Below are 45,666 nucleotides of genomic sequence, written 5' to 3' on the forward strand. Positions count from 1 at the left end.
CGGCAAAGAGGGCTACATCAATCATATTTTGGGGTATTTCGGCATTGGAAGCACCGCCTGGGTGAATAATCCCGATACGGCATTAGGCACGCTGGTGCTGCTGGTCGTTTGGCAGTTCGGCTCGGCGATGGTTATTTTCCTAGCCGGCCTCAAGCAAATTCCCGCCGATTTGTACGAAGCTTCCTCGGTGGACGGCGCAGGGAAGGTCCGGCAGTTTTTCAATATTACGCTACCGATGCTGTCTCCGACGATTTATTTCAATCTGGTCATGGGCATTATTTCCTCTTTTCAAATGTTTACGCCGGCCATGATCATTACGCAGGGCGGCCCGATGGCCTCCACCTATGTGTATGCGCTTTACCTGTATGAACGCGGCTTCGGGCAGCTGCAGATGGGGTATGCTTCCGGTCTTGCCTGGATCATGCTCCTCTTGATCGCGGCCTCGACCTCCGTCATATTTATCACCTCCAAATACTGGGTGTTTTACGAATCCGAGGGGAGCAGAAGGCGATGAACATTACAAGTTCCTACAAAGTCAGACTCCGTCAGCTCGTTCTTTTCGTGATAAGCGTCGTGATGATTTATCCAGTCATCTGGTGGCTGGGCGCGTCCTTTAAATCGAACGAGGAGTTAAGCCTGCCGGGCTTGTTTCCGTCCAAATGGATGTGGAGCAACTTCACGGACGGCTGGCATGCGATACCCGGCCATTCCTTCACCGATTTTTACATCAACAACGCTAAGCTCGAAGCGGGGATTTTGGTGACCACCGTACTGTCGTGCAGTCTGGTTGCTTTCGGCTTTGCGCGCCTGCATTTTCCGCTTCAGAAGTTTTGGTTTTCCCTGCTCATGATGACCCTGATGCTGCCCAGCCAGGTCACGATCATTCCGCAGTATGCGCTGTTCCATCATCTTGGCTGGGTGAATACGTATTTGCCGTTTATCGTTCCCCATTCCTTGGCCGGAGGCGCGGGAGGCAGTTTCTTCGTGTTCCTGCTCATCCAGTTCATACGCGGTATTCCGCGGGAGCTCGATGAATCGGCGAAAATGGACGGCTGCAGCTGGTTCGGCATTTATTGGCGCATTGTGCTGCCGCTTACGAAACCGGCGCTCGTGACGGTACTGATCTACTGTTTTCTGTGGAACTGGGACGACTTCTTCGGGCATCTGCTGTACATCAACTCCGTCGACAAATATACGGTGGGCCTGGCGCTCCGGATGTTTAACGATTCGCAGTCGGCGCAGGCGTGGGGCCAGCTGCTCGCCATGGGTCTGGTTTCGGTCATCCCTAGTGCCATCCTGTTTTTTATGGCGCAAAAGCATTTCGTTGAAGGCGTTGCCACAACGGGCATTAAAGGATAGCGCCCCCTTAGGTTCCAGTAGTTTTTCCATTTTAATAAATCAAGCAAACCAAAAAAGGAGACGGTCAAAATGAAGAGAATCAGCAAAAAACTGACCTTGGCGGCCTTATCGACGGTCATCGGGTTATCCTTAACCGGCTGCGGGGGAGCAAGCTCCACAGACAATAAGACGGCTTCGGCTTCGGGCGCCGACAACGCGAACAAGCAAATCAAGCTGCGGATCAGCTGGTGGGGGTCGCAGCCGAGGCACGATGCCACATTGAAAATTCTCGATTTGTATAAGAAAAAGAATCCGAATGTTACCTTCGAATCGGAGTATTCCGGCTTTGACGGCTACATTGACAAGCTGACTACGGAGGCGGCCGCGAAAAACGCACCCGACATTATACAGCTCGATGCCGCATGGCTGGCCGATTGGAACGCCCGCGGCCTGCTCGCGGATTTGAGCTCCGTAAATTTGAAAGATATGGACGCATCGCTGGCCGACTCCGGGAAATACAAAGGCAAACAAACGACGGTACCGATCGGCAAAAACGCGTGGGGGATCGTATACGATAAAGGCGCCTTGGACAAGCTGGGCCTGCAAATGCCGAAGGACGGCATCACGTGGGACGATTTCTTCAAGCTCGCCCGCGAAGCGAAGCAAAAGCTGGGCAAGGATCAATATGTGCTGCAGGATATGAGCAGTAACTGGGAAACGTACTGGTCCTACCAATTAAGCCAAGGCAAGGGCTATGCGATTACGCCGGAAGGCAAATTCAACTATGACAAGGATACGTACATCAAGTGGGTGAACATTTTCAGCGATCTCCGCAAAGAAGGAGTCGTTCCGCCTGCCGATGTGATGACCGGCGACAAAGAGCTGGATCCGAAGCTTGACCTGATGATCAATGGCAAAATTATTTTCCGGTCCGCGCACGCCGCCCAAGCGTCCTCCTGGGACAGCATGAAGCCGGGTAGCATTGGCGTTGCCGCCATGCCTAAAGCGGCGCAAGCCGGCGGCTGGCTTAAGGCCACCTTCTTTTTTGGCGTCAGCCAGGACTCCAAATACCGCGAGGAAGCGGCCAAGTTTGTCGACTGGTTCATCAACGATCCGGAAGCTGGCGAAATTTCCGGAACGACACGCGGCGTGCCGGTATCGAGCAAAATTTTGGCGCAGCTGCAGCCTAAATTCACCCCGGCGGACAAATTGACCGTCGATATGATTGATCAGACGGCATCCAATACGCAGAAGTACCTGCCTACGCCTAAAGGTTGGGATGCTTTTGTGACGAAGGATTATAAGAGCATAGGCGAAGCGTTGATGTTCGGCAAAACGAATCCGGAACAAGCCTACAACGATCTAAAGAAGAAATCTTCGGACTACGAAAAATAATCAGAATGGGACTGACAAGTCGCGGAAGCGGATATTACAAAATCCTTTAACTAATCCGCTGGCCCTGTGGGATCGCTCTTTATGGTAGTTTGTCTGACGGACAAATGCCGATGAAGAGCGATTTTTTTCCCATCATGCCGCACCGGAGGTCGTTTTTGAAGAAATTAGCGATTAATTGTGGAAAGCGATATCATTTATTTTATAATGAAAGTAGGAATGCAGTAATCAAAGGAGTCTCACGTATGTTAAAATCTCAGTTGCTCGTATGGCTCACGATCATTCCCCTGCTTTGGTCGGCCGGCTGCAGCGCCGCGATGAATACCGGGGGGCCGGATTCGGCCGCAAACCAAAATTCCGCCGATAAACCGGTGAAGCTTCGCATCGGCTGGTGGGGCTCGCGGGAGCGGCACGATGCTACGCTCAAAATACTCGCATTGTATACGAAGAAACATCCGAATGTCACCTTCGAACCTGAATATTCCGCTTTCGACGGTTATGCTGATAAGCTGGCGACGCAAGCGGCGGCAAAAAACGCTCCGGACATTATCCAGATGGACGCCTCATGGCTGGCCGATTACAATGCCCGCGGGTATTTGGCTGATTTGAGCGGAGTTAACACAAAGGATGTGGAGTCGGGTTTGCTGAAGGAAGGGCAGTATGCGGGGAAACAAACGGCCATGCCGCTAGGGAAAAATGCATGGGGACTCATTTACGATAAGGATACGCTGCATAAATTAGGCTTTGACATGCCGGAGGCCGGGATTACATGGGACCAGTTTTTTAAGCTCGCTAAAGAAATCAAGATGAAGCTGGATAAGGGTCATTTTGTGCTGGCGGACTTTACCAACAACCGTGAAATGTATACCTCTTACCAGTTAAGCAAAGGGCTGGACTATCCGGTCACTCCGGACGGCCGGTTTAATTTTAACAAGGACCTATGGCTGGAATGGGTAAACACGTTTGACGAGCTGAGAAAAGCCGGGGTCGTCCCGCCTGCCGATATAGCGGTCGGGGATAAGGATATCGATGCCAAGCAGGATTTGCTCGTAACCGGCAAAATTATTTTTAAAGCGGCCCACGCCGCGCAAGTATCCTCTTGGGATACATTAAAACCCGGAAGCATCGGTGTGTACACGATTCCGACCGATAAGCAGGGGGGAGGCTGGCTCAAGGCTACGTTTTTCTTCAGTGTTATTCAAGAATCGAAGCATAAGCAGGAAGCGATCCGGTTTATCGACTGGTTTATCAACGACCCGGAGGCGGCAGCCATTTCGGGCACCACCCGCGGCGTACCGGTTTCGGACAAAATCGTCTCTCAGCTCGAGCCCCGATTTACGGATGCCGACCGGCTGACGATTGAAATGATAGACAAAGCCTCCGCCCGGGCACTGCATTTCAATCCGGGCGCCAAAGGATGGATTAACTTTGATACGAAACAATACAAAATGATTGCGGAATCCATTATGTTCGGCAAAACTACGCCGGAGCAGGGCTTCGAGGAATTGAAGCAAACGGCGGCCGCCTATCAGAAATGAGTGGGCGATATTGAATGGCGTATATTAGCGCATTTTAGTACCGGGAGGTGCTGCAGATGTGGAAAGTGGCGATTATCGACGACGATAGGCAGGTTTTGAGAGGCATGAAGCAGGTGATTCCCTGGGAGGAGCTCGGAGCGGAGTGGGTTGGCGAGAGCATGAACGGGGAGCGCGGATTGGAGTTGGTTCGGAAGGAACAGCCCGATATCGTCATCACCGACATCTATATGCCGGTGATGAACGGCCTGCAAATGATAGAAATTCTCAGAAACGAGCAGTTTCAAGGGATAATTTTGATCCACAGCGGTTACTCCGACTTCGAAGTCGCCCGTAAGGCGCTGCGCCTGAAAGTAGAGGATTATTTGTCCAAGCCGATCTCCAGGACGACGATCCGAGACACCTTGCTGCGGGCGATCGAGTCCATTCAATCTGAAGCCTCCGTGAAGCTGGAACATGAGAAGCTGAGGGAAAAGCTGGTCTTGTACGAGCCTTTCGTCCGCAAGGAGCTGTTGAAAAGGGCGGTCATGGGAACAACGGACGCCATTCCGGAGGCCGAGCTGTCGCTTGCGGGCGGGGGACCGAACAATCATTTGGTGCTCGGCTTGGAAATCATAAGGACCGCACGCATCTCCGATGTGCGGGCTCCGGATCGCTTCCTGTTCCGGTTTGCCGTGCAAAACATTATTAACGAAATTTTGAACGAGGCTGGCTATTCGTTTGATTATGTCGAGCTGCACGGGTATTATAGCGCCCTCATACTGCATTTTGACAAAGAGAAGGAGTATCCGGAGCTGCTGAAAGTCATCAGCGAAATATCGGCCCGCATCGTCGAATGCGTGCACCGTTATTTGCAGATTTCCGTAAAAATCGGCATGGGCGGCCTGAAAGAAAGCTGGGCCGCCGTATCCGATTCCATGGAGGAAGCCTTCCGGTTCTCGGAGCGGACGGCTTCCGATCCGCTTCATATGTCCGCCTCGGTGAAGCCGATGAAGTTTTACCATGAGCTGGTCGAAGACATTGAAACGACGCAAGGGAAAAACGCGCATAAAATCGTTCGCCATTATATCAATGCGTTAAAAGAGCAGAGCGGGGGACGGCAGCTGCAGTACGATCTAATGGGGGCGCAGTTTTGGGCGATTCTGAGCTATACGCTGAATGACGAGGTCGTGCGGCTGCAGGACATTGCCAAGGAAAGCTCCATTGAGGCGGAGCTGGGCAACATCGTGACTTTGGATCAATATGAAGCTTGGTTAAACGAGAAGATCGCCCAAATCTGCCTGAATCAGGAATGGCATGATAATATGAAGCATAAAGTGGCGATCGATTTGATCAAGCAGTTCATTCATGAGAATTACGCCGAGGAAATCACGATCGCTGATTTGGCGGAAAAAGTATATATTTCCAAAAATTATTTAAGTCAAATTTTCAAAAACGCGACAGGGGAAACCATCAACAATTATATCGTCAAGGTGAAGATGGAGAAGGCCAGAGGCCTTTTGCTCGAACGAAAGCTGAAAATCTACGAGGTCGCTCATCGCGTCGGCTACAAAAACATCCCTTATTTCAGCACCACCTTTAAAAAGCATTTCGGGATCACACCCGCTGAGCTGTAGCTTGGAGTAAAATATGCGAATCCTATCAAGAACACGGCTGGAGGAACCGGGCATGAAAAATATGTTTAAAAAATACCGCATCGATTATTTATTATTCAGCGGATTTTCCAGTTTTATCACCGTGCTTCTTATTGTCGTCATCTCCATCAGCTACACGTTGTCTACCCGGGAAACGGTCAATATGACTTCCTTTTACCAGCAGCGGGTATTAAACGAATTGTACAATAAAATCGATATCCAAATGCGCTCGATCGAGCAGATTTCCTTGGCGGCGGCCCGAAATCCGATCTTGTCCGAATATTCCGAATCGTCCGAGGACGCTTATGTGAATTACCGCAAACTCGAGGAGCTTGAGGCTTTTTTGGCGAGTATAACCTATGCGACTCCGATTATTCAATCCATCGATTTTTACACCCGAAACGCAGCAGTCGCCAATCCGCAAAGTCCGGTATCCTTTATTGAGGAGAGTCAGGCGAGACAAGAAGAGTGGTATCCTCTCGTGGATAACACGGACTTCACCTGGATCGGTGAGCACCTGACCCACTCTTACCAAGGGGAGCAGGCGACGGTCAGTTTCTCGCGCAAGGTGTATTCGCTGTCGGGGGATTATCAGGGCTTGCTCGTCTTAAATGTCAAAGCCTCCGTCATTCAGGCTCTGGTCCGCGGCGAAACGCCCGATGCGAACCGCGTATTGCTCGATTCCGGGGGTAGAATGATCACGATTACGGGGGATCCCCGGCTTCAAAGCATGGTCGGGCGGTACATGCCGGAGATGGGCGAGGAATCCGGGTTTATGCGGTCAAGCCGCGCGGATGACAGCGTTTTTGGCAAATCCGGCGCAAAAGACCATCTGATCGTGTGGGCAAAGCATTTTAACGTTAATTGGCGGCTGGTGGAGCTGACTCCATGGGACCAAATCACGCGGGGCAGCGTGCATACCGCGATCATTTTATCGTTGGCCGGCATTACGGCGATCGGGCTATCGTTGTTTTTTACACTGTCGCTTTCCGGCCAGTTTATTAACCCGATTCGGCTGCTGCTGCAGGAAATGGTCAGATACTCGAACAGCACCAACAAGGTGAACCTGCCGGAGGATTACCGCAACGAATACGGTGCGCTGTTTATGGGATACCGGAAGCTGATCGACCGCATTCAATCGCTCTATGCGTCGCTGGAGGAACGGTATGCCGAACAAAAGAAAGCGGAAATCAAGGCGCTGCAGGCGATGATCAATCCCCATTTCCTTTATAACACGCTGGATCAGCTCAACTGGATGGCGCTGGCCGCCGGACAGGACAAGCTCAGCCATATTCTTGAGCTGATGGGCAGGATGTTCCGAATCGGCTTGTCCAACGGGGAGAGCTTGATTTCGATCCGCGAGGAATTTATCCATGCCCAATGTTATGTGGAAATTCAGCAGCTGCGCTGGGAGGAAGGACTGACCGTGTTGATCGACGTTCCGGAGGAAATCCAAGATTATTATATTCCGAAAATGACGCTTCAGCCGTTTATAGAAAATGCGATCATGCACGGGTTTAACGAAAGAACGCAGGGACTGATCCTCATCACGGCGAAGCGGGAGGGCGATGACATCTTCATCCGGATCACGGATAACGGAGGCGGTTTGAAGCCCCATTGGGACCATCCCCGCAAGGGCAGCACCGGTGGTTACGGAATCCGCAACGTGAGGGAACGCTACGATACATTTTTCGCCTCAGGGTATGCCATCGATATTGCCAATAATGCAGGCGAAGACGGGACCACGGTCTGCATCCGGCTGCCCGTATTGAGCAGCAAGACGCTGAACGCGATGAATACACCTCGTGCTCTTCAAGGAATTGTACGACAGCCTGATGATAGTGGCCTGTGGTATTGATGTAGGCCTTTCGCGAATGTCGCAATTTCTTATATGTCCTTGTCGTCAATTTGCAATTTAAACCGCTTTCCAAACGTGGTAAGATTTAGCCAAGTTATGTTATATTGAAGGAGGAAATTCCTGTGTCCAATAAACTAAAGATCGCTATTATAGGCTGCGGCGGCATTGCCAAAGGCAAGCATTTGCCCAGCCTATCCAAACAAAAGCAGGTTGACATTGTCGCTTTTTGTGACATTATAACGGAAAGGGCGCAGGAAGCGGCAGAGAAATACGGGACGCCGGAAGCGAAGGTGTACGAGGACTATCGCGAGCTGCTGAAGGACAAGGCCATCGACGTCGTACATGTCTGTACTCCGAATGACACGCATGCGGAAATCTCGATTGCAGCCCTCGAAGCCGGCAAGCACGTCATGTGCGAGAAGCCGATGGCGAAGACGGCCGCCGACGCCCGCCGGATGGTGGAAGCCGCCAAGCGCACCGGCAAGAAGCTAACGATCGGCTACAACAACCGTTTCCGGGCGGACAGCCGGTTCATGAAGCAAATATGCCAGGACGGCGAGCTGGGTGAAATTTATTACGCGAAGGCGCATGCGATCCGCCGCCGGGCGGTCCCGACCTGGGGCGTGTTCCTGGACGAGGAGAAGCAGGGCGGCGGACCACTGATCGATATCGGTACGCACGCGCTCGATCTCACGCTTTGGGTGATGAACAATTATGAGCCTAAAGTCGTTCTCGGCACGGCCTTTCACAAGCTGTCCTCGAAGGAAAACGCGGCCAACGCCTGGGGCCCCTGGGATCCGAAGAAGTTTACGGTCGAAGATTCGGCGTTCGGGATGATCGTGATGAAGAACGGGGCGACGATCGTGCTGGAATCAAGCTGGGCGCTGAACACGCTCGACGTGAAGGAAGCGAAGTGTACGCTGAGCGGCACGGAAGGCGGAGCCGATATGGAGGACGGTCTACGCATCAACGGGGAGAAGCACAGCCGTCTCTTCACGAACAAGGTGCAAATGGATGCCAAAGGCGTCGATTTCTACGACGGCAAAGGCGAGAACATGCAGGAAACCGAGATGCGGATGTGGATCGACGCCCTCTTGAACGATAAGGATCCGGTCGTTACGCCGGAGCAGGCTTGCGTCGTATCGGAAATTTTGGAAGCCATCTATGAATCTGCCCGAACGGGTAAAGCCGTTTACTTCGATTAAGGGAGGAAGTCCGAGATGATCAGAGTTGCGATGTTAAGCTTTTGGCATGTGCATGCCAAGGATTACGCGAGGCAAGCCTCCGAGCACCCCGACACCGAAATTGTGGCGGTGTGGGATGAGCTGCCCGAACGCGGCCGCAAGGAAGCGGAGGCGCGCGGCGCGCGCTTCTACGAGAGCCTGGAAGAGCTGCTGGCCCAGAAGGATATCGACGCGGTCATCGTGGACACGCCGACGAACGTTCATCGGGACGTGATGGTAGCGGCGGCCAGAGCGGGCAAGCATATTTTCACGGAAAAGGTCGTCGCAACGACATTGAAGGAATGCAATGAGATTTTGAACGCGGTGGAATCGGCCGGCGTGAGGCTGACCGTTTCGCTTCCGCGTCTCAATGCGGACTATACGGCGGCGGTGCAGAAGATCATCGGCGAAGGGCTGCTCGGCGAGCTGACGCTCGTTCGTACCCGGCTGTCCCATAACGGGGCGATATCCACCGCCGAGCGTCCGGGAGGCTGGCTCCCGGCCCACTTCTTTGGCGCCGAGCAGTGCGGCGGGGGAGCTATGATTGATCTGGGCTGCCATCCGATGTATTTGGCCCGCTTGTTCCTGGGCTTGCCGGAGAGCGTATCGGCTAACTACGGGTATGTAACCGGGAAGGAAGTAGAGGACAATGCGGTGTCCGTACTCCGCTATCCGAGCGGAGCGTTGGCGGTCGTAGAAGCCGGCTTCGTCAACCGATTCTCTCCATTCGTCATTGAAGTTCACGGAACGGAAGGCAGTCTGCTCTATTCGACTCATGACAACAAGCTGCTCGTGCGGAGCTCCAAGCTGGACGGACAGACGGAATGGACCGTAGAGAAGGAACTGTCGGCGAACCGGCCTTCCGCCTTTGACCAGTGGGTATCGCACATTCAGAACGGAACGACGGCGAGCGAGAATATCGCGCTGGCGGCGGATTTGACGAGACTCATGGAGGCGTCAAACCTTTCGGCGCGCGCCGGAGCGCCGGTGCTGCTGAACGATTTGCAGCCATGAACGGGCAGCCCCGGGCCGGACTAAGGCCGTACGCTTTCGAACGGATGCTGGAGAATCCCCAGGCGCTCGACCGGCTGGACGTCGATTTCCGCTGGGGCTCTTACGGCATTCGCGTGTTGAAGTTTCACCATACGACGTTCTCGCCCGGCAAGTCGGTCCAGTTCCATAAGCATTCCAACTACGAATTTCATTTCATTCCGCGGGGCAAAGGAAGGGTCATTCTCGGCAGCGAGCCCTTCTCCCTTCATGAGGGGCTCATGTATTTGACCGGACCCGGGGTGATGCATTACCAGGAAGCGGATGCCCTTGAGGCGATGGATGAGCTGTGCCTTCATATCGATATCGAGCGGCTCGAGGAGGACGAGGCGGCCAAGGACGGGGCCGGGGACGCCTGGGGTCTCCGCTGGGAACGGGCCGAAGCGGACGCCTGCATCCGGCAGCTCGAGCAGCTGCCCCTTCATACGGCCGCCGATCAATACCGGGCCATGGAGTGCTTCCTTGCAGCCTACCGCGCTTGGGACGAGAACCAGCCAGGGCTATTCACGGTCATTAAGCAGTGCATCATTCAAGTGCTGCTGAGGACGACCAGGGCGTATGCCTCGCTGCCGCAGCCGGAGCTGCCGTCCCGCGACATGAAGCATTACCGTTACCAGCAGGCTATCCAGTTCATCAAAGACAACTACATGGCTCCGCTGACGCTGGAGGTCGTCGCCGAACGCGTACAGATCAGCCCGCGTCAGCTGCAGCGGATCTTCCGCGAGCAGACCGGCAGCACGTTCAGCGAATACATGGAGCAGGTCCGCCTGCTCCATGTATGCAGAGAGCTGGCGGAAAGCGACCGGACCATCGACCGGATTGCGTTCGAGAATGGCTTCTCCAGCGCGAATTACCTTCACTACGTATTCAAAAAGAAGCTGGGCACGACGCCCAGCCAGTACCGATTGCAGCACCGAGTCCATGCCTGATTCGTGCGCCTTTGGCGGCGAGCCCAACCGCTCGCAGCCGAAGGCGCTTTTTTGTCATGTTTTTGAATCAAGGTGATCATCTCTCCCGGCCCTTCACTCTGCAAATGCTTCATGAGGGTTATCGGTTTCAGTTGGGGGAATTTTCAATGGTTCATGAACCATAAGGCAGATCCTTCAAGGCTTAAAATCAATTAAAAACCGTATGCTGCTTCTTTCCTTTCTCGTAGATTGGAATAAGTTTCTGTTAACAAAACAGTATCCTCAACCAGACGTTCAATTCGAAATAAAACATCGTCATTTACAATTTCTTTGCGATGGAAATCCTTTTCCTCAATAAACACGTAAGACTGAACGATTTGCGCCTTCATAAAAGCTAAAATCGGCTTCAAATGTTGTTCTGCGACTAAATAATGTTTGGGCGAACCCGCTGTAACGAGCATGCTTGCCACCTTATCACGTAATGCATCAACGGGAAGTAAATCAAAAATGTTTTTTAATGTGCCGGGAATAGACGCCTGAAAAATAGGTGTTCCAATCACAATAGCATCAGCTTCCATAATTTTTTTTGTTACAACACCCGTATCGCCTTCATATTCCATATAATTCCTGCCATCGCTAAATTGGATATTATATTCGGCTAAATCAATGAAAATCGCTTCAACATCCGGATGTTTTTCAGCGAAAGCTTTCTGCGCGTAGTTCATAGCTGTTCTTGTTTTTGATCCCACAATGGAACCGGATAAGAGAACAATCTTCATTTTTGTTCAACCCCTGCTTTTTTTGACGTAAATTTTTTGACGGCTGGCAGTATTTCCGTACCGATGATCTCGATATTCATCCTTATTTTATCAAATGGCACACCTCCGAAATCCATTTGTGCGAGATAACGCTGATGACCGAACTGTTCATGTTGATAAAGAATTTTTTCAATAATTTGTTGCGGACTGCCGACATTTATTACACTACGGCTATCGGCCGATTGTGCAAACAGCTGTTTCGGAAATCCTTGTCCGTTCGTCAGCTTCATTCCTTCATTGATATGAGGATAATACTCCTTAAGAGCTTGTTGAGTTGTTTCAGCTGCATAGAAAAAGCCCGTAGTTCCAACCGGAAGTGTGGCTGGGTCAAAACCTTTCGCCTCTGCAGCTTCCCGGTAAGTATCAATCGTATTCTTAAACACACTAACAGGACCACCCAACATAGCTGTCGTCATTGGAACACCAGCATAGCCTGCCTTAATTGCACTTGCAGGTGATCCGCCGACTGCACGCCAAATCGGCAGCCAGCCATTTGTAGGTCTGGGAATCACCCTGGCATTTTTCAACGGTGCTCGAAATTTCCCTTCCCATGTAATTACTTCTTCTTTATTTATTTTGACCAATAATTCGAATTTCTCTTCAAATAATTCTTCATAATCTCTAAGATCGAATCCTAATAAATCAAATAGACCTACACGAGATGCGCGGCCGACAATGATTTCTGCCCGACCCTTGGAAATCAAATCAATCGTCGCAAAATCCTCATACACCCGAACTGGATCCGATGTGCTTATAATCGTGGAGGAACTTCCTATTTTAATGTTTTTCGTCGCTTGAGCAATTGCTGATAAAACAACAGTATGTGCCTGAGTTGCGAAATAATTCTGATGACTTTCACCAACACTAAAAAAATCAATGCCAGCTTGCTCAGCCAGCTTAGCCATTTCGATGATGTCACGAATTCGCTGCTCGGCAGAAATGCGGTTTCCAGTACGAAGATCAGGGAGATGGTCTCCTAATGTATAAATTCCAAACTCCAAGCCTTTACTTGGATCAATCCTGAATTTTTCCATTAATCTCGCCTCCGTTTAGTTTCGTTGAGTAGCAAATATTGCCCAAAAACTAATAAATAATAATCGACTTACATATACTAATATACTTACATTTATATAGTATACCCGTGTTTGCTTAAAGTCAACAAAAAAACATTCATTGTACTTTATCATGACCTTGATGAAAAGGGATTCTGCACTGTACAAAGTATTTCATGATTGTGGAGGTTACATTCTAAAGGTATCAAGTAGAGAAAATCCTCAGTAGGTAAGATGTACTCGCTCAACTAAAGGGGGGTTCTTCAAAGGGGAAGATTTATTTCCGGATCGACCAGTTGATTCATTTTCAAAAATGTATTACAATAAACCAGGAATGAATATTCATTCCGTAAGGGGGATGGGTAATGTCCAATAACAAAGAAGACGATATCTTAGAAGCAGCTATGGAGTTATTTGCAAGACGGGGGTACGATGGGACAACCGTACCGATGATCGCTGAAAAGGCAAAAGTAGGTGCCGGAACGATTTATCGTTATTTTGAAAATAAAGAGGCACTTGTAAATTCATTATTTATCAGCAGTGTAACTAAATTTTCGGAAACATTAAAAAACCAGTTTCCGGAAACTGATGATATACGTGCACAATTCAACCACATTTTCTATCGAATGTTTAAGTTTGCACAGCAAAACCCTTTCGCCTTACATTTTATAAATGCTCATACTGGTGGGTACTACCTTGACCAAGCAAGTAAAGAGGTCTTTAATGAATTCTTTTCTTTTTTAACAGCCATAATAGACGAAGGAAAAGGACAAGGAACACTGCGCTCGTTACCATCAAAAGCTTTAATTTGTTTGGTCTACGGTGCGTTTATAAATTTGTTCAAGATGTTTGAAAGCGGCGACTTGGAAAAATCGCAAGAACTTCTGAAAAACATTGAGGAAGCTTGTTGGGATGCAATAAGGATCATCTAAGAGGTCCTTTTATTTTATCGATATAGGAATGAATATTCATTCCGGGTTGTTTTGATGTAAGTGTGCGCCCGTCCAAATGATGACTAATTTCTAAGGAGCGAGTCTAAATGAATAGCGTTATTCGAGGAGTCGGATCATGTGTACTTTTATGGTTGCTGGCATGTGGATCGTTCCGGTCTGTGAGAACTGCCTAAAGGTATAAGTGTTGACCATATGGGCTGACCCTGTCTTTTCTAGTTGAAGTCCATCAGTTGAATCTGGAGGAGATGACCCTATGAAAGCGATGATTATAGAAAAATATGGGAAATTCCCATTAAAACTAGCAGACATGCCAGTGCCGACCATTGGAGAAAATGATGTCCTAGCAGAAATTGTTGCAGCAAGTATTAATCCGATTGACTTTAAAATAAGAGATGGCAAAGTGCAGATGCTGAAAAAATACAACATGCCACTTATTTTAGGTAATGACTTTTCAGGTGTTGTTAAGCAGGTAGGAAAAGGGGTAACAAAATTTAAGGTTGGGGATCAAATATACGGTCGAGCTGCGAAAGATAGAATTGGTACTTTCGCTGAATATATCGCAATAGATGAAAATGCTATCGCTATGAAACCTAAAAACCTATCCTTTGAGGAAGCTGCATCGATTCCATTAGTTGGACTCACTTCCTACCAAGCCTTTCACGATGTTTTGAAGTTATCTTCCGGACAAAAAGTGTTAATTCATGCTGGAGCCGGCGGTATAGGCACCTTTGCCATTCAGCTTGCCAAAACAATGGGTGCTTACGTTGCAACCACAGCAAGCAAAGCTGGATATGAACTCGTCAGGTCACTTGGGGCAGATCAAATTATTGATTATAAAAATGAACCGTTTGAAAAGATCCTACATGATTATGATGGGGTATTAGATACAATCGGTGGAAAAACATTGGAAAAATCATTTGAAATAGTAAAACCGGGGGGACAAGTTATTTCTATTTCAGGACTGCCAAACGCACGTTTTGGAAAGGAATATGGGGCAGGTTTTCTGAAAACCAATTTATTTCGAATGGTTACTCTCAAAATATCGAAATTGGAAAAGCAACATAATGTGAAATACACTTATCTGTTTATGAAACCCAGTGGTGAACAGTTAAATATCATTTCTGAGTTAATTGAACTTGGAAAAATTAAGCCTGTAATTGATCGAATTTTTCCTTTTGAGGAAGCACAAAACGCCTTGGAATATCTTGAAACAGGAAGGGCAAAAGGAAAAGTTATATTAAAAATAAGGAATTAATAAGGCTCACGGATAGGTGCGAAGGAGCTTGGAATCAGCCGCTCTTACGTATCGAGCATTCCATTGTGCTCGTTGTTCTTTATATCTTTCGTAAGAAACTAGACTGAGCCGAACAGAAAGGTCTTTTTGCTTGAGGGCATCGTCACATGAGGACGATATACTCTCCGTTGCGGAGAAGATATTCATTTCAGCTTTTTCGGCCTGTCATACGGCAGTAGCGAGTCTTAGTCTGCCTGAAAATCGCTCGTGATCGTTGGTATAAGAGATGACATTCTTCACCATTGGCAAATCGACCTCACGTGTATAAGTTTGTTGCAGCCATTCATGGATGCCGCTAGTTTGCTAAATATTCTGACAAGACTCTGAAACAGCATGGCCCCCTTCTGTATGTGGCCAGTGAAAAATGGATATTCAGCCAATCGCAGCGATTCGCTTACAACGCTCAAGCAGTTGCCTATACTCCTCTATAAGTACATTGGGTTCGCTAGATAGATGATTCGATAATAAATCAGAATATGCCGGCGCGGGAGGACTTACGATCGATCGCGATGCTTGACCCTGTAACTGTTGTGCCCGTTGCCGTAGCTCCTCCACGTGACTTTCGTTAGCCGATTGTGAAGCTCCATGAATTCGTTCAGCTTCCGCTCCTCCCTTGAAACCTCGCTACCTTTTCAGCGCCGCTTCAATATGTTGATTCAAAGACGTCACATCGGCGAGCGGAGCCGGCTCATCTGATAACCGGAAGCTTTGCTTCAGTTTGGCGATTCGGGTAACGCTGGCATCGATAACCGATTGCGGAATTTTACCGCTTTTCGCCGCATCCGTCAGAGCATCCAGTACGGCTTTTTGCTGCGCCGGATCGTGCCCGACAAGAACAATATCCGCCCCTGCCAAGACGGACTTTACCGATGCGGGACCGATCGCCATCACCTTCCCTACGGCGTCCATCGTCATGTCGTCCGTGAAGACAACTCCGTTAAACTTGAGCTCGCCCCTAAGGTAATTATGAATGACGATGCGCGACATCGAAGCAGGGAGATCCGGATCGAGCTTGGTCATGAGGATATGGGCGACCATCACCGTCGGAGCTCCTTCCTGGATCGCCGAAGCGAATGGAGCGAATTCGACGGAGCGAAGTCTTTGCAGATCATGGTCCACGATAGGCAGCCCGAAGTGGGAATCGACGGACGTGTCGCCATGGCCGGGAAAATGCTTCACGACGGGAATTACGCCCAGCGACTTAATCCCGAGCATTTCCTGTACGCCCATGCGTCTTACCGTTGCCGCAGTGGTACCGAAGGCGCGGTCGCCGATAACCGGGTTGTCGGGATTCGTATTGACGTCAAGCACCGGGGCAAAATCGGTGTTCAAGCCAACCGCCTTCATCGCTTCGCCGAGCGCTCCGCCGACCCGGTACGCATACTTCGTATCGTTCGTGTTTCCGACGACCCGGCTGGCTGGAAATGCCGTTACCTCCTTAGGCAATCGGGAAACGCGCCCCCCTTCCTGGTCCGCGCTGAGCAGCAGCGGCAGCTTGCCGCCGCCATCGCGATTAATTTGCCTCAGCTCATTGGCCAGCTTAACCGTTTGTGCCAGGGACACAATATTGTTGCTGTATAAAATGATTCCGCCGACGCGCCGGTCCTTAATCAGCGTAGCGATATCCGGTTGAACCGCGGTACCGTCCATACCGACCAGCACCATTTGGCCGATTTTTTCCGTCAAGCTCATATGAGCGACAAGTTCGGCTGCCGGATCGACGACGGTTTTGGGCGGCTCCTGAACGTCCGGCTTCTGCGGTTCGCTGACGACAGGCTGCGGGGCAGGAGACACAGGTTGAGCCGACGTCTGAGGAGGAGTTTCGGGTTTTGACGACTCCGCCTGCTTCGATCCGCACCCGGCTATAGCGATGAGGCTCAACAAGGCCGCGCTTAGAAGGCGGATTCGTTGCCGCATAGAAATGTACCTCTTTTCATGAATTATATTTACTTAATAGTATAACCTGTATTTCGGAATCGATGTACTACATTGCTTTGACTATAGAAAAAGCCAAGTTAAACCCGGATGGATTGAACTTAGCTTTTTGTTTGCTTATTGAGCTGGGATCATCGGATGACTACTGTGCAGAGTCGGTGATCCTATTGCTGCCGGTTCCAATACGGCCTCATATTTAGATGAAATATATGTAACGGCTTTCGGGACTGTGATCATATCGGACAAACATTGGGGTCATAGGGATTTTTCAAAAGTGTATATGAGAACAAACGTTTAGAATTGAACGAGCTGCTTTATCATCTTAGTCTCCATCCTGAGGTAGCATCAATTGACGGGAGATTATTAACGACAGAACAAGCCGAAGAGCTTAAATCACGTTGCCGGCAAGGCAAAAGATATTTGCGGTACACCCCGAATCGATTGGGAATTTGCATGCCTCAGCCATGTTTCTCAGGGCGGTGGACCGTTCCGGTCAACCATTCGCCCTTTGCAGACCGTCCTGCAATTTCTGAATAAACGTTTTCGCCGCATGGCTGAGAAACCGGTCAGCATGGTATATTATCCCGATATCGCGAGCTGGAGTCCGACCCGTAATCCTGATCGTCCGCAAGCAGGGTTCATTCATGGACAAAATGAGCGATAAAGGCTGAACTGTCGCGCCGACATTCGCTTTCACCAAACTAATGAGCGAAGCCGGTGTCGTCGTTTCCATAATCGGATTTAAACTAAAGCCAAGCTGTCTGCAGCAATCATCGACCAACTCGCGCCCAAGAAAGCCTTTGGGGTACATCACCGTACGAATATGGCGAAGCTCCTCTAACTCAATGGAGGTTCGCATCGCCAATTCATGATTCTCCGGCACAACCAGCACATACTCATCGCGGGATAAGGGGATCCTCACGATGCGCTCATCGGGCAGAGGCAGGATCGCAATGCCGATGTCCACTTCCATTTCCAACACCTGCTTCACAATTTCGACCGATGTCAGTACGGTTAGCCGGACATGTGGAAAAACGTTGTGGAAATCGATCAAAAGCTGCGTAATCCTGTAATCGAGATCGGATGGGAGCGCTCCAATGATCAATGCCCCGCGCTGATGATTGCGCAGCTCACCGATAGCGTCAATCGCATTTTGATGGGTTCGGAACATCTGGATGCTGTACTCCTGCAGCAATCTGCCCGCTTCAGTCAGCGCGATCCGTTTGCCGATCCGGTCGAACAATGGCGTCCCGACTTCATTTTCCAGCGAACGGATCTGCTGGCTGAGCGTTGGCTGCGACATGCCTAATTTCTCCGCCGCTTTGGTGAAATGCAGCTCTTCGCATACGGCGACGAAATATTCCAGATGCCTGAGTTCCATAACCCCCTCCCCCTTTATCATTCGATTTTCCTATGATTATAATAGAAATCGTCATATTGATCAATCATTTCTTCTTATATAAACTTAACAGCAATGTTGGTTTTCATTCAAATGAAAACAATCAATTTCAGTTACAAGGAGCGATTCAAAATGAAAACACGGTCATGGACATTAGTTGTAGCCCTTTTCTTGGCATCTTTAAACTTGCGGCCGGTCATTTCCTCGATTTCGCCGCTCTTGGAGACGATTCGCAGCGAACTCGGAATGAGTGCCTCCACTGCTAGCCTTCTCACATCTATACCGGTCCTTTGTATGGGGATCTTTTCCCCGATTGCAGCCAAGCTGGGAATTCGTCATGGCATCGAGCGGATTTTGGCGATAGCCCTCGTGTTTATCGGAGCAGGTACCGTCGTCCGATGGTTTACGCCTTCTTACACGTTCCTTCTGGCTACCGCACTCTTCGCCGGCATTGGTATCGCCGCTGCCGGTCCGCTTCTGTCCGGATACATCAAGCGTCATTTTCCCGGTCATGTCGCTTCGATGATCGGCGTTTACTCCGTAGCCATGGTGACCGGAGCGGCCCTTAGCGCCGGATTGTCGGTTCCGCTCCAAAATGCGTTAAACGGCTCCTGGCGGTCTGCCTTAGGAATTTGGGCAATACTTGCTGTTGTCGCGTTGCCAGCCTGGTGGTTATTCGTACTGAGACCCGTAGAGCCAAATCATGCTCAAACGCCTGCGCCGCAAAATGCGGGGCGGCTGCCTTGGGGAAACGGAAGGGCATGGCTTTTGACCGTATTTTTCGGAATGATGGCCATCATGTTTTACTCCATTACCGCATGGTTTGCGCCAGCCGTCGCCAACATGGGCTACAGCAAGGTATATGCCGGCAGCATGCTGACACTCTTTACATTTGTTCAAATTCCGGTAACCTTCCTGATTCCGATGCTGATTCACCGTTTCCCGAATCGCCTTCTGTGGCTGATCGGATGCGCATTGCTCGAACTGGCGGGACTGCTGCTTGTTACCATGTCGGCGGTGCCATGGCTTGCCGCGATCTTGCTCGGCATTGGCGCTGGCGGTCTGTTCCCACTGGCACTAATGCTGCCGATCGACGAAACGTCGAACGCGCAGGATGCGAGCGCCTGGTCCGCCATGACGCAATCGGTCGGATATGTGATCGGAGCGCTAGGTCCGATTCTGGTCGGATGGATACAAGACGCTACCGCCAGCTTTGTCTTCGCCTTCATCGGACTTGCCGTCGTCTGCGCGGCGATGATCCTCGTGCAGCTTGCCATCGGATCGAAAAAGGCACCGGTCAAAAAGGCGGTCGCTTCCTCCTAGCTGAGAAGATAGCTTATTTAGAAATAGCCAAGCAACTTCGTACGGAGAGGAATCAAAAGACTTAGTGGATCGAGCTGAAATTATGCTGCCGCATTCAGTAGTTGGAACGAACCGAAAAGCATTAGCTCCGAATAACAATCTTTAAAGAATTTTTATTTCATAAGACCCCAGACGATTGTTACTGGACATATTAATGGTTGCCTTTGTTTTCATGAATTGCTTCCGATTTGGATTTATTTTGTACTAATGTTCGTTCAATGGGAGAGTGATTAACATGACATCTTCTTATTTAAATGAATGGTTAGACGAATATAACGACTATATAAGACTTTATGAGCTATTTGGGGACAACGAATATCTAGAGGAAGCCAAAGAGATAATTTCTAGTTTGAGAGCAATAGCGACAAGAGAGAAATGTCATCAAATCATTCTGGGTAAAGTAATGGATACTAAAATTAATTTATTTAAGTAGGACTTGCTGTATAATCTAGAATCCAGTAATGACAAGGGGCGTACCTAAACAAGCTGACGCCGGTAGAGTACCGACGTCAGCTTGCAAGCTAGGGCTTTTATCAATGTCCGTTAAATGGGGTCTTGACCATTTTTCTTGTTAGGCTTTTTTGTGTTTTAAGTTGTCGGTTTTAACACATCGTGATCAACGTATCTCTCCCCATTGATTTCACTAATGATATTGATTGCCACTTTTGCTCCATCACCTGCTGTTATGATGGCATGCACACTAGCACCTGCACAAGTTCCGGCAGCCCAGATCCCATCTATATTCGTTTTCCCATTCATATCCACAACCAATATTGTTTTTATTCTTGGTTCTGTAGCCGGTTTAGTTTGAACGCCGATTTTTTCCGCTAAATCCGTTATAGCTCCTGTCGCCAAAATTACATACCTGGCTTCATACTGTCCGCTTTCTGTTTTGATTTGAAAGGCTTCGCCGTTTTTTTGGATATCAATAGCTTTATCCCTAACGAGTTCTGCTCCCAATGTTGTAGCTTGCTTTTCCCCCAAATCCACCACGTCAGGTCCATTAATTTCCATAATTCCGTAAAAATTTTTAAGTAAAGCTCTTCTTGTCATCCCTTTATTATTGTCAATCAGCAATGTCTTTTTACCTGCTTTTGCCGAGAATAAAGCAGCAGAGGCACCTGCAGGACCAGATCCGATAACGGCAATATCATACATGGTAAGTCTCCTTTCAATTATTTGGAATGTTCAATAAGATTATCCCTTTTTAAGCATGATTTATTCGGAAGTGAAACGAAATTGGAGATTTGTAAGTGCTGTCTTCATTTAAAATCACCATTCCAACGATACAATATTGTGGCCATAGTTAGGGTTTGCTGAACAACCAATAATTCCTTACTCCACAAGGGACTTCGGTCATTTCTGTCGATTCCATCTGCAAGGAACACATGGGAAATCTGCAAAATCCCCTGCAGATGGAGCAAATGAAATGTTCGTGCTACATCATAACGAAGCTATTCGTGCTTCCTTCATGTAACATCCCCCTTGTATGCTAAGAGCAGTTACCGATTCTTTAATGAATTGGAAATTGCTCTTATTTAATTTTTGTTCTTTGAAAAATGAATTTTGATTTATTTATCCGGTTGAGGACGTAGCCCAAGCGAAGGCGCGGGAGTCGTCCCTCCGGGACGAAAAAAATCTTTTAAAAGGTGTTTACGATCTTGTGATGTCTTTGGGAAAATGCCAATAGGTGCTACCGACGGGAATGTTCCTTTTCCCCCTGTTGAATCGAGCATTCGATTTCTTCCAGTAAAGAGTGTTCCCTTGGCCTCTTCCGTCTTTTCCTACACGCTGACTGTATCCCGCGCGTCGCCATCCCTTCCGCATAGCAGAGGAAGGTACGTGCACCGATGGCCCGCGGTGTATACCTATAGCTCGCAAGGCTGTTAGCGGAGAGTTTCCCAAGGACATCCCAGGACCGTAGACACCCAGTCCACCTGCGAAAGGAGGTGATTCCATGCCACACATCTTATTTGTCGGGATCGACGTAAGTAGCAAGAACAATGTTGTCTGTTGCCTCCCGGAAGGCGACAGCGCCAAATCCCTAAGTCGCTTTATCGTGACCAATGACGAGCCCGGTATCATGACTCTGCATGAGCGGATCATGTCGCTCGTGCAAAAACACGGACTGACACACATTCGTTTCGGTCTAGAAGCGACCGGCTGTTACTCCAGCCATCTCGCTCGCTACTTGCAGAGCGTGCTCTGTTTCGAACCCTATGAGCACAGCGTCTACGTCTTTAACCCCAGTCTCATCAAGGCGTTCAAGAAGATCCATTTCCTTGACGCCCCAAAAAACGACAGGGTAGACGCCTGGTTCATCGCCGCTAAGCTCCGATCCGGTCATCTACCCCGTGCCTTCACGTGGAGCGAGTCTCTCGCTGCTCTGCAGCGCCTCACACGAGCTCGTTTCCACATTGTACAGACTTTGACACGGGAGACGAATTTCCTGCTAACCAACTTATTTTTGAAGTTCAGCAGCTATTCGACCGGACCGTTCGACAAGAAGACATCAGCAACCAGCTTGGCGGTCATTCAGGAGTTCGCCAGCGTCGAAGAGATCGTGAACATGTCCGTCGATGATCTGATGGCTTTTGTTGCCGAGTGTGGCAAAAACCGCTTTGAGAATCCGCAAGAAGTTGCACAGGCCTTGCAGAAGGCCGCACGTTCCTCCTACCGCTTGCCCAAGGCGATGTCCGATGCCGTAAATCTAGCGATGGCTTCCAACATCCGGATCATTCGTTCGCTACAAGAACAGGCGAATTCGCTGAAGAAAGCAATTGAAGAACATCTGGCGACCATTCCGCAGACACTTACTTCTGTGCCGGGAATCGCTACGATCTTCGCAGCTGGCCTAATCTCAGAAATTGGCGATATTCAGCGGTTTCCAAACCAGATGGCTCTCGCGAAGTATGCGGGCCTTGCTTGGACGGAAAACCAGTCTGGTGATTTTAAAGGCGTTGAATCTCGGCTTATTAAATCCGGCAACCGCTATCTGAAGTACTACTTTACTGAAGCCGCAAAGAGTGTCCAGGTGCACGACACCGTATTTGCGCAGTACTACAGTCTGAAGAAAGCGGAGCCGGCTAAATACGCCGAAAAACGTGCCCTTGCGCTTACAGCTCGTAAATTGGTGCGGTTGGTTGATTATCTGCTGCGAACCAACCGACTCTACGAACCCCAGGAGGTGATCCGACAAAAAGCTTGACATAACACATCCAACACATCCACCTATTTTCTTGCTTATTAGGAAATATCTGAAAACGGCAAGATAGGGTGGGTCTAGTTCGATGCGGACTTTTTTAGGGACACCTCCCAAAAAAGTTACGGTACTTCAAGATTTTTTCCAATTAAGGTCTTGACATCGTACCGCTGCTCTTTGCTCTCCATCGGGCGCCTTCGATTGATAACGATTACAATAGGTCAGTTTTATCCACCTTATATAAGATTAAGATTACTTACAACCTTGAAGCCCGGTGCTACAATGAGCCTAGTGAACGTTCACCAGCAAACTTCCTGCTAATCTTTACAACATGGCATTCTCTTACCTTAATCACAAGGAGGGTCTGTACGTTGAAAAGCTTTCGTGCGTTGTGCTTTGTTCGATGCTTACTGCCGCATGCTCCGGCGGAAGCACCGGCCAAGGGAATCCCGGTTCAAGCCCGGGCGGGAAGGCCGCCGGTTCCGGAGAGGTCGTTACCCTGAAGTTTATGGGGTGGGAAGCAAGCCCCTTGGAAACGCAATCCGTCAAGAAGGGCCTCGAATCGTTCATGCAGCAGCATCCGAACATTAAAGTCGAATACCAGCCTGTTCCTAGCACCCAATATTCCCAGAAGCTTCTCACTATGCTGGCCGGGGGCGCCGCACCCGATGTCTTTTTCCTGAATTCCAGCGATTATCGCGCCTTTCAGAAAAAGGATGTCCTCCTCGATCTGACACCCATGTTCAAGCAGGAGATGTCTCTTGACGATTTTATCCCTTCGGCCGCCCAGATCATGGAGATCGGCGGCAAAATCTACGGCGTCAGCAGCTGTACGGTTTCCCCTGTACTTTATTACAACAAGGCTGTGTTTGACAAGGCTAATATTCCGTATCCGCCCAGCGATCCGGCGAAGGCATGGACATGGGAGCAGTTCCGGGACGCGGCCATGAAGTTGACGGTCAAAGATGGGAATAAGGTAATCCAATACGGCGCATTCGGCTTTGAGAACTTCTACGTCACGACTGCGGAAATTTCCTCGGGCGGCGGAAATCTCTTTACTCCGGACCGCAGCAAAATGGCTTTAAATACTCCCGAAACGAAAAGCGTGCTGCAAAGCATATTGGATTTGCGGCTGAAGGACGGGGCGGCCCCGACGGCCAAGACGCTGGAGAGCGTCGGCATGAAAGCGAACCAAATGCTGCAAACCGGCAAGGTTGCTATGGTGGCGGACGGATCCTGGGCGCTCCAGGAGCTCGCGACGATGGGCTTCCCGGTAGGCGTGGCGGCGCTGCCGAAATTCAAGCAAGCGACGACCCACGGGCAGGCGCATGTGCATGCCGCAGCAGCCAAGACGAAACACCCCAAGGAAGCATGGGAGCTGCTGAAGTTCCTCTCATCAGAAGAATATCAAATCCAGAACGTGAAGGAAGGCCTCTGGATGCCGAACCGCAAATCGCTTTACACTGAGGAAGGGATGAAGAAATGGCTTAACAGCAAAGTACATCCCGAAGGCTTCGCGAGCCTTGCCTCTTATTTCAAGGATGCCCAGCCCTACCCGTTCACGCTGATCACCCAGAATAAGGTCAACGACATCATTACGGAAGAAACCGATAAATTGTGGTATTCCGGGCAGTCCGTGGGCGATACGCTCAAGAATATCGAATCCCGTTCCAATGCGGAACTAACGAAATAATTGCGGCCCTGCCTCTGCTATGGATCCGGAGGCATTCAATCGGAGGTGAGGAATGGCATGAACGCAGAAAGCCGGCTGGCGGATAACGATACGCCTGCCTATCGAATGGAACCGACGCCCCGAACCGCGAGTACGGTAAAAAGATGGATTCATAAGGACGGCGCCTGGGCGTTACTGCTGCTGCTGCCGAATATTCTCGGGTTTCTCGCTTTTACGCTGATCCCGGTCGTCGCTTCTTTCCTTCTCAGCTTTACTTCCTGGGATATGCTGTCGCCCATCCGGTGGGTGGGACTGGACAATTACGCGAATCTGATGAAGGACGAAACCTTCATCAAGGTGTTCTGGAACACCATCTACTATGCGGGCGTCTCCGTACCCGTGGGGATCGTCATCTCCCTGCTGCTTGCCGTAGCGCTGGACCAGAACATCAGCTTCAAGAAATTTTACAGGGCCGCCTATTTTCTCCCTGTCGTCTCTTCGATGGTGGCCGTCGCCGTAGTATGGCAGTTTATCTATAATCCCGAATACGGGCTGCTGAACTATGGCCTTAGCCTGCTAAGGATCAAAGGGCCGGATTGGCTGACCAGCACCGTCTGGGCTATGCCCGCCGTCATTATTACAAGCGTGTGGAAAAATCTCGGCTTCAACATGCTGATTTTTCTTGCGGGGCTGCAGGGCATTTCGGACAGCTACTATGAAGCGGCGGAACTTGACGGGGCGAGTGGGTACCAGAAATTTATATATGTCACCGTGCCGCTCCTGTCTCCGACTACCTTTTTCGTCACCGTCATGTCCTTCATCGGCTCTTTCCAGGTGTTCGATACCGTCTTCTTAATGACGCAAGGGGGACCTGCGCGCTCTACCTCCGTGATCGTCCATTATTTGTACGAGAATGCGTTCAAGTATTTCAACATGGGATATGCCAGCGCGATGGCTTACATACTGTTCTTCATGGTGCTTGTCATTACCTTGATTCAGCTGTGGCGCCAGAAGAAATGGGGCGTTTACTAACGCATGCATTCAAAGCATAATCCCTAAGCGAAACATCTAAGGAGGTGATGCCATGAAAGGCCATGCCGCCCTGAAAATAACGGCACACGCGGTGCTGCTGGCCGGGGCCGTAACGATGATCCTGCCCTTTCTGTGGACCGTCAGCACCTCGCTCAAACAGCTTAGCGAAGTGTTCGTGTTCCCGCCGAAGCTGCTGGGCGCAAGCATTCAGTGGGGCAACTATTTGCGCATTTCCGATCGGTTTCCGTTCGGTACTTATTTTCTAAACAGCGTGAAGATTACGGTCATCATCACCCTCGCCCAGCTGATCACAAGCTCCATGGCCGGTTTCGTCTTCGCCCGTCTCCGGTTTCGTTACCGGGAGGCGCTGTTCGGCTTATATCTGGCCACGATGATGGTTCCAGCCCAGGTGACTATGATTCCTAACTTTATCGTCATGCGATACTATAATTTGGTCGATTCCCACTGGGCCTTGATCCTGCCTGCGCTCGTCTCGGCCTTTGGAACGTTCCTGCTCCGCCAGTTTTTCGTGACTATTCCCGAGTCGCTGGAGGATGCGGCGAAAATGGACGGATGCACGCCGTTCGGCATTTACTGGCGCATCTTTGTCCCTTTGTCCAAACCGGCCATGGCGACCCTCGGCGTCTTTGTATTCATGGGCTCCTGGAACGACTTTCTCGGTCCGCTTGTGTACATTAATTCGCAGGACAAAATGACGCTGCCGCTCGGCCTCGCTTCCATGCAGGGCATGTATTCCACCGATTGGCCGGTGCTCATGGCCGGTACGGTGATTACGATTCTGCCGCTGATCGCCATCTTCCTGTTAGCGCAGGACTTCTTTATAAAAGGCGTTACTTTATCAGGCCTGAAGGGCGAATAAATTTAGAAAGCAAAGGAGATTAACCATGAGCCAAACGGAAAAAATGGGCCTCAAGCCGCTTCAAACGATCCCTCTCCGTCAAGTCGCGATTCAGGATGACTTCTGGTCGGACCGTCTGCGCAATGTGATCGAGACCGTTGTACCTTATCAATGGGATGCTCTGAATGATGCAATCCCCGGCGCCGAGCCAAGCCATACGATCGAGAACTTCCGTCTTGCCGCAGGAGAGTCGGAGGGCGAATACTACGGTATGGTTTTTCAGGACAGCGATCTGGGTAAATGGCTGGAAACGGTCGGTTTCGCCCTCTCCAAGGAACGGAACCCCGAGCTCGAGAAGCTTGCGGATGAAGTGATCGAACTGCTCGGCCGTGCCCAGCGGCCCGACGGTTATTTGAATTCGTATTATACCGTTAAGGAGCCGGATGCCCGCTGGACCAACCTGCGCGACTACCACGAGCTGTACTGCGCCGGCCATTTGATGGAAGCGGCAGTAGCGTATTACGAAGCGACCGGGAAGCGCGAGTTTCTCGATATCATGTGCCGTTACGCCGACTACATCGGAACCGTGTTCGGATCGAATCCCGGCCAAAAGAAAGGCTATGACGGTCATCCGGAGGTGGAGCTGGCGCTGGTCAAGCTTTATCAGGCTTCCGGCAACCGAAGCTACTTGGAGCTCAGCCAATTTTTTGTGGAGGAACGCGGCCGGCAGCCTCATTTTTTCGATGAAGAGGAGAAAGAAAGGGACGCAGCGCAGGGGCAAATCGGCAGGAAGAAGCGTAGGTACGATTACTTCCAGGCGCATATGCCCGTGCGGGAGCAGAAGACGGCGGAAGGCCACTCCGTGCGTGCCGTTTACCTGTACAGCGCGATGGCGGATCTGGCCGCAGTAAACCAGGACGCCGGAATGCTTGAAGCGTGCAAGGAGCTGTGGAACGATGTGGTGCAGCGGAAAATGTACGTTACCGGCGGCATCGGCTCATCGGCGTTCGAAGAACGTTTTACCGTCCCCTACGACCTGCCGAACGACCGGGCTTATACGGAAACCTGCGCCGCCATCGGACTCGTGTTCTGGGCGCAGCGCATGCTTCAATTGGAGAAGGACCGCAAATACGCCGATGTGATGGAGCTGGCCCTCTATAACGGGGTGCTGAGCGGCATATCCCTCGATGGCAAAAGCTATTTTTACGTCAACCCGCTTGAAGTGTGGCCCGACACTGCTAATTTCCGCAACGATATGCATAGCGTGAAGGTCAAGAGACAGCCTTGGTTCGGCTGCGCCTGCTGCCCGCCCAATATTGCAAGGCTGATCACTTCCCTGGGACAGTACATTTATTCTGCAAACGACGAGGAAAGGGAGCTGTACACTCACCTCTATATAGGAAGTAAGGTACAGTTTGAAGTGGACGGCAAGCCTGTGCAGCTATCGCAGGAAACGGACTATCCGTGGGACGGTCAGGCTGCGCTTCAGCTCTCGCTTGAAATGCCGGCCGAGTTCACGCTCAGCGTGCGCCTCCCGGGCTGGTGCAGGAAATCTGTGATTAAGGTAGGCGGCGTAGAGACGGAAGCCGATCGGATCGAGAACGGCTATGCCAAGCTGAAGCGGACCTGGAAGGATGGGGACCGGATCGAGCTGTCGTTCGATATGCACGTTGAAATGGTGAGAGCTCATCCGAACGTACGGGAGAACGCGGGCAAAGTAGCCCTTCAGCGGGGTCCGGTTGTATTTTGCCTGGAGGAAATCGATAACGGTTCGAACCTGCAGGATATCGTCCTCTCCGGCGATGCCCAGTTCGATGCGCATTACGAAGAGCAGCTTCTTGGCGGCGTCACCGTCCTTACGGGAATCGGCTCGCGCAGTGTCGTCCCGCCCGAAAGCAGCGGATCGCTTTACACGACGCAGCCTTTTGACATGGTGTCCGTACCGGTAAAGGCGATCCCCTATTTTGCCTGGAGCAACCGCGTCCCGGGCGAAATGACGGTATGGATCCGAAGCCGGTAATGGGATAGGTATAACGTTTCTTGGAGTATCCGTGCAAAAAGATCGCCCGGCCCGGCCTGCTTGGCTAAGGGCTGAGTGATCTTTTTGACTAATGTGAGGGAATCCAGCCAATGATTTGTAATAACGTTAAGACCACCTCTATAACAATTAGAATGACGACGATCCATTCGACGAATAGCCCTCGGATGGAATGACTGATATTAGAAAAACCTTCCACGATGTGATACAAAATTTCCGTTTTGCTTTTCAGTATTTTATATCGATCGTTCAATTCAAAAAAATCCATCATGCCATCGTAAAATTGGCTGGCAGTGCTATTGGTCCAAGTTAAATCAGGTTTATCCAAGATCATGATGTAAGCAAGGGTGTTATACTCATGGCGTACGATTTTTGCGGTCGTTCTTGCCAATTCTTTGTTGCTGACACGAAGCTTTCCTTTTTCAAGCCTGTCTATCATCATTTCGAGGCTATCATGAATATTCCCGAGCTGTTCCTCTATCTTTTCAAAAGCTACCGATTTGGCAAGGACGGTAGAGATCAATTCAGGGTAAAAGAATTCATATTTAGCTACCACCACATACTCGTCAGTCAACTCCATGCTATCGATTTCTTCGATGTGAAGACTGTAATCGTCCGTGTATCTGTCTACATGCTGGAGAGCAATATCAGGCTCGAAAGTTTGGAGGAACTTCAAAAAGTCAGTTATCTCATCCATGGTTGAGTGATTAATAAAAACAACGCTGCCGAAAGAAAACACCAGCACCTGTTGTAAGTCGTCTATATCTTTTTGAAGGATCGATGTAAGAATATCGCCTTTTAGAATTAAAGGCTGTTCCCATGTATATTTTTTGGGAATGCCGCAGTGGATTGCGATTTTGTTCAAATCCATTTCATTTGTGATTGCCAAAGCCTTAAAAGTAAAATCTTTCATTCTCATCACTCATCCGCTTTCAAAAAGTCATGCTACTAGTCTAGACAGAAAAAGCCAGCTTCAATCTTCTTGATTAATCGTTTAACATGTAGTTTACAATAAGATTACGTTGTCCTGATGCCAATCAATTATTATTGAAGTTAATCGTTTTTTGAGGTGGATTGATTCGTCATGATGTTGTTGTGGGAAAAAATACGACTCGGAATCGGAAGAAGCTTTAAGATCAAGCTTATTGGCAGCCTATCCATTATTATTTTGATAGCATTTGGCGGGGCTGGATATTTCACATACCGCTATAACCTCGATTTATTCGAAAAAGAAATCAGCAAGCAGTTTTCCCGAACCAACGAAGAAGCGCTGGCTAAATTGGATCTTAAGATGCAGGAAATGCAGCGTATATCCCATGCAATCGTCTTTGATCCTCAAATTGAAAATATGATCAGTGAACTAAATTCAAATGGAAACTATGATGCGTTTCGTTCCTATTATGAAAAAGAACAAATAAAAGCATTGATCAATCAAATCAAATTAGATGCTCCATTCATAACGGGTTTGTATATGTTTGATTTAAAGGGGAACCCGTCTTATTTTCATTTTTCTACGCCGTCGATTAACGATCTTGATGCGTCCATTTATCAAGCTATTCTTCCTAAGCTCAATCCATCCAACGGGGATATGGTATGGCTAAGTATTCCTTTGCCGAGCTCGGTAGAGCCTAATGGGATGAGGCAATCGGTTGTTGCCGCCCGGTGGATGAAAGACAGCTCTTTGAATACTTACGGCATGCTGGTCATCACAATGGATGAAACTTTTTTTTCCAGCAGCCTTGAAGGGTTAACGAAAGACGGCTTAGGAAAGGTTTACTTGTTTAATCAGTCGAAGGATTTATTATATAGCAATGCAGCTCTGAAGTCGGAAGATGAAGTCAAGCAGTTGAAAGCCCTGAATCGTGCTCAAATCATGGACGATGATTTATTTGTTCAAAGCGATTCGAAGGCGTTTAAGCTTTCACTTGTCAGCGGAACTTCCATGGCGGCGATCCGGGTAAAAAACTGGACTATTTTGCAAGTGATGTTGTACTCCGGTATCATCAGTGTTGTTGTTATGAGCATTCTAATTGTACTGGCAAGTAAAAAACTGCTTCGGCCGCTTGAAGATTTAGTAAAAGGCCTTCAAAAAGTACGCTCCGGAAAATTTGATACTCGCATCCAGATTAGATCCAAAGATGAACTGGCCTACATCGGGGAAAGCTTTAATGAGATGACGGAAAAGGTTGAGCGTTTAATCAATGAAGTATATATCACTCAATTGAGTGAAAAGAAAGCGGAACTAAAAGCGCTGCAGGCTCAGTTAAATCCGCATTTCCTTCATAATATTTTAAATGAAATTTATTGGAAGTTATATTTGCACAATGACAAAGATACGGCTTCTCTTCTTGCAGCCGTATCTGAGATGCTCAAAGCTAATGCCGATAGTCATCCCAACGACACTCAGAGATGAAATTCAGCAGGTCCGTAACTATGTCAAGATACAAACAGAGCTGTTTGAAACCGAATTAGAAACGGTTTTCAATGTGGAAGAAGATGCGGAGGAAAGCGAAATATTACGTTCTTTGCTCCAGCCTCTTGTAGAAAATGTGTTTGTACATGCTTTCCGTAATCGATTATCACATAAGATATTGATCATTAATGCTGTTCGAAAAGATGATTTGTTGGAAATCGAAATAGCGGATAACGGGTGCGGGATGAGTGAGGAGCGTCTATCGAAGATCATTGGCTCTGATGGGATGTCTCCATTACAACGGAATGATGGCCGAGATAGTCTTGGGATAAACAGTGTGATAAGAAGGATTAAACTAATGTACGGCGCACCTTATAGGTTAGAAATTGACAGTGTGCCGCATGCAGGAACAAAGATGCGTCTGATTCTGCCATTCAGAAGCGTTGAAAAGAAAGGACTTGAAGTATGTTAGTCGGTAAAGTAATCATCGTGGAGGATCAGCCTAATTTTCGCAAAGGTCTGGTTAAAATGATTGAGCTGGGTCAACCTGAATGGAACGTTGTAGGCGAAGCAAGCAACGGGCAAGATGCGTTACGGCTGCTGGATCGATTCAAACCCGATTTGGTGCTTACGGATATTAACATGCCGATTATGAACGGTATCGATTTCATTTCACTGTTACGAAAGAATTACCCCGATCTTCTCGTCATTATCTTGACGGGTTACAGAGAATTTGAACATGCGCAAGCGGCAGTAAAGCTTGGCGTGTTTGATTTTTTAACCAAGCCATGTTCGGAACAGGATGTTCATCATGTGCTTCACAAAGCCTTCCTGAAGCTAAACGAGCGCCATTCGAAGCCTGAACCGTTCGAGCTTAGCTTAGAGGAAAAGCGTATTTCGGATTTGGAGACGCAGTTCATTTCCGCCATATTAACTGGTGAAGCCAATATTGTGCAACAAGTATTAGATCAATTCATAGCAAATCTTAAGACTTTGCCTTCCTATAAATTAAAGTTGGAAGCTTTGTCATTGGCCGTTGCATTACACAGAACAGCACGGAACTATTTTGATATCGAAGAGTGCGGTCTGTATAACAAAACTTCTGTTGACATGACCGATCTGACTTCCGATAAAATCGATGTGTGGACAAATGAGCTTAGTGCCGGTTTCATGAAAAGTTTTCAAAAATGGCAATTATCGAAAAGTGAAAATACTATTGATAAAGCTATAAAATATATAGAAGAACATTATGAACAGGAGTGCAGATTGACGGATGTGGCCTCTTACGTTCAGATGAATCCAAGCTACCTCAGCGTATTATTTAAGAAGGCAACCGGAGAGACATTTAAGAACTACTTAAACCGCATGCGTATGGATAAGGCGGCGTTACTGCTGCGCAATACCGATATGAGAATATCTGAAATCGCTAGCGCCACGGGTTTCGACGAACCGAATTATTTCACCAATGTTTTCCGGCAGCAATACCAAATGTCACCCAAGGAATTCCGCAATTCGAAAGAGGGGATCGGATAACAATTATGCTGAACAAGAAGCATCGCATTGGGGTTATGTTTGCGATTGTCATTGCTGCGGCTGTTGTGCTAGCGACTGGTTGTACGTTTTTTGAAGATAAAGAATTCAGTGGAAGCGCATCGGGTAACAAAACAGCAAAAAATGAGATTACGGTTTCTATTTATGACCGAGGTATCATTCCGGCTTCTGAGGGATCTTACGCAGACAACCGGTGGACCAACTGGATCAATCGAAACGGACCGGTTAATGTAAAGTTCATTCCCATTATGCGAAGCGAATCGCGACAAAATCTGATGAAATTGTTTGCTTCCGGTTCAGCACCGGACATCATAAACGAATACAATACAGCTATTCGCAATAGTTTGTATGAACAAAACCAACTGTTGCCATTAGACAATGTTTTGAAATTTATGCCGGAATACGAGAAATTAATCACGCAATATCCGCAATTAAAGAATGCCGGCACAAAATCGGATGGCAAGCTGTATGAAATCGGGAAACTGAATGAAGCCAATCCATTACATGCTTTTTTTATTCGGACCGATTGGTTGAAAAAGCTAGGCTTAGAAGTACCTAAAACGCAAGAGGAGTTTTTTCAGGTGGCTAAGGCCTTTACCGAACTGGATCCGGACGGCGACGGAAAGGATGATACGTATGGTACAAACCTTAGTTATTATTCAGAGAATGCTCTAAACGAAATGTTCGGCGATTCGTCATCAATCACTCAATTTTCTTGGGGGATTAAGGATGGAAAAATAGTACGTCTGTGGGAAAACGAACTTGCTTCTCTTACATTTAAGAAGAGTTTATATGATAACCATATCATTGATAAAAATTATATGTACGATAGCAGCGGATCTAAAGCTAAGCAAGATTTTCTTAACGGAAAGATCGGCATTTATATTAATCCAAGCGTCAACTGGACGGAGTTTACCTTATCAGACCTTGCTATTCTAAAGAAAAATGTGCCGGGAGCGGAAATTGCACCGCTTGCTTATCCCAAAACAAGCATGGGAGAGTTCACGGGAGCAATTAACAATCCGATTCAAATGACAACCGTAATCAATGCCAATACGAAAAACCCTGAAGCTGCCGCGCAATATATCGACTTCATGATGAAGCCGAAAACATCGGTAACATTCCTCGGAGATGAAGGGGTTCATTGGACAAAAAATCCGAATGGCTGTCCGAGCGTATTGGATCCGTATAAACAAAAATATGAAGTCAGCTATAATGTGGATTATCAAATGTTTGTTACTGGCATTAATCAAAAGTGCGGCTATATCATTAACAAATTTAACCCGGAAGTTCCTGAACAAAAGACAGCGCTGGATATTTATAAAAGTGCCCAAAAGCTTTATCTTGATCCGAGCAGGCAGTCCCGGCTTGACGGTGGGAGAATATATGCCTGTATTTCCGAACAGTCTGAATGCGATACAAACGGCTCTGCTCAAGGAAATAAGAGATCTTTATGTCAAAGCGATCATCAGCGGCAGTAATTATAGCCCGGAGCAAGCTATAAAAGATGCGCAGGCTGCTTGGGAAAAAGGAAACGGTAAGCAGCTTGAAGATTATATGAATAAATGGTATGCAGAAAATAAAGACCAGGCCTTTCTTGCTAAAGACATTTGGGAGATCGTAAAGCGTCAAATGGCGGAAATGCAGTAAGGCCCATAAATACGCGAATCTTTACAAAAAGTTTAAAATGGCCCAATAAATTTATAGATTTATCTATAAATTTTTAAGGGCTCTTTTTTTTGGGATAATTATAATAGGCTTAAACAAAGACCAAGGAGTGAAGAAGTGAGAATGAATTTTTTGAAGAAAACAATAGGGATTACCGCTTGTGGAATGATTTCGTTTAGTTCGGTGCTTGCCGCACCTATATCTGTACTCGCAGCACCGAGTATTGCGAGTGCGGCAACAATACCAACAACAGTAACGCCGCTGTCATCGCCATCTTGGGGGTATTTCGTAGATAATTACAAAAATAGTACTTCTGCTAATATGACGGAAAGTTCAAATCCGACAATCGGGGTGCTTTCCGGATACGATCAGCTTTGGACTCCCGGCACTGCATGGAATAACGGTACCATACTAAACAAAAGCGTACTGGATGCCAACATTCAAAAAGTGGTTGACATGGCAGCCAGCCGATCTTCCAGTGAGGCAGATGCGGCATATCTCGATGATCGTAGAAACCAAAGCTACAGCGTCATTGAGGGGCTTGGTTCGCTTACCGATGTCTATCGAAAGAATGCGGGAGCGACGACAACGATTAACGATATCCCAGCCGATGCTACAACTAAACGATCATGAGCAATTGCTCGCAAACCAAGCATGAAAATGGCAGCAAGGTTTGCACGGACTAGAAACGCTCCATACTTGTACTAACATGGTGTAGAACTACGCTACTTTTTATGGTGGGTAAACCCCGGCAACTAAACTGTAAGGATCGATTCTGTGTACAAACCGATGCAGCCCTGAACCAGCCCCGTTCAGAATACTGCGAACATAAAAATGCTCATGCTCGAGTCGTTCCAGCACCATGGTTACCTTTGTATGGAGGTCGTGGATTATGGAAGTTTTGTTAGAACACTGTGCGGGAATGGATGTCCACCAAGAAACCATTGTCGTCTGTACGCTTAACACCGATTCCGAAGGTAAGGTACAGAGTGAAATTCGAACCTTCGGCACGCTCACCAAGCAACTATTTGAGCTGCTCCAATGGTTGGAGTCTAAATCCATCACTCATGTTGCCATGGAAAGCACAGGCGTCTATTGGAAGCCGATCTACAACATCTTGGAAGGCTACTTTACCGTTACGCTTGCTAATGCACAGCGAATCAAGAATGTTCCTGGCCGGAAAACCGATGTTTGTGATGCCGAGTGGATTGCAAAACTTTTACGAGTCGGCTTAATCGAACCTAGCTTCATTCCCTCTGAAGATCTACGGGAGTTGCGGGATCTATGCCGGTTACGTAAAAAACGCGTTGGCAATCTTACTGCTGAAAAAAACAGAATTCAGAAGTATTTAGAAGCTTGCAACGTGAAGCTGGGTACCGTCATTTCCGATGTCTTCGGAGTTTCGGGCCGCAACCTGCTGAGACGTCTGGTGGATCAAGGTTATGTCGATGCCAAAGATGTGGATGAATGCGTGAAAGGCACCATCAAAAACAAGAAGGAACAAGTGCGCGACTCGTTGTTTGGCACCATGACTCCCCACCAGATCGAGCTGATCCGGGATTGCTGGGATCACATTGCGTTTTTGGAGAAATCGATTGCCAGCCTGGACGCAAAGATTGATGAGCACCTTAAGAGCTACCGGAACGAATACGAACTATTACAAACCATTCCCGGTGTTAGTGAGGTTACCGCTGCAGCACTCATTGCAGAGATTGGTGTAAATATGGAGCAATTCCCCTCTTCAGAGAACTTGGCGTCTTGGGCCGGGGTAGCTCCAGGTAATCACGAAAGTGCGGGCAAAAAAAAAGTACAAAGAGCGTAAAAGGCAATTCTCATGCAAAAGTGGTATTATGCGAAGCGGCTTGGGCAATCGCTCGCTCCAGAAATACGGCACTTTCAACAAAGTTTTGGAAGATCGCATCTCGCCGCGGGAAGAAGAAGGCGTGTATTGCCATTGCTAGAAAGATACTAATCATCGCTTACCATATCATCAAAAACAAACAGCCTTACATCGAAGGCGGTCCGACAGTTCTTCGGGAGGCAAATTAACAGTATTGACAAAACGGAAATAATTCAAACCTTAGAAGACCCAAAGAGGGTTGCCGGGCATCCTATTGCCCATTTTTCCAATTCTGCTACGTTTTTTAAAAAGACGACATGCATCATGCGTGCATTAGATTTTCACATAAAAAAATATAATGATGGAGGAAACAATGCAGGTGACCCGAATTCCAGTCTGGGTAATATCGTGAGTTTGGTCAATACCTTGCGCGGCAACTATTCTTCAACGAACCCGGCAAAAAAATATTTTAGTTATCCTCGCCCGTTTCGTTGGAGCAGCACTTCGATCGTTGTTCCTTCCCTTGTTCCTGCAATCAGCACGGATCCGGCCACAGATGGAGGATTTCCTAGCGGACATACCAATGCTGCGTTTCTCAGCGCGATTGCGATGGCTTATGCTATACCCGAGCGTTATCAGGAACTGCTTACGAGAGCTTCGGAACTCGGCAACAACCGTATTGTTGCCGGTATGCATTCACCCCTTGATGTAATGGGAGGACGTGTCATGGCAACTGCGCTTGCGGCTGCTATCCTGTCTGATCCAAACAATACCATTTTGAAGCAGGCGGCTTATGACGATGCTCACAGTAAATTGTTAACGCAAACCAGTACAGCGGCGGATCGGTTCAGCGATTATGCAAAGAACAAACAAGAATATACTGGGCGTTTGACATATGGGTTTAGTCAGATTAATTCAACGACTAACCCAATGGCGGTTCCTAAGGGAGCTGAGGTTCTGCTGGAAACACGTTTGCCTTACCTTGACAGTACCGAGCGTCGCTGGGTTTTGGCCACTACGGGTCTTCCATCCGGATATCCCGTGCTTGATGATGCTGAGGGATGGGGACGGCTTAATCTCTTTGCCGCCGCGGATGGTTATGGTGCCTTTGCCAGCGACGTTACAGTGACAATGGATGCATACAAAGGCGGTTTCAATGCATTGGATCGCTGGCGGAACGATATCTCAGGCATAGGAAAGCTGACAAAAGAGGGAACAGGTACTTTAAAGCTGCAGGGCAACAATACTTATTCCGGAGGTACACAGATCGACGGAGGCACACTTGAGGGTAATTCGGAGACGGCTTTCGGCAGCGGCGATGTTGCGAACAACGGAGGAACTCTCATTAAAAATGTTTCCGGAAAGATGACCATCGGTGGAAATTACACACAAGCTGCGGGCGGTACACTTGAGCTTAAGCTTAGCAGTAATCATGATCTGCTCGAAATTAAGGGCGTGGTAAAGCCTGATGGGAAATTACGTTTGAATTTTTCGAATAATTATGTACCTGATAACGGCGTCGTCACCATCATAACCCATGGTAAGGATCAACGGAATGGACAATTTTCTTCAGTGGATGCTGTGGGTTTACCTAGCCAGTATAAAGTGAAGGTGATTTATAATTCCGATAGTATTCAGCTAGCAGTAGACACAGCAGCACCAAGCGGGTCTTCAGGTTATACAGGAATTTCTTTAGATTCGTCAAACTACTCCTGGGCAATCAAAGCGATCGACGCATTGGCATCTAAAGGTATCATACAAGGAACTTCGGACAAGACGTTTTCTCCAGGCACTAAAATTTCTCGTGCGGATATGGTAGTACTTCTTGTTCGCGCGCTGAACCTTAAGGCGGAATTTACATCAAACTTTAGCGATGTGAATAAGAGCGACTACTACTACGAATCACTTGGAATTGCCAAGCAGCTAGGTCTTGTTAATGGTATGGAAGAAAATATCTTTGATCCTAAAAAGGAGATTACTCGGGAAGACCTGATGGTGCTCTGCGTGAGGGCATTAAAGCTTTCCGGTAACTATGCACAAGGGAACGTTGCCGACCTTTCCAAATTCGCCGATAGCACTAAGATCGCACCTTATGCGGTAGAAGGAGTAGCATCCTTAGTCAAGCTGGGCATCGTAGAAGGAAGCGATAATGGAATCAATCCTCTTGGCACAGCAACCAGGGCTGAAGCTGCAGTAATCATTTATCGAATGATGAATATGAAATAATTGAGAAGAACTCGCCTTTCATCTTCCCACATGGGTTGGATGAAGGGCGAGTTTTTTGATTTGGAGTCTTCCAAAGACAAAACCAATTAAATCCAACTATAAACAAATAAAAAACAATTTATTAACATGCGTTTAATGTTGTTTCTGCATGTAGCTATTATATTAATACTCGGGGCTTGGGTAATTCAAGCCGACCATTCTCTTGAAGAGAGACATACATCATAAAAAACGGAGGAGATGTGACGAATGAAGGGTAACGAGAAAAGACGCAAAAAATTGTCGCCACGTACCACTATTGCAGCAATCACCTGCTTAGGCGTGCTTGCACTGGGCGGCGTTACGATGGCTGCCGATTTCCTTAAGCCTGGACCGCAAGCAAACGGTACAGCGTACACGCCTGCAGGCTGGCGGGTGACGCCGGCAGGCAGCCAAAAGCCCGCAGGCTTCTTTCCGGCCAACGCCGTGCTCGCGCCCGACGGTAAGGCGGTTCTGGTTCCTAACATTGTCAAGAACGAGAATGGTAAACAGTCTGTCCAAGTCATGGATGCCATGGATGGCAGCCTTATCCAGCAGGTTGAAGTTGACGGAACAGGTCAGGGTGTAGCGCCCGGGCTTGTTTTTAGCCATGACGGAAGCCATGTGTATTTGGCAACGGCGAACAAGCAATCGGTGGTCGTCTTCGGCTGGGATAGCAGTACCCATAAGCTGACCTTCCAGCGTTCCCTGAAGCTTCCGGGCGGTACATACCCGCAAGAAGTGGCGGTTTCGCCGGACGACAAGACGATTTACGTGAGCGGTCAGTACGCGAATAAGCTTGTAGCTGTCGATGTTGCCTCTGGCCAGACCGCGCAAGCGACGGTGGGCTCCTATCCGTACGGCGTAGTATTGTCGGAGGATGGGCATACGGCCTACGTAAGTAATCAAGGTGAAAACACAATGTCGGTTCTCTCTGTCGATGGGCTAACGATGACTCCGAAGAACCCGATTACGGTAGGCACCCACCCCAACAGTATGTTGATCGATGCCAAGAAACATAGGTTATTCGTTGCCAATGGGGACAACGACACGGTGTCCGTCGTCGAAACAGGGAGCAACACGGTAACGGATACGATCTCGCTTGCTCCTTTCCAGGATGCGCACGCAGGAACGCAACCGAACAATCTTGCGCTCTCACCTGATGGCAATACGATGTATGTTACCAATGGCGGCAATAATGACGTCGCTGTAGTCGACGTATCTGGCCCCAGCAGTGAGAACGGAAACGGCCAAGGCGACTTCGGAAGAATTAAAGGCCTTATCCCGACCGGCTGGTATCCGACGGGCGTGCAGATAACGCCGGATGGCAAACGTATGCTCATTACAAGCGCAAAGGGCTTGGGAACGGGACCGAACGCCCCGGCGGACCCTTCGAAACCAACCAATTACCCTTACATCGAAAGACAGCTTCAGGGCTTTTTGCAGGTTGTCGATATTCCAAGCAACTCACAACTGAACAAATATACCCGAATGGTTTGGGAAAACAACGGTTTCAACGATCACGGCAAGGTGAACGGCTTCGATAAGGAAGAGAACGCATCATCCACCATTGTACCGCGTCACGTCGGAGATTCCTCGCCGATCAAGCACGTGATCTATATCGTTAAGGAGAACCGTACCTACGATCAGGTTTTCGGCGACCTCGGCAAGGGCAATGGCGACCCGTCACTTGCGATCTTCGGCAAGGACGTGACGCCGAACCATCACAAGCTGGCCGAGCAGTTCGTGACGCTGGATAACTTCTACGCCAACGGCGAAGTAAGCCAAAACGGCTGGCAATGGGTCACTCAGGCCAGTTCCAATCCTTATAACGAGCTAGGTACCGCTCAAGGATACGCCGGTAACGGGTCGCAGTACGACTCTGAGGGTTACCACCCCTTCATCGCTGCAGGCAGCTCCGACCCTGCCCATGCCTACCTATGGGACAAGCTGGCGCTGCAGAACATTCCGTTCCGCAATTACGGGCAGTTTGTAGTGCCTTCGAACTGGTTCAAAGCGAGCGATCAAGTCAAGTGCGTACAAGGCAAATTCTGCGCTTACGACCCGCTGTTGGATGCAAACACCAACCATGACTACGCGTGGTACGATATGGGAGTGACCGACCAGCATCGCTTCGACGTTTGGAATCAGGAGTTCCAGCAATACGTTGCCAATAACAACTTGCCGTCCATGCAATTCATTGATCTGCCACGCGACCATACCGCAGGCGGAGCGACGGCCAAACAATTGGTAGCGGATAATGACTTGGCACTGGGTAAAATTGTTGATACGGTATCTCACTCGAAGTATTGGAAAGATACCGCGATCTTCGTCGTCGAGGACGATCCGCAGAACGGACCGGATCATGTCGACGCCCACCGTACGGTCGCTTTGGCGATCAGTCCCTATACACAGCGGGGCATCGTCGACTCGCACTTCTACAGCCAGGTATCGATGCTGCGCACGATAGAGCTGTTCCTCGGAGTTGAACCGATGTCCCAGTTCGACGCTGCGGCTATGCCGATGATCTGGTCCTTCAGCGACAAACCGAATTTTGCCAGCTATACAGCGGTGTCGGCACCGTCAATGAGCGTGACCGTTTCTTCTCCGATCGTCAAGCCGGGTCAGACCGTTACAGTTACAGGAACAGTCTATAATGCCGGAAATGCTCCGCTGTCAGGTGCTGCACTGCGGCTTGTAACCCCGAACGGCTGGACAGCTGCGCCCGGACAAGTCCCGCTGAATCTCGATCCTGGGGCAAGAACAAGCATGAACTGGACAGTTACCGTGCCGGCATCGGTGCAATACGGCCAGCAGATGTTCACAGTCCAGGCGGACTATCCGATTAGCGAAGGTTTAACCGGTTCGCAATCCGTGAGCGTGGCCGTCGTGGTGCCGGACCCGAACATTGCAAAGGTGCCGCAGGCATTTGTAGCGAACTACTCCAGCAATACGGTTAGCGCTATCGACCTGTCCACCGGCAAGCTTATGGTTAACATTCCTGTGGGACAAGCGCCCGGTACCGTAGTCGTATCTCCCGACCGTACCAAGGCGTTCGTAGCGAACCAAGGCTCGAATACAGTCAGTGTGATCGACGCGGCTGCGGATGCCGTAGTGGCCACGATCCCGGTCGGCAAGATCCCGGCAGGGCTCACAGTCAGCCCGGACAGCAAGACGCTCTGGGTGACCGCATACGGAGATAACACCGTGCAGCCGGTCGATATTGCAAGCAACACAGCCGGCCAGGCGATCAGCGTCGGCAAGGGCCCGGAGAACGTCGCGATTACCCCCGACGGGTCCACGCTTTACGTCGCCAACAAAAACGACGGAACCGTGACTCCTGTGAATACGGCTGCGCGTACGGCCGGTACCCCGATCATGGTCGGCACTCAACCGTTCGGCGTTGCCATTACTCCCGACGGCAAGACCGCCTTTGTCTCGAACTCCGGTTCGAATGACGTGACGCCGATCGATATCGTCACCGGTACGACGAGACCGAAGATCCCGGCCGGTTCGGGGCCATTCAACGTGGCCATCTCCCAGAACGGAACAACCTTGTACGTGGCGGACTCCGGAAGCAACACGGTAACTCCGATCGACATCGCGACCGGAACAGCCAAGCCGGCGCTGACCATCGGTTCAGGCATGACCGGTGTGGCGATCTCTCCGGATGGTGCGACCGTATACGCATCCGTATCCGGTGCAGGTCAGCTCGTACCGATTTCGGTTGCTACGGGACAACCTGGCACTCCGATCACCGTCGGAAGCTACCCGATCTCCGTAGCAGTGACCGCTCCTGTCAACAATGCTGTGACGACGGCAGCAGCACAGCCGCTGACGCAGGAAATCGCAAGCAATTCGCCATCGGTCCATCCTTCCTTGGTGATGACCCCTGAGGATTTGGTCGGTCAGCCTGACAAGGCCGATCCGCAGAAGCTCAACGAGGAAATCTGGAGGGCTATCAAAGGCCCGAACGTACCGATGCCTGCGCCTAATCACCGCGTATTGGGCGGTAACAATGAAACAGATGATAGCAAACAAGGGAGTTTGCTTTGGTAGGACTTTCAGCACCACGTCTACGGCTTTGAACTGATTTCCGACGCGGGATCCCCGGTGAACTCCAGGGGGTCCCGCATACTTATTTTAGTTGATAAGAATTTTCAGCGTAGTGATTTCTTCGACGCCTGAGCCGGTCACCCTCCATTCCGCCTAGTTCTTTATTTTTTCTTCAAACTCGGTTAATACAGCCCAAATATTGATCGGATATTTTAGAAAAATAACGCTTGTTTGTTTACTGTGTGGGAACGGTCTCACATTCCCACATCAGGAGCGACGATCACCAGCATCGCGACGGTATTCAAAGCAATAGTGGCGAAGTTTCATATTTCAGCAGTAGAACGTTGCGAAATCGATCGGCTTAAAGGGGGTGGTGGAAGGGGACAAGTTGCTCATAGGAATCCTTATGCTCGGAAAGATCAGAGCACGAAAGTTTAGGATCATAGCCCATCGAAGAAAGATTCCCAACGAGAATCACTTAGGAGGAAATAAGCATGTTGCGTATGAAAAAATTACTTCCGCTTATTTTAACGGTTAGTTTACCGATTGCTGTTCTGGCCGGCTGCGGTACCGCCAACAAAAATGCTTCCGCCGGCAATAACGCTTCTTCCGGCTCGAATTCCCAAAGCAGCGGATCTTCACCCGCACAACCTACCGAGTTTTCGTTCTACTTTACCGGATCGCAGAACGTGAAAGAATTGTGGGATACCCTGATTCCGATGTTCGAGAAACAAACGCCCGACGTGAAGGTGAAGCCGGTCTACGTGCCTTCCGGTACCGGCGCGCAGTCGTCTTACGACCGCATTCTCGCAGCAAAGCAAGCGGGGAAAGGGTCCGGTGGTATCGACCTATTTTCAGACGATTTATCCACGATCACAAAAGGCCAAAAAGACGATCTCTGGGAAACGTTGAGCACCGGCGCCATTCCAAACCTGGACAAAATGGATCCGCAAACGATGAAAGACGTATCTAATCTTGCCATTCCTTACCGTTCCTCCGCCGTTATTTTGGCCTATAACGGAGATAAAGTAAAAACAGCCCCGAACACACTGGATGAACTGTACGATTGGATTCGTCAACATCCCGGGAAATTCGCTTATAATGACCCTTCCACAGGCGGCTCCGGAGATTCGTTCGTGCAAACGGCCATCTACAAATTTTTGCCTCCGGAGTCAATTCATAATACGGACCCAAGCATTGAGAAAGATTGGGATAAAGGATTCTCCCTTTTGAAAGAACTTGGACCGTATGTTTATGGAAAAGGCATTTATCCTAAGAAAAATCAAGGGACACTGGATTTATTGATCAGCGGGGAAGTGGATATGATTCCGGCATGGTCGGATATGGCGCTTGAACAAATTGATAAGGGGCAACTTCCGAAGTCCACCAAATTGAAACAACTGAATCCTGGCTTCAACGGCGGCCCTGCCTATTTGATTGTACCGAAATTGTCCGATAAAAAAGAAGCAGTCAAAAAGTTTCTGAACTTCGTGCTTACTCCGGAGGCTCAATCCGTTATTGTGGAGAAGATGCACGGTTTCCCGGGAATCCAGCTTTCGAGCATGCCGGCAAATGTACAAGAGGCATTCAAAGGTGTTTCGAGCGGATTCCGCAGCTTTAACATCGGCGATCTGTCTAAAGATATGTATCAACGCTGGCAAAGCGAAATTGCCGTTAAATGAGAAAATTCTCACCAAACAGCCCGGTCTTCAGACCGGGCTGTTCGACTTCCCCCTAATGCTTGCTCATTCCCGGTTTGACAAGAACTTTATCTCATTCCCAGCAGATCGCTGTAAACGGAGTAGATAGGGTTAAAAGCCTGCCGGTTGGGCAGTTAAGTGCAAGAAAGCCATGCTGTAGAATATTGCTTTGTTATGCTATTGCTCGTTGGATGAAGGATATAGCTGATTAAAATCCGCGTACACCCCAGGTTTTCACTTTTACCCGGAACATAATTTATGCTTTTTTTTACCTCATAGCCTTGAATCCACGATATCCCCCGAGCGAAAAGTCGAGAAAGCGCTAGTGAAGAAGTCGGCAGAACGTTAGTAGCCGCCGGAGCCTTCCTATACCATAAATGCATGACTATATGTTTAGAGGAAGGGGACGCGAGATGTCACAGACTACTACTGCCGTAACGGCGGCCGCAACCGCAGCAAGAAGATGAGCCGATTCCGCTTATGACGCTGCCGGGACTTGCCTACTTGCTGTTTAACAACTATTTGCCCATGTTCGGGATCGTGTCCTTCGGAGTTCAGTATTGAGGCGTACAAATATTTGAGGCACGGAAGAGCAGAAATTATCCGTGCATACGGGATCACCGTATTCGTCACCGTATTCGGCACCGCAAACAGGAAGCGAAAGCTCTGAAAGCAACACGTTTCAATTTAATGTTTTTTATGACAAGCTTAAGGCAAAAGGGTTTATGATATATCCCGGGAAAATTTCGAACGCAGACACGTTTCGGATCGGCAATATCGGAGATGTAACGAACGAAGACATGAAGCGGCTCGTAGCGGCCATTCAGGAAGTACGTTTTTGGGAAAGCGTCTAAGGGGTTGAGATTGCATTAACGAATATGACCATCCCCTATGGAGTACATTATCTCATTAAGAACCGCGTACATCGCGGTCAGACTGACGAGAAACCCGGATATGTGGAAAAATGCTAAGGTATAGGTGGGGTATCCCCTGTAGGAGCGATAGCGTCCGCCTTTGTTATCGGAAAATTACCGCTGCAAAAGCGATTAAATTGAATATTTTCCGATAACAACAGCGGCCGGAAGGGGATACCTCACCGGGGTACCATAGCAGATTTCTCTACTTCATGGGTTTCTTTACAGCCTGACCGCGTACATCGCGGTTTTTTTGTGTTATGGTTAATTGGATGGGCATAATGATGTTGGTAGAGGATTTTACCTTGCACTACACGATGTAGTATAATGGCGATAAGTGAAAACATCAAACATAATCAAGGAGATGCCTGATTTGGAAAAAAACAAGAAGAAATCAAACTACTCAAATCCGCGCAATTTGAATCAACAAAATCAACCAAAAAAAATGAAAACACTCCTATGGATTACGATCAGTTGTTTTATCGCTATTGCGGCAATTATTTTGATAGTAAATCACTAGTGTTGCATAAAAGTTGATCAGTCAAATTGTCAAAAAATTCTGAAAGAGTTTATTTACTCGGATGTCCAAAAGGTCGAGCGGCCATTAAAGGTAGCTCTGTCCATTTGGTAAAAATATACATTAGCGGTTTTTGCGATACAATAGAATGCTATCTCTTTCTTCGCCCGGCAGAGGTTCGACTTGGTCTTTGCTTCATTCGATTCAGCCAC

At 48.8% G+C, this 45,666-nt stretch carries 32 protein-coding genes and 2 pseudogenes (1 of these 34 cut by a window edge); 28 read left to right on the plus strand and 6 right to left on the minus strand.

Annotated features, from left to right (window positions below):
* From O9H85_RS29300 to O9H85_RS29340, 9 genes are all read left to right on the plus strand, one after another.
* Nucleotides 1-514 carry the 3' portion of a carbohydrate ABC transporter permease gene (locus tag O9H85_RS29300; RefSeq protein ID WP_269884939.1) on the plus strand. 428 nt of this gene lie to the left of the window's left edge, so 514 of the gene's 942 nt are visible here — the last part of the coding sequence; its start codon lies off the left edge, out of view; the stop codon is at nucleotides 512-514.
* Nucleotides 511-1,359, plus strand: coding sequence for a carbohydrate ABC transporter permease (locus O9H85_RS29305; RefSeq protein ID WP_269884940.1), 849 nt, complete (start codon nucleotides 511-513; stop codon nucleotides 1,357-1,359). Before O9H85_RS29300 ends, O9H85_RS29305 begins: the two co-directional genes overlap by 4 nt.
* A gap of 69 nt (nucleotides 1,360-1,428) precedes the next feature.
* Nucleotides 1,429-2,733 carry an ABC transporter substrate-binding protein gene (locus O9H85_RS29310; RefSeq protein WP_269884941.1) on the plus strand — a complete coding sequence of 435 codons (1,305 nt, stop codon included), beginning with the start codon at nucleotides 1,429-1,431 and terminating at the stop codon, nucleotides 2,731-2,733.
* A gap of 242 nt (nucleotides 2,734-2,975) precedes the next feature.
* Nucleotides 2,976-4,268, plus strand: coding sequence for an ABC transporter substrate-binding protein (locus O9H85_RS29315; protein WP_269884942.1), 1,293 nt, complete (start codon nucleotides 2,976-2,978; stop codon nucleotides 4,266-4,268).
* A gap of 56 nt (nucleotides 4,269-4,324) precedes the next feature.
* Nucleotides 4,325-5,881, plus strand: a complete 1,557-nt coding sequence (locus tag O9H85_RS29320) for a response regulator (protein WP_269884943.1) — start codon at nucleotides 4,325-4,327, stop codon at nucleotides 5,879-5,881.
* A gap of 52 nt (nucleotides 5,882-5,933) precedes the next feature.
* Nucleotides 5,934-7,757, plus strand: a complete 1,824-nt coding sequence (locus tag O9H85_RS29325) for a cache domain-containing sensor histidine kinase (protein ID WP_269884944.1) — start codon at nucleotides 5,934-5,936, stop codon at nucleotides 7,755-7,757.
* 122 nt (nucleotides 7,758-7,879) lie between these two features.
* Nucleotides 7,880-8,962, plus strand: coding sequence for a Gfo/Idh/MocA family protein (locus O9H85_RS29330; RefSeq protein ID WP_269884945.1), 1,083 nt, complete (start codon nucleotides 7,880-7,882; stop codon nucleotides 8,960-8,962).
* A 15-nt stretch (nucleotides 8,963-8,977) separates the two neighbouring features.
* Nucleotides 8,978-9,994, plus strand: a complete 1,017-nt coding sequence (locus O9H85_RS29335) for a Gfo/Idh/MocA family protein (protein ID WP_269884946.1) — start codon at nucleotides 8,978-8,980, stop codon at nucleotides 9,992-9,994.
* Nucleotides 9,991-10,959 (plus strand): AraC family transcriptional regulator, encoded by a 969-nt coding sequence (locus O9H85_RS29340; protein ID WP_269884947.1) that lies wholly within the window; start codon nucleotides 9,991-9,993, stop codon nucleotides 10,957-10,959. Before O9H85_RS29335 ends, O9H85_RS29340 begins: the two co-directional genes overlap by 4 nt.
* 191 nt (nucleotides 10,960-11,150) lie before the next feature.
* Here the strand turns inward: O9H85_RS29340 and O9H85_RS29345 are convergent, their stop codons facing one another.
* Both O9H85_RS29345 and O9H85_RS29350 read right to left on the minus strand, forming a co-directional pair.
* Complete coding sequence (locus O9H85_RS29345; RefSeq protein WP_269884948.1) at nucleotides 11,151-11,717, minus strand: NADPH-dependent FMN reductase; 567 nt, start codon at nucleotides 11,715-11,717, stop codon at nucleotides 11,151-11,153.
* Nucleotides 11,714-12,790 (minus strand): LLM class flavin-dependent oxidoreductase, encoded by a 1,077-nt coding sequence (locus O9H85_RS29350; RefSeq protein ID WP_269884949.1) that lies wholly within the window; start codon nucleotides 12,788-12,790, stop codon nucleotides 11,714-11,716. Before O9H85_RS29350 ends, O9H85_RS29345 begins: the two co-directional genes overlap by 4 nt.
* A gap of 383 nt (nucleotides 12,791-13,173) precedes the next feature.
* Between O9H85_RS29350 and O9H85_RS29355 the strand changes: the two genes are divergently transcribed.
* Both O9H85_RS29355 and O9H85_RS29360 read left to right on the plus strand, forming a co-directional pair.
* On the plus strand, nucleotides 13,174-13,740 hold the full coding sequence (locus tag O9H85_RS29355; protein ID WP_269884950.1) for a TetR/AcrR family transcriptional regulator: 567 nt from the start codon (nucleotides 13,174-13,176) through the stop codon (nucleotides 13,738-13,740).
* A gap of 274 nt (nucleotides 13,741-14,014) precedes the next feature.
* Complete coding sequence (locus tag O9H85_RS29360) at nucleotides 14,015-15,016, plus strand: NADP-dependent oxidoreductase (RefSeq protein ID WP_269884951.1); 1,002 nt, start codon at nucleotides 14,015-14,017, stop codon at nucleotides 15,014-15,016.
* A gap of 663 nt (nucleotides 15,017-15,679) precedes the next feature.
* Here the strand turns inward: O9H85_RS29360 and nagZ are convergent.
* The gene (gene nagZ / locus O9H85_RS29365; RefSeq protein WP_269884952.1) at nucleotides 15,680-16,972 is read right to left on the minus strand and encodes a beta-N-acetylhexosaminidase; all 1,293 of its coding nucleotides are present in this window, start codon (nucleotides 16,970-16,972) and stop codon (nucleotides 15,680-15,682) included.
* 511 nt (nucleotides 16,973-17,483) lie between these two features.
* On the minus strand, nucleotides 17,484-18,371 hold the full coding sequence (locus O9H85_RS29370; RefSeq protein WP_269884953.1) for a LysR family transcriptional regulator: 888 nt from the start codon (nucleotides 18,369-18,371) through the stop codon (nucleotides 17,484-17,486).
* A gap of 150 nt (nucleotides 18,372-18,521) precedes the next feature.
* On the opposite strand from O9H85_RS29370, the gene O9H85_RS29375 reads away from it, so the two are divergent.
* Both O9H85_RS29375 and O9H85_RS29380 read left to right on the plus strand, forming a co-directional pair.
* Entirely contained in the window at nucleotides 18,522-19,712 is a 1,191-nt protein-coding gene (locus O9H85_RS29375) for a CynX/NimT family MFS transporter (RefSeq protein WP_269884954.1), read from the plus strand.
* 274 nt (nucleotides 19,713-19,986) lie between these two features.
* Nucleotides 19,987-20,184 (plus strand): hypothetical protein, encoded by a 198-nt coding sequence (locus tag O9H85_RS29380; protein ID WP_269884955.1) that lies wholly within the window; start codon nucleotides 19,987-19,989, stop codon nucleotides 20,182-20,184.
* 155 nt (nucleotides 20,185-20,339) lie between these two features.
* Here the strand turns inward: O9H85_RS29380 and O9H85_RS29385 are convergent, their stop codons facing one another.
* Nucleotides 20,340-20,909 carry an NAD(P)/FAD-dependent oxidoreductase gene (locus O9H85_RS29385; protein WP_269884956.1) on the minus strand — a complete coding sequence of 190 codons (570 nt, stop codon included), beginning with the start codon at nucleotides 20,907-20,909 and terminating at the stop codon, nucleotides 20,340-20,342.
* A 799-nt stretch (nucleotides 20,910-21,708) separates the two neighbouring features.
* Between O9H85_RS29385 and O9H85_RS29390 the strand changes: the two genes are divergently transcribed.
* The 5 genes from O9H85_RS29390 (at nucleotide 21,709) to O9H85_RS29410 (ending at nucleotide 28,536) form a co-directional block, all read left to right on the plus strand.
* Nucleotides 21,709-22,959: an IS110 family RNA-guided transposase gene (locus O9H85_RS29390; protein ID WP_269884957.1), complete on the plus strand. Its 1,251-nt coding sequence runs from the start codon at nucleotides 21,709-21,711 to the stop codon at nucleotides 22,957-22,959.
* A 397-nt stretch (nucleotides 22,960-23,356) separates the two neighbouring features.
* Nucleotides 23,357-24,646: an ABC transporter substrate-binding protein gene (locus tag O9H85_RS29395; protein WP_269884958.1), complete on the plus strand. Its 1,290-nt coding sequence runs from the start codon at nucleotides 23,357-23,359 to the stop codon at nucleotides 24,644-24,646.
* Between the two features lie 105 nt (nucleotides 24,647-24,751).
* On the plus strand, nucleotides 24,752-25,657 hold the full coding sequence (locus O9H85_RS29400; protein WP_269884979.1) for a carbohydrate ABC transporter permease: 906 nt from the start codon (nucleotides 24,752-24,754) through the stop codon (nucleotides 25,655-25,657).
* A gap of 52 nt (nucleotides 25,658-25,709) precedes the next feature.
* A complete protein-coding gene (locus O9H85_RS29405; RefSeq protein WP_269884959.1) occupies nucleotides 25,710-26,537 on the plus strand; it encodes a carbohydrate ABC transporter permease in 828 nt (275 codons plus the stop codon).
* Between the two features lie 25 nt (nucleotides 26,538-26,562).
* Nucleotides 26,563-28,536: a glycoside hydrolase family 127 protein gene (locus O9H85_RS29410; RefSeq protein ID WP_269884960.1), complete on the plus strand. Its 1,974-nt coding sequence runs from the start codon at nucleotides 26,563-26,565 to the stop codon at nucleotides 28,534-28,536.
* A gap of 88 nt (nucleotides 28,537-28,624) precedes the next feature.
* On the opposite strand, the gene O9H85_RS29415 is transcribed toward O9H85_RS29410, so the two are convergent.
* The gene (locus O9H85_RS29415; RefSeq protein WP_269884961.1) at nucleotides 28,625-29,467 is read right to left on the minus strand and encodes an RMD1 family protein; all 843 of its coding nucleotides are present in this window, start codon (nucleotides 29,465-29,467) and stop codon (nucleotides 28,625-28,627) included.
* Nucleotides 29,468-29,638: 171 nt separating this feature from the next.
* Between O9H85_RS29415 and O9H85_RS29420 the strand changes: the two genes are divergently transcribed.
* The 10 genes and pseudogenes from O9H85_RS29420 to O9H85_RS29465 all read left to right on the plus strand — a co-directional run bounded on the left by O9H85_RS29420 (nucleotide 29,639) and on the right by O9H85_RS29465 (nucleotide 44,005).
* Nucleotides 29,639-30,967 (plus strand): cache domain-containing sensor histidine kinase, encoded by a 1,329-nt coding sequence (locus tag O9H85_RS29420; RefSeq protein ID WP_269884963.1) that lies wholly within the window; start codon nucleotides 29,639-29,641, stop codon nucleotides 30,965-30,967.
* Entirely contained in the window at nucleotides 30,933-31,439 is a 507-nt protein-coding gene (locus tag O9H85_RS29425) for a sensor histidine kinase (RefSeq protein ID WP_269884964.1), read from the plus strand. Before O9H85_RS29420 ends, O9H85_RS29425 begins: the two co-directional genes overlap by 35 nt.
* Entirely contained in the window at nucleotides 31,433-32,500 is a 1,068-nt protein-coding gene (locus O9H85_RS29430) for a response regulator transcription factor (protein ID WP_269884965.1), read from the plus strand. Before O9H85_RS29425 ends, O9H85_RS29430 begins: the two co-directional genes overlap by 7 nt.
* Before the next feature lie 5 nt (nucleotides 32,501-32,505).
* The gene (locus O9H85_RS29435; RefSeq protein WP_269884966.1) at nucleotides 32,506-33,999 is read left to right on the plus strand and encodes an extracellular solute-binding protein; all 1,494 of its coding nucleotides are present in this window, start codon (nucleotides 32,506-32,508) and stop codon (nucleotides 33,997-33,999) included.
* Complete coding sequence (locus O9H85_RS29440) at nucleotides 33,905-34,168, plus strand: hypothetical protein (protein ID WP_269884967.1); 264 nt, start codon at nucleotides 33,905-33,907, stop codon at nucleotides 34,166-34,168. Before O9H85_RS29435 ends, O9H85_RS29440 begins: the two co-directional genes overlap by 95 nt.
* A 183-nt stretch (nucleotides 34,169-34,351) precedes the next feature.
* A pseudogene (locus O9H85_RS29445) lies at nucleotides 34,352-34,813 on the plus strand (hypothetical protein); the annotation flags it as partial.
* A gap of 265 nt (nucleotides 34,814-35,078) precedes the next feature.
* A pseudogene (locus O9H85_RS29450) lies at nucleotides 35,079-36,235 on the plus strand (IS110 family RNA-guided transposase).
* Nucleotides 36,236-36,350: 115 nt separating this feature from the next.
* Nucleotides 36,351-38,252, plus strand: coding sequence for an S-layer homology domain-containing protein (locus tag O9H85_RS29455; protein ID WP_269884968.1), 1,902 nt, complete (start codon nucleotides 36,351-36,353; stop codon nucleotides 38,250-38,252).
* Between the two features lie 246 nt (nucleotides 38,253-38,498).
* Nucleotides 38,499-42,326 carry a beta-propeller fold lactonase family protein gene (locus O9H85_RS29460; protein ID WP_269884969.1) on the plus strand — a complete coding sequence of 1,276 codons (3,828 nt, stop codon included), beginning with the start codon at nucleotides 38,499-38,501 and terminating at the stop codon, nucleotides 42,324-42,326.
* Nucleotides 42,327-42,817: 491 nt separating this feature from the next.
* Entirely contained in the window at nucleotides 42,818-44,005 is a 1,188-nt protein-coding gene (locus O9H85_RS29465) for an extracellular solute-binding protein (protein WP_269884970.1), read from the plus strand.
* Nucleotides 44,006-45,666 lie beyond the last annotated feature (1,661 nt).

It is taken from the genome of Paenibacillus gyeongsangnamensis (assembly GCF_027533625.1).
GTDB lineage: Bacteria > Bacillota > Bacilli > Paenibacillales > NBRC-103111 > Paenibacillus_G > Paenibacillus_G gyeongsangnamensis.

Excerpts from the sequence above, each read along its gene's own strand:
- O9H85_RS29305 (WP_269884940.1), top strand. The coding sequence starts at position 511 with ATGAACATTACAAGTTCCTACAAAGTCAGACTCCGTCAGCTCGTTCTT.
- O9H85_RS29310 (WP_269884941.1), top strand. The coding sequence starts at position 1,429 with ATGAAGAGAATCAGCAAAAAACTGACCTTGGCGGCCTTATCGACGGTC.
- O9H85_RS29315 (WP_269884942.1), top strand. The coding sequence starts at position 2,976 with ATGTTAAAATCTCAGTTGCTCGTATGGCTCACGATCATTCCCCTGCTT.
- O9H85_RS29320 (WP_269884943.1), top strand. The coding sequence starts at position 4,325 with ATGTGGAAAGTGGCGATTATCGACGACGATAGGCAGGTTTTGAGAGGC.
- O9H85_RS29325 (WP_269884944.1), top strand. The coding sequence starts at position 5,934 with ATGAAAAATATGTTTAAAAAATACCGCATCGATTATTTATTATTCAGC.
- O9H85_RS29335 (WP_269884946.1), top strand. The coding sequence starts at position 8,978 with ATGATCAGAGTTGCGATGTTAAGCTTTTGGCATGTGCATGCCAAGGAT.
- O9H85_RS29340 (WP_269884947.1), top strand. The coding sequence starts at position 9,991 with ATGAACGGGCAGCCCCGGGCCGGACTAAGGCCGTACGCTTTCGAACGG.
- O9H85_RS29345 (WP_269884948.1), bottom strand. The coding sequence starts at position 11,717 with ATGAAGATTGTTCTCTTATCCGGTTCCATTGTGGGATCAAAAACAAGA.
- O9H85_RS29350 (WP_269884949.1), bottom strand. The coding sequence starts at position 12,790 with ATGGAAAAATTCAGGATTGATCCAAGTAAAGGCTTGGAGTTTGGAATT.
- O9H85_RS29355 (WP_269884950.1), top strand. The coding sequence starts at position 13,174 with ATGTCCAATAACAAAGAAGACGATATCTTAGAAGCAGCTATGGAGTTA.
- O9H85_RS29360 (WP_269884951.1), top strand. The coding sequence starts at position 14,015 with ATGAAAGCGATGATTATAGAAAAATATGGGAAATTCCCATTAAAACTA.
- nagZ (WP_269884952.1), bottom strand. The coding sequence starts at position 16,972 with ATGCGGCAACGAATCCGCCTTCTAAGCGCGGCCTTGTTGAGCCTCATC.
- O9H85_RS29370 (WP_269884953.1), bottom strand. The coding sequence starts at position 18,371 with ATGGAACTCAGGCATCTGGAATATTTCGTCGCCGTATGCGAAGAGCTG.
- O9H85_RS29375 (WP_269884954.1), top strand. The coding sequence starts at position 18,522 with ATGAAAACACGGTCATGGACATTAGTTGTAGCCCTTTTCTTGGCATCT.
- O9H85_RS29380 (WP_269884955.1), top strand. The coding sequence starts at position 19,987 with ATGACATCTTCTTATTTAAATGAATGGTTAGACGAATATAACGACTAT.
- O9H85_RS29385 (WP_269884956.1), bottom strand. The coding sequence starts at position 20,909 with ATGTATGATATTGCCGTTATCGGATCTGGTCCTGCAGGTGCCTCTGCT.
- O9H85_RS29390 (WP_269884957.1), top strand. The coding sequence starts at position 21,709 with ATGCCACACATCTTATTTGTCGGGATCGACGTAAGTAGCAAGAACAAT.
- O9H85_RS29395 (WP_269884958.1), top strand. The coding sequence starts at position 23,357 with ATGCTTACTGCCGCATGCTCCGGCGGAAGCACCGGCCAAGGGAATCCC.
- O9H85_RS29400 (WP_269884979.1), top strand. The coding sequence starts at position 24,752 with ATGGAACCGACGCCCCGAACCGCGAGTACGGTAAAAAGATGGATTCAT.
- O9H85_RS29405 (WP_269884959.1), top strand. The coding sequence starts at position 25,710 with ATGAAAGGCCATGCCGCCCTGAAAATAACGGCACACGCGGTGCTGCTG.
- O9H85_RS29410 (WP_269884960.1), top strand. The coding sequence starts at position 26,563 with ATGAGCCAAACGGAAAAAATGGGCCTCAAGCCGCTTCAAACGATCCCT.
- O9H85_RS29415 (WP_269884961.1), bottom strand. The coding sequence starts at position 29,467 with ATGAAAGATTTTACTTTTAAGGCTTTGGCAATCACAAATGAAATGGAT.
- O9H85_RS29420 (WP_269884963.1), top strand. The coding sequence starts at position 29,639 with ATGATGTTGTTGTGGGAAAAAATACGACTCGGAATCGGAAGAAGCTTT.
- O9H85_RS29425 (WP_269884964.1), top strand. The coding sequence starts at position 30,933 with ATGCCGATAGTCATCCCAACGACACTCAGAGATGAAATTCAGCAGGTC.
- O9H85_RS29430 (WP_269884965.1), top strand. The coding sequence starts at position 31,433 with ATGTTAGTCGGTAAAGTAATCATCGTGGAGGATCAGCCTAATTTTCGC.
- O9H85_RS29435 (WP_269884966.1), top strand. The coding sequence starts at position 32,506 with ATGCTGAACAAGAAGCATCGCATTGGGGTTATGTTTGCGATTGTCATT.
- O9H85_RS29440 (WP_269884967.1), top strand. The coding sequence starts at position 33,905 with ATGCCTGTATTTCCGAACAGTCTGAATGCGATACAAACGGCTCTGCTC.
- O9H85_RS29455 (WP_269884968.1), top strand. The coding sequence starts at position 36,351 with ATGCGTGCATTAGATTTTCACATAAAAAAATATAATGATGGAGGAAAC.
- O9H85_RS29460 (WP_269884969.1), top strand. The coding sequence starts at position 38,499 with ATGAAGGGTAACGAGAAAAGACGCAAAAAATTGTCGCCACGTACCACT.
- O9H85_RS29465 (WP_269884970.1), top strand. The coding sequence starts at position 42,818 with ATGTTGCGTATGAAAAAATTACTTCCGCTTATTTTAACGGTTAGTTTA.